Origin of the sequence: Glaciimonas sp. CA11.2 (assembly GCF_034314045.1) — a bacterium.
Classification (GTDB): Bacteria; Pseudomonadota; Gammaproteobacteria; order Burkholderiales; family Burkholderiaceae_D; genus Glaciimonas.
Genome location: NZ_JAVIWL010000001.1, coordinates 1153427 through 1211097 on the forward strand (window position 1 = coordinate 1153427; position 57671 = coordinate 1211097).

The window sequence follows — 57671 nt, forward strand, 5'->3', positions numbered from 1 at the left end:
CCGGGCAAGGATAAAGAAGCATCGGATATTAAACGTAACAACTTTTTGGCAGTAGTGTTTTGCCTGATGCTAGGGACAGCCGCATTGCCGCATGTGTTGATGCGCTACTACACCACGCCATCGGTACAAGAAACGCGTAAATCGGTTTTCTGGACGCTGTTTTTTATTTTATTGATCTACCTGACGGTCCCTGCTTTAGCGGTATTGGTCAAGTACGACATCTATACTTCATTGGTCGGGACCGAGTACGCGCATCTACCAAACTGGGTGTCGTATTGGGCCAATATCGACAAAACTAATCCGCTGGTCAGCATCATCGACCTGAATCATGATGGTATCGTACAGTTATCGGAAATATCGCTGGACGGTGACATGATCGTATTGGCGACACCAGAAATTGCCGGATTGCCCTATTTCATTTCAGGATTGGTTGCTGCGGGCGGTTTAGCAGCAGCGCTATCCACTGCCGATGGCCTGCTTTTAACGATCTCTAACGCGCTATCACACGACGTTTATTACAAAATGATTGATCCGGTGGCCTCCACACAAAAGCGCGTTACGATTTCCAAATTGCTGCTACTCGTCGTGGCGTTGCTGGCGGCTTATACCGCGTCGTTAAAACCCGGCGATATTTTGTCTATGGTTGGAGCGGCATTCTCACTCGCCGGTTCGGCACTTTTCCCCGCGCTCATGCTTGGTGTATTTTGGAAAAGAGCCAATCAACACGGTGCCATTGCCGGGATCATTGCCGGATTCGGCATGTGCGTGTTTTACATGTTGCACACCCTTCCTGCATTGGGCGGGTCCGTCACGGGGCAGTGGTTTCACATTGCTCCCATCTCAGCTGGCGTTTTTGGCGTCCCAGCTGGATTGCTGACGATGATAGTCGTCAGCTTACTGACACCACCACCGGATGCACGCACGATGGCGTTGGTCGATTATATTCGTGCGCCTTGAAGCGCTGCGAGCAGCCAAGCGATCTTGCTGGGAGGGAATGATTTCCCCTTAAGCAAATTGTTACCATAAACATCAGCTATCTGGCACGGGAATTGCTAGACAAAAAGAGTAATTTCTATCATCTCAATCGTCATTTCGAGCGCCGCTTGAAGGCGATTCAGGAGTAAAGTTACTACTGAAATTTTATTACGAGTATGTGTTGTATGTAGCTGTTAAAGTCACTCTACAACAGTCCATGCGACCGATTTATCAATGGTCACCATGACATTGATTGTCGTCATGGTCGTGTTTAATTCGTATTTTGCATGAAAGGACAGTGCAATGGATGCGCAAAACACCAATGACCAAACCGTTCCAAAAACCGCGTTTTCTCATATACGCGAGGGCGATACTGCATTTGAACCTGGTGGTCTCCGGGATTTTTTCCTATATCGCGATTTAGGTATTAGTGCGGCCACAGGTGGCCAGGTCATCGCTCAGTTGGTGAAGGCGAACATGGCACCAGAAGAAGGCACTGGCTGGCATCGACATGAAGCAAAGTTTCATATGGTCTACATGCTCAAAGGTTGGGCACGCTTCATGTATGAGGACCAATTAACGCTGGTCAACGCGGGTGATTGCGTGCACCAGCGCCCCGGTATAGTGCATTTTTTATTCGACTACTCTCCCGACATGGAATATCTGGAAGTTGTTGGCCCCGCTAATTTCACCTCAATCGATGCGCCCGCTCCGTGCGCAGTACCGAAACCAACACCTTGGTTTTCCGAGTTAACTGAAAGCTCAACTATCAATAGCGAATAACGGCTTAAAACTGCCTTGGCTAACCATGCAGGGCAGTTGCCACTCAGTACGAATAATGCTATTTTGATAAAATTAATACGAGACTAAATGCCATCAGCGCTGACCTTGGTCATCAGGGGAAATCTTTTGATGTTTACGTACAAAACAACTGCGAAGTAAAGTTATGGCAAATTTTTTCGATGAAATGTACACCGATGGTTCCGACGTTGCTCGTCCCCATTATGGTGAGTTTTCAAACTGGCTTGGACAGCAATCGGCCGAAACGATTGCTAGAAAACGCGTTGAAGCAGATGTCATTTTCCGTCGTGTCGGCATCACCTTTGCAGTGTATGGCAACGACGCCGGTACCGAACGACTGATCCCTTTCGATATTATTCCACGCATCATTCATGCCGCCGAATGGTCGGTGCTGGAAGCAGGGCTGATTCAGCGTGTTAAGGCGCTGAATATGTTCATCCATGATATTTATCATGATCAAAACATCATCAAGGCCGGCGTGATCCCTGCGGAACAAATTTTCCGCAATGCGCAGTACCGCCCTGAAATGCAGGGTATTTCAGTGGCCTCGGATATTTATGCGCACATTGCAGGCGTCGATATCGTACGCGCTGGTCAAGGCGAATTTTATGTATTAGAAGACAATCTGCGTGTCCCGTCCGGCGTGTCTTATATGCTAGAAGACCGCAAGATGATGATGCGCCTGTTTCCAGAATTATTCACACGTCATAAAATCGCACCGGTTGATCATTATCCTGACATGTTGCTCGATAATTTGCGCTCCGTGGCACCAGTTGGTGTTACCGATCCAACGGTCGTGATCATGACGCCGGGGATGTATAACTCAGCGTACTTTGAGCATGCATTTTTAGCGCAGCAAATGGGCGTTGAGCTAGTCGAAGGAAAAGACTTGTTTGTCGACGATAACGCAGTATATATGCGCACCACGCGTGGACCAAAACGCGTCGACGTCATTTATCGCCGAATCGATGATGACTATCTGGATCCGCTGGCGTTCCGTCCGGACTCTACACTTGGTGTGCCCGGTTTGCTATCGGTCTATCGTGCGGGCGGCGTCACGTTGGCGAACGCTATCGGTACCGGCGTGGCTGATGACAAATCGATTTATCCATACGTTCCCGACATGATCAAGTTTTACATGGCGGAAAAACCGATTCTCAATAATGTCCCGACTTTTCAGTGTCGCAAAAAAGACGATCTGGCATACACCTTGGCGAATCTTAAAGATCTGGTCGTCAAGGAAGTCCACGGCGCTGGTGGTTATGGCATGCTGGTCGGTCCGGCATCGACGAAGCAAGAAATCGAAGATTTCCGTGCTCGCGTGATCGCCAATCCAGAAGGCTACATAGCCCAGCCAACATTGGCGCTCTCAGCCTGCCCTACTTATGTTGAGGCCGGGATTGCCCCGCGCCACATCGACCTGCGACCATTTGTTCTTTCGGGAAAAAACGTTTCGATGGTACGTGGTGGACTGACGCGCGTGGCGCTCAAAGAAGGCTCGCTCGTCGTCAATTCGTCCCAAGGCGGCGGCACCAAAGACACCTGGATACTGGAGAAATAACATGTTGAGCCGCACCGCAGATCACTTATTCTGGATGGCCCGTTACACCGAGCGCGCTGAAAATATTGCACGCATGCTGGATGTACATTTGCAAACAGGCATGTTGCCGCAGGCGGATGAAGACGTTGAGCAAGGCTGGCGTGCCCTCCTCGGCATCTCCGAGCTACAGGAGGCTTATGATAAGCGACATAAAACATTGACACCGCAAAACGTCATCGATTTCATGGTCCGCGACCCGGCTAACTCATCCTCTATTTCCGCCTGCCTTACTCAGGCGCGGGAAAATGCACGCGCAGTGCGGGGAGCATTAACCACGGAAGCCTGGGAAATCCAAAATGCCACCTGGCTAAAAATGCAGGGCTATCTGAAAACTGATGCGCTAGATCAAAACCCTGCAGAATTTTTCGAATGGGTCAAACATCGCTCGCACCTCTCACGTGGCGTGACAATCGGCACCATGCTGAAGGATGAAGCATTTCACTTTATCCGCCTCGGGACTTTTTTGGAGCGTGCAGATAATACTGCACGGATCATTGACGTCAAGTTTCATAGCGCCAATGAGAAGCAGCAAAAACAATCTCAATCTCAGTCCCAATCGCAAGATCAGGAACAAAAGCACGAACAGGCACTCGAAGCGAAGACCGAGCCGCAAATTGACTTCTACTATTGGGCAGCAATCTTGCGTTCGGTTTCAGCGTTTGAAATTTATCGTAAGGTGTATCGTGACGTCATCACGCCGGCACGCGTCGCTGACTTGCTGATTTTGCGCGCGGACATGCCACGCTCACTTGCGGCATGTATGGAAGAGGTCCTCAATAATCTGAAACACGTCAGCAATAATGTATCAGCTGATACGGAGCGCTTCGCTGGCAAGTTGCATGCTGAACTTCAGTTCGGTAGCATTGATGAAATTCTTGAGGCCGGTCTGCACGATTATTTGACGGTATTTTTCGAGCGCATCTTTGAATTGGGCAATCGTATCAGCCGTGACTTTCTGGTTCCACTAGCGGCCTGACCGGCCTCTGCTCCACTTCCGCTAACTATCATGCTGCTGACCATCAGGCACGAGACGATTTATCACTATACCGAAGAATTAACCTACACGATTCAACAGTTGCGATTGACGCCACGTCCCGAAGAGCATCAGCGCACACTTAACTGGCATATCACCAGTTCCGGTGTGCGCAATCCCTTCACGGATGCGTTCGGCAATCTGAGTCATATGTTGACCATCACGGGTCGGCATAACGAAGTCAGGATCGTTGCCGAAGGCAGCATCGCGGTCACCCCCTTGTACTTGGGGCGATTGCCACAAACCGGTGCAGTTTCTCCACTCGTGTTCACCGTAGCAACATCGCTGACCCAAGCGACGCCAACGATCATCGAGTTTGCCCATCGTCACTTATCACGTAATCCAAACAGCGAGGATTTAGTCACGCTGGCGCAAGCCATTTGCAATGCGGTCACCTATCAAAGTGGCTCCACGCTAGTCACCAGCAGCGCAGATGATGCATTACGACTGGGCCAAGGTGTTTGCCAGGATCATGCACATTTATTTCTTGCCTGCTGCCACGCTGTTGGCATCCCGGCCTGTTACGTGTCCGGCTATATCGATCCGGGGAATAGCGATCACGCTGAAAGCCACGCGTGGGTAGATGTGTGGGTGGCCCAGTCAGATTTTACAGGCTGGGTAAGCATTGATGTCACCCACGCGTGCTTTGCCAGCGATGCCTATTGTCGGCTGGCGATCGGCCGCGATTACGACTCAGCCGCACCAGTTCGGGGCGTTCGTCGTGGTGGCGGAGAAGAAACCTTGAGTGTCAGTGTCCATGTCAGCGCTAAAGCGCTAAGTTTAAGTCCATGATAGTGCGCACTAGAAGATATGCTGATGCATGACACTTCGTTTCAACGCATGAAAAGCAATCCCTGACGGAGCTTAAATACACATTCAAAATATAATAGTTCCAACATGAAATATAGTGGAAAATCGACTTGTTGCATCTTGATGTGCGTGTTACTAGTTAGATAACCAGGATTAAATGGCTATGCTGTAAAATCCATTTTTTGTATTTTGAGCTCTACATCATGACTTATTGTGTTGCTATGCGCCTGAAGGCCGGACTCGTTTTCTTGTCCGATTCGCGCACCAATGCTGGCGTTGATCACGTCAGCACTTTTCGTAAAATGAGTGTCTTTGAGAATCCTGGCGAACGCATGCTAGTCATGATGACTGCTGGCAACTTATCCATTTCGCAATCGATTAAACAAATCATTTCAGAACACACTAATGCCGATGGCAAAAGTATCTGGAACGCCACCTCAATGTACGAGGCAGCGCAAATAGTAGGCGCCGCTATTCGGTTGGTGTACGAGCGCGATGCGAGCGCCTTGCAAAAATTTGGCATCGACTTCAACGTCGGCATCATTTTTGGTGGCCAGATCAAAGGTGAGCGCTGCCGTTTGTTTCAGATTTATTCGGCAGGCAATTTCATCGAAGCGCATGACGAAAATCCCTACTTCCAGATTGGTGAATCCAAATACGGCAAACCGATCATCGACCGCGTGTTGGCTGGATCGGAAATCACCCTAGATCAGGCTGCGAAGTGTGCGCTGATTTCAATGGATTCAACGTTGCGCTCCAATCTATCGGTTGGCTTGCCGCTAGATCTGCTGGTATATGAAAGTGGACAATTGGCCTTGACCCGCTTCGTCACTATCGATTCGAAAAATGAATATTTCAAATCCATTTCGAGCGGTTGGTCTAGTCGCTTGAGAGAAGTTTTCGACGAAATCGAAGACCCGGTCTGGCACACGGTAGCAACTGCCGTCGATTCAGCAGCGTTGAAAACCGATCAACGTCAACCCTTGGTAACGATGCCAAAAGAAATCAATTGGGTTGGCACGCCAGCGGCACTACAAACGCTGGCCCAGAATGACGAAACGGGGCAAAAGTAGATTTATTTGATTTACTTCACGTCGCCTGAATTAGGATTTTTCTTTCGGTGACGTGTATCAAATTCAGTCGTATTTTTTACTATCTCAATAAATTCTTTGTAGTCACCATTCGTCGAACATCGGATCGAACCTTTAAAAAAATTCCCCTGACTGGTTGGCACTTCACAAAATATGCTTTCATAATGGAGACGGTCCGACGTCGCCCAACGCAGACACGACGTCGATACCATTCTGGATCGCAGTATCCATTCAGCTTTTCTGTTCGCCAGCTCGACGCAACCCGAATAACAAGCAGTCCATCAGAACATTATTAATCGCGAATCTATACGCGACATAATAAAAGACGAGTACGTCGAAAGGCTTAGCCATTCAGCCGATTACTTCAAACGTACCAGTTTTAGAGGGTAATCGACGTCTTTAACTCGTCTTAATCTGCTTGATCAAAAATGCCCGCGAACAAATCCATGAACGTCAGTAATCATGGAACCACAAGCAAAAGCTCCCTCACTGGTTGATGTAAATCGCAGTTTCATATCCTCATTGCTTGGTTCAAATATCATTTCTAAAGGCCTCCAGTTCGGCGTCAAATAATGAGAGGAATTTTTGTTGGCGCTACCAATATTAAATGCTTTACTGGCGATGACCGTACCTGCACGGTCAAGCGCTTCCAACATAAAAGTCTGATCTGCACCTAGAGCAAGACCCTTCCCACATTTTGGCATTACATTGTTTCCTGCGTAGAAAGAAATCTTCAAATTTCCCCTACGGGACTCATCCAAAGCTTTTAAGCTACCTTCAATCACACCTGCTTCGCCACCATTTGCTCGAGTACTGTTCAACATAACCGCTCTGGTATTTCCAGGAAGACTTTTGCCAATGATCTTATCGGTATACAACGTCACTGCCTTCAATGCTTCCCAACTGCCAAAATTGCCAACCACGACCACACCGGGATCTTCTTTATTTATTGGATGCTCCAGGAATTTTCCATCATCAACAAGATGGCGCTCCACCTCAACACAGGCTGCCTCTCCTGTTGCGGCCTCTTGAGAATTATCGACAGCCGTGACGACTATATTGCCATCGACTTGCATTGATGCTGGGAGATTCAAACAGTGTCCGTAATTATTTAAATTCACATGTGCATTCGTACCATTGACCATCCACGACACGTTACGAAATTTGCCATGAGAATCCAGAGCAGATATCGTCACCGTGTCTGTACCCGCAATACGATAGATTGGATAGCCATCTGATCGGGTTGCGGGTCTATTGACCTGCAAAGTGAGTTCATGCCCGAAAGGGCCTTCTGCAGTAGTAGCGACATCTACTTTCCCCAAAGGGGTTGGATCAAATTTTGCATAATAAGGATTTGCTTGATATTTTGTGAAATTATTACTGTGCTTACTTCCGTTAGATACTCTTTCTGGAACCGAAAAAACCCCGCGAATGAACTGACGTTTAAAGCCGCCAGGAAAAGCAATTTCATTCGTAAAGTGATCTCCGGAATATTTAGGAAGGGTGTTATTTACGTTGATCCCGCCAGGAGCATCAATCATGTACAACATATCACCGTAAAAAGAAGTAACGGAAGAGCTATATGTTGTGCTTTTTAAGGCCGACTCCTTGCCGGAAATACCATGATAGAACGGTTCCAGAGTAAGATTTCCGTCCACTGTTTTACCAGGAATATCTCCTTTTTGAAAAATATCATCAGGGTTGACGTGACTTTTTATGGCACGAAGCTGCCAACGCTTATCGTTACGCCACACCATGGGTAAATCTTCGCCGCTGGGATTATTCACCGCGTTGTGGCCCGGTGCTGCCGTTAGATCAACACAAATCGTAGTGGTCGCTTTTAGCCAGTCCTGATAATAACGCTGCTCTTTTATTGCATCAGTTGCCCAAATCGGCTCTTTTCCCTTAACCGGCAAACACTCCTCCGGTACAACATAGGGCACATCGATATCGCCAAGTGTCTGCGCAGACAAAAGAGGACTAAAAGAACAAAGAGCGGCAACGCTACTCAAACAAAATAGAGATATTTTTTTCATGATATTTAACATATAAAACGCCACAAATTCTATGGCATAGATTGAATCGAACAGGGAAAACTTATTTGGAAGAAAGAGACGACTGCATCGCCTTGCAACAAAGCGAAAACGACACAGATCATGCGCGGCCGACCCCATGCTAATATCACCGTCGCCCCTTTTGAGGGTCCAGGTGCCAGCAGCAGTGACTTGTGAAAACAGCTCGCCTTAGGCGGATGCGCTCAAGGGTCTTATCATCACCCCAATAAGAAACTCAATGGCCATTGCAACGCGTGCTAAATCCCCGCAATGCAAGCAATGTCGATGCAGCGAAACTATTTGAGGTCACAGATTCAACTCACCGACAATTCGGGTGTTTGTCTGACTCCTAGCCACGTGAAGATAATATCAGTACGACATAATTTTTAAATCCAGACGAATCTGAAAGTTGAGTAAGGCTTTTCTTTTTTTTAAAAGAAAAAATCTTAGGCATTAGAAATCTACGCAGCATTAATAAATGGCAGCACTAAATCATGGGATTTTCGCCAGGCGCTTAAAGATTTTTAATCATCCCGGAAAACTTCGTCGTCTGGAATGATCATCCGGCAGGCGCTTCACCGCGCGACTGTATAGATGCAAGGATTGTATTTACTTTTACATCATTGGTTTCCACGTAAAAAAGGCCACGAAAATTTCTTCGTAGCCTTTTTTAATACAAATTACTGTAAACGTTTTACAAAACGATCGTCTGTGCTTCGCCTTCAGCACGTGTGCGGATTGTACCGATTTTGAAAACCGTCTCACCGGCAGCTTGCAATTGTGCAAACGCAGCGTCAGCGTTTTCCTTAGCCACAATTACCGCCATCCCGATACCGCAGTTGAAGACCCGATGCATCTCGTCATCAGCCACGCCGCCGTGCTGTTGCAGCCATGTAAAGAGTGGTGGCATCGTCCAGCCATCGCGATGCAGTTCAGCGGTTAGATTGTCTTGCAATACACGCGGAATGTTTTCTACCAGGCCGCCACCAGTAATGTGGACCATGCCTTTGACTTCCATCGCATCCATCAAGGCCAGCAATGGCTTGACGTAAATCCGGGTCGGCGCCATCAAAACATCCGCTAGTGGACGACCGTGGAAGTCCGCGTCCAGATCAGGCTGTGCAACCGAAATAATTTTGCGTACCAATGAATAGCCGTTGGAGTGCGCGCCAGACGATGCCAGACCAAGAATGACATCGCCCGGCGTGATTTTGGTACCGTCGATCAATTTCGACTTCTCTACCGCGCCCACCGCGAAACCGGCAAGATCGTATTCGCCTTCCGGGTACATACTTGGCATTTCGGCGGTTTCGCCACCGATCAGCGCGCAACCAGCTTGCTCGCAACCTTGAGCGATACCCTTGATGACGTCGGTGGCGATGGCAACATCAAGTTTTCCGCAAGCGAAATAATCCAGGAAAAACAACGGTTCGGCACCTTGCACCAAAATATCGTTGACGCTCATGGCGACCAGGTCGATACCAACGGTGTCGTGGCGGTTCAGCATAAATGCTAATTTCAGCTTGGTGCCGACGCCATCGGTTCCAGAGACCAGCACTGGCTCCTTAAATTTCTTGCTGATTTCAAAGAGAGCACCAAAACCGCCGATGCCACCCATGACGCCTTCACGCATTGTGCGCTTGGCAAAGGGCTTGATAGCCTCGACTAAAGCGTCGCCGGCGTCCATGTCAACGCCGGCGTCGCGATAAGAAAGAGAAACATTGGTTGTTGAAGTCATGATGTGATTGGCAGCAGAGGCGGTAAAATAGAGGAATACGTCCGCGCGTAGCAAAACAACAATAAGTAAACACTCTATTAGTGAGTTTACTTTGTTCCGTTACCGCGATAAAAGCGCTATTTTATCAAACCGATTCAACTATCCCCCAATTACATGCCATTTTCTTTTACTGACGAACAAAAACAAACAATGTTATGGCTAGTTGTGGCGATATTGCTCATTGCGCTTTTTGTTGCTTTGGGGCCGATCATGACGCCATTTGTGGCTTCTGCCATCCTCGCATACGCGCTGAACCCGGGTGTTGACTGGCTAGCTAGGCGGCGGATTGGAAAATACCCTTTTCCACGGGCGTTGGCGGTATTGCTTGTCATGCTGATACTATCGCTTGCGATTCTGGCAGTTATCCTCATTGTGATACCGGTGTTGCGGACTGAATTTCCGTTGTTACAAAACCAAATTCCAAACTTTTTGACCAAATTAGATGGTTTTATTGGCCCGCACCTGGAAGACTTTGGTATTCATTTTCGACTAAATAGTAGTGGTATCAAAGAGATGCTGACCAAACAAATGGCAACCAGCGGTGACGAAATCTGGGCTGCGGTTCTGGCTTCGGTCAAAGTCGGTGGAACCGCGGTATTAGGTTGGATCGCAACGATACTGTTAGTCCCAATCATGTTATTTTATCTATTGCAAGACTGGCATCGATTTATTGCCACATTAGGTCACATGGTCCCGCGTCGCTGGCAAGCCAAGACCAATAGCATGGCCCTTGAAGTAGATGGATTGCTGGCGCAATATTTCCGCGGTCAATTGTTGGTGATGTTGGTTCTGGCGATTTATTACTCAACCGGCCTGGCAATTGCAGGTTTTGACGTAGCGCTGCCGGTCGGCATCATCACCGGTTTGCTGGTGTTTATTCCATACGTGGGCTTTGGTCTCGGTTTAGCGCTGGCGCTGATCGCAGCGATGTTACAGTTCAGCGGTTTTCACGGTTTAGCGGCAGTGGCAATTGTTTATGGATTAGGTCAAATGCTTGAAAGTTTCTTCCTGACGCCGCGTTTGGTCGGTGAGCGGATTGGCTTGCACCCGCTGGTGGTAATTTTTGCTTTAATGGCATTCGGACAACTATTTGGATTCGTCGGCATCTTGCTGGCGCTACCAACTTCGGCGATTATGTCGGTCATTGTGAAACATATTCGCATGCATTATCTGAATAGTAGTTTTTATACTCAGTAAAATGCATTTATATCAACAACGTACGGAATTTAATAGCGCATTCAATGCGCAACTCAATACGCAATTAAGTCTGTAAAAAGTATGAAAAATCAAGCATGAGGCAATTACTACTCGATATTACTGCCGACGACGCGCAAACGCTCGATACTTTCGTGATTGGAAACAATCAGGAAGTGTTGCAGTTTTTGCGCCAATTGACAGCGCCATCGACTACCTCAGCAACCGCACCGGGAGATCGATTCGTCTATTTATGGGGTCAATCCGGTGCCGGAAAAAGCCATCTGTTGCAAGCCTTTGCACGCATTACTAACGCCCATCTGATCAGCGCTGCTGATTTAAACGCGCATCATGCAATTGAATACAACGAGTCCTATAGCGCTGGTCTGTTTCATTTTTCTGCCGAAGATACCGGCTATCTGATTGATGATTGCGACAAGCTATGCGCAGAAGATCAGATTTTGGCGTTTGCTTTATTTAATCAAATTCGTGAGCATGGCGGTTGGTTTATTACCAGTGGCGCACAACCGCCAGCAGAATTAACCCATACCATACGTGAAGATTTGCGAACGCGACTTGGATGGGGCCTGATTTATCAACTAAATGGCCTCAGCGATGAAGAAAAAATCTCAACATTGTCACAAGCAGCGCAAGCACGTGGACTCACCTTGTCGAGTGGCGTGCTACCCTATCTCATTACGCATTTTCGACGCGATATGCGCTCATTAATGGAAAAACTGGACGAACTTGATCGTTACTCGCTAGAAACTAAGCGTCCTATAACCCTGCCGTTGTTACGCAGCCTGTTACAACTCGAATCTGAAGAAAAATCACTATGAATCTGGCCCTATTCGACCTTGACCACACTCTGCTGCCGATCGACTCGGATTATGAGTGGGGCCAATTTTTAATCCGCATCGGTGCGGTGGATGCTGATCTATTTAGTAAAAGTAATGCCGAATGGTTTGCCCAGTATCAAGCGGGTACACTCGATCCGGTAAAGTATTTGGAATTCACTTTCGGCACGCTGTCTACATTTCCGCGTAAGCAGCTTGACGCCTGGCACCAACAATTCATGAAAGAAGTGATCGTGCCGCGGATTACTCCGCAGGCGTTAGACCTTCTGCAACAGCATCACGATGCGGGCGATCTGGTCGCCATCGTGACAGCCACCAATAGTTTTGTCACCGAACCGATTGCGAAGGCACTTGGCGTAGACTTTTTGATTGCCTCCGATCCAGAAACTACGGATGACGGAGAAATCACCGGAAAACTGTTAGACACGCCGACATACGGCCCTGGTAAGGTTATTCATACCCACGCATGGCTGGCAACGATGGATATGACGCTCTCCAGCTTTCCACGGTCTTTTTTCTATAGCGATTCGCATAACGATCTACCGCTGATGATGCTGGTGACCGATCCGATCGCTACCAACCCAAATGCCCAGCTAAAAGCACATGCTGACGCACACGGTTGGTCAATACTGCAGTTGTTCGACGAATAGACACATCTCTAAAAAAACCGTAACAAACGCCCCAATTTGGATTGGCGATGCTGCCAACTATGCAATCTCATGCAAATGCAAGTTTAAGTGTTAATACAATCACACCATTTGCAATAACGAGAGCATGCATCGCACAGACAAGCTTGGTAGATGCAGGTGGTTTTTTGAGTTCGTCTGTAGTCGAGGCGACATATAGCCAACATATAATCAAGACACAATGATCAAAAAGCTGATTCGCTCCATTCTCGGACCCAAAAAAAAGGTGGAAGACCACACCAAGCCGGTGGTGCTAAGCCCCAAGCAACATGGCATTGACCTTCAACTCGTTTCGCCCAATGCGATCCGTGTCACCAGCACCTTGCAAGAAGCCGGTTTCAAGGCCTTCATCGTCGGTGGTGCGGTCCGCGATCTTCTATTGGGCGTTAAACCAAAAGATTTCGACGTCGCCACTAACGCTACGCCGGAGCAGGTCAAACGGTTATTTCGACGCGCCTTTTTGATCGGCAAGCGCTTTCAAATAGTCCACGTCATGTTTGGCCAAGAGTTGATCGAAGTCACCACCTTCCGTGGCGCCTCATCGACAGGCGCGCCAAAGGATGAGCATGGCCGGGTGTTACGCGACAACACGTTCGGCGAGCAACATGAAGACGCAATCCGACGCGACTTCACGATTAACGCCATGTATTACGATCCAAGTAGCCAGAGTGTCCTCGATTATCACGGAGGAATTGCGGATATTCGCTCCAAGACCTTGCGCATCATCGGCGTTCCCGAGGCCCGCTATCGCGAAGATCCGGTGCGCATGTTGCGGATTGTTCGCTTCGCCGCCAAGTTAAACTTTACGATTGAACCGGACACCCGCGCCCCGATTCCTATTATGGCAACCCTCATCAATAACGTGCCGACTGCACGCGTATTTGATGAAATGCTGAAATTGCTCATGAGCGGGCATGCGCTGGCTTGTCTGCAACAACTGCGCAAAGAAGGCTTACATCACGGCCTTCTGCCGCTGCTGGACGTGGTTCTTGAGCAACCGATGGGCGAAAAATTCGTCACGCTGGCATTAGCAAATACCGATCAGCGCGTATTGCAAGGCAAACCCGTTTCGCCCGGCTTTCTCTTTGCATCGTTGCTGTGGCATCAAGTACTCGAAAAATGGACGGCCTACAAAGCTGCTGGCGAATTTCCTATTCCGGCGCTGCATCTTGCCGCGGATGATGTGCTGGATGCCCAAACCGACAAGTTGGCGTTGCAACGGAAAATCGCTTCAGACATGCGCGATATCTGGGCTATGCAACCGCGTTTTGAACGTCGCGTAGGTAAAGCGCCATACAAATTGTTGGAACATATACGCTTGCGTGCGGGCTACGACTTTCTGCTATTGCGCTGCGCTTCCGGTGAACTGGATAGCGAACTGGGCGAATGGTGGACCGCTTTTATGGAAGCCGACGGTACAGGCCGTGAAATTTTGCTGGCACAGAAACCAAAGTTGACCAACGAAGGCCCGCCGCCAAAAAAACGTGCGCGACGCCGGAGTCCGCGCAGTCCTGGCAGCAGCAACAGCGGTAACAGTAGCGGCACGCAGGACGGTGCTTAAGCGTGGCTGATCTGCATCCTGTCAAAAGTTACATTGGTATCGGTGCGAATTTGGGCGACGCCAAGGCACACGTGCTTAACGCTATTATGCAACTGGGCAGATTGCCCAAGACATCAATCATTGCGCAATCCAGCCTGTTCCGCACGGCTCCGATTGATTCCAGCGGCGATGACTACATCAACGCTGTGGTCAGCCTCGATACCGTATTAACGCCGCATGCGTTGCTGCAAGCGCTTCAGGACATTGAGCAACGTTTCGGCCGCGAACGTCCCTATCCGAATGCACCACGTACTCTGGATCTGGATCTGTTGTTATATGGCGCGATGACGATCGCCGATGCGATCTTGACCGTGCCACATCCCCGCATGATACAACGCGCTTTTGTCTTGATCCCGCTGTTGCAAATTGACCCTTTTATCACCATACCCGGACACGGGCCAGCGCATCAGTTCATGCCGCAAGTGGCAGATCAGTCGATTGCCAAAATTTAACTGAATCAATATTGATAACACCAGCGGAACGTGTGATCTTCGGTGATATTGGGCCAACGCCCAAAAGCGTTTACGCTAAACTTGTTACACCATGCTCGCTAAGTACAGACCAACGCAACATGACCACAATCTTTTTTGCGACTGTTCTCATGACAATATTGCCACTTATTCATTCACATCGTATGTGAGTTAAGCGATCCCTTTTATCTTTCGAATATGAATCTACATAATTACAGGTACGTCGTGGTTGAAGGCCCTATCGGAGTCGGTAAAACCACCTTAACGCAAAAAATCGCGGCACACATTGGCGCACAAGTTCTGCTCGAGCAACCGGAAAGTAACCCATTTCTGGAAAAGTTTTATGCCGATCAATCGCGTTATGCGCTATCGACCCAAATGTTTTTCTTGTTCCAACGCGTCAATCAGTTGCGCAGCCTTTCACAGACCGATCTTTTCGATGGCTCGAGCGCGATAGTTACAGATTTTTTGCTCGATAAAGACCCTATCTTCGCTAATCTGACCTTAGCTGACGAAGAGCTGAAACTGTATCAACAACTTTACGATCACTTACGTCCACAAACACCAACACCCGATTTGGTCATCTATCTGCAAGCTGAACCTGACACGCTGATTGAACGCATTAAAAAACGTGGCATTCCAATGGAATCGGGGATTACCCTCGACTATCTCAAGCGATTATGTGAGAGTTACAGCCGCTTTTTCTACGATTACGAAGCCGCCCCTTTACTGATCGTGAGTAATCAACATATGGATCTATCAGGCAATGATGGTGATTTCGCATTGCTGCTGGATCGCATCGAAAGCATGCGTGGCAAGCGTGAATTTTTTAATCGCGGAGAATAATATGGCAGGCTATTTGCAAGGCGAAGCGGCGACATCAGCGCAGGCACGGACGAAACCGGTAACGATACCAGTGCTGCAAAACATGCGTGATAAGGGCGAAAAAATTACCATGCTGACTTGTTACGACGCTAGCTTTACCGCGCTGCTGGATCGCTGCGGAATTGACACTATATTAATTGGTGATTCGCTCGGCATGGTGTGTCAGGGACATTCGTCAACATTGCCGGTAACCGTGCAAGATATTGCTTATCACACAGCCAGTGTCAGTCGCGCCAAGCCCACCGCACTCGTGCTTTCCGATTTACCGTTCGGCAGTTACGGCACGCCGGAGACCGCCTTTATCAACGCCGTACAGCTGATTCAGGCTGGCGCACAAATGGTCAAATTGGAAGGCGGCGCGTGGCTCGCGCCAACCGTGCGCTTTCTCACTGAACGCGCGATTCCGGTCTGTGCACATCTCGGCCTTACGCCGCAGTCTGTGCATCAGATGGGCGGCTACAAAGTACAGGGTAAAACCAGCGCTGCGGTGGAACAACTGAAATCTGATGCATTGGCATTGCAGGCTGCCGGTGCCAGCATGGTGGTTCTCGAAGCGATCCCGGCGGTGCTGGGCAAGGAAATCACTGAATTGCTTACTATACCAACGATAGGCATTGGGGCTGGTCCGGATTGCTCCGGGCAAGTGTTAGTGTTGCACGATTTACTGGGCGTGTTTCCGGGTCACAAAGCACGCTTTGTTAAAGATTTTATGCAAGGCCAACCGAATATTGATTCAGCCATCAAAGCGTATATCGCGGCGGTGAAGGACAAGTCATTTCCTGCGCCGGAGCATTGCTTTTAGGAATATTCTTTAATCCGCTCTTAAACGCTTTAGCGGCAAAATAAATCGAGCAAGATAAATCGATCACGATAATCGATCAAAATACAAAAATCCCCAATCGGACATTCCTGATTGGGGATTTTTTGTGAGCGATTTACTTTCTTATAAACGGCTCTTCAAAGATCAATTTATTTTGAAATCGTTTTCGCGCTAGCGTGCCCAAATCCGATTTTTCTTACTTTATCTCAATCTTCATACCGCTTCAGGCTGCAGATCATCGCTTTCGCCAAGTCGTCCGGACCACTGGCAGTGACGCCCAAATCTCTCAGCAAGCCGTCTTGCAAGCCATACACCCAACTATGAATCGTCAGTTCCTGCCCTCGCTCCCAAGCATCTTGAACGATCGTGGTTTGACAGATGTTACCGACTTGCTCCATCGAATTGAGCTCGCACAGGCGATCATGACGCAATTGTTCCGGTAAAGCCTCACCCAAATAGCGCTCATGCTTTTGATGCACGTCCTGGACGTGACGCAACCAGTTGTCAGCAAGCCCGACCCGGCGCTTGGTCAACGCCGCATGAACGCCGGAACAGCCGTAATGACCGACCACGAATACATGTTTGACCTTCAGCACATCAACTGCAAATTGAAGCACCGATAAACAGTTCAGATCGCTATGCGCAACAACGTTTGCAATATTCCGATGTACGAATAATTCACCCGGACGAAGGCCTAATAATTCGTTTGCCGGAACCCGGCTATCAGAGCACCCAATCCAGAAATACTCTGGTGACTGTTGTGCTGCCAATGTTTTGAAAAATCCAGGTTCACGTGCCGTCATCCCGGCAGCCCATTGACGGTTGCTTTCGAAAAGTTGTTCCGTGGTTAGGACATTTTTATGTTCTATCATCATTTTCCAATCAAATTAACGGATTATCAACATGATGTTTATGCAACTCATGTAAGCCCGCGTGCACGACATTTTATCGAAAATGGCGCGTAAGAACTTTTTTTTTGAAAGCCCTGCTAAAAGTGACGATAATTTGCACCTAAATATTGGTAATCGACACATGCATTGCAGAGCTAACATTTGTTAAAAACAACACATAAGCGCGATGGGAGTGTAGCGAGAAAATGCTAACTACGATTGTATTCGATTCCGAATTACCAATTTATTGGATATGGCTAGCTATCAGTCCAGTCGCGGACCACAGCTTGAAATAAGACAGCGAAAGTAAAATAGACAATAGCCGCTAACCATTACGGATCAGCGGCTATTGAAGGCGCAAGCTAAAAGTTATAGACAGATTTAGGACATCGAACCCGCCTAGGTTAAGCGCCATTACACCCTATTCAAAAAACTCTTTAACCTTATCTTTCCACGATTTACTCTGAGGATTGTGCTTAGCACCGCCTTCAGTAGTCAGTTCGTCGAATTCACGCAGAAGGTCTTTCTGACGATCGCTAAGCTTGACTGGTGTTTCAACCACAACATGGCAAAACAGATCACCCGCATAACCTGAACGCACGCCTTTGATACCCTTGCTGCGTAGACGGAAGGTTTTGCTAGATTGCGTTCCCTCAGGAATGGTAAAGGAGACTTTGCCATTTAACGTCGGCACTTCAATTTCACCACCCAAAGCTGCTTTGGCAAATGAGATCGGCATTTCGCAATGCAAATCATCACCATCACGCTGAAATACGCCATGTTGCTTGATATGAATTTCGACATATAAATCGCCAGGAGGACCGCCGTTTGTGCCCGGCTCTCCGTTGCCGGATGACCGAATGCGCATTCCGTCGTCGATACCTTCCGGGATTTTCACCTCGAGCGTCTTGTTACGCTTGATACGTCCAGCGCCTGCACATGACGCGCACGGCTCAGCAATCACTTTTCCGCTGCCATGACACTTAGGGCAGGTTTGCTGGATGCTGAAAAATCCTTGCTGCATCCGCACTTGACCATGACCGCCGCAAGTTGGGCAGGTTACCGGCTGCGTTCCAGGCTTGGCACCACTGCCGTGACAAGGTTCGCACGCATCCCACGAAGGAACCCGAATCGTGGTATCAAAACCATGCGCAGCTTGCTCCAGCGTGATTTCCAGGTTGTAGCGCAAATCTGCGCCGCGATATACCTGAGGACCGGCGCCACGACCACCTCGCGCGCCACCGCCACCGCCGCCACCAAAGATGTCCCCGAAGATATCACCGAAAGCGTCGGCAAAACCACCGCCACCGCCACCGCCGCCTCCACCCATATTAGGATCGACACCCGCGTGACCATAGCGATCATAGGCCTCGCGCTTTTGCGGGTCCGATAGCATCTCGTAGGCTTCTTTGCCTTCTTTGAATTTATCTTCGGCGCCTTTACTATCCGGATTACGGTCCGGATGATGTTTCATCGCGAGTTTGCGGTACGACTTCTTGATCTCTTCATCAGAAGCGTTTTTCGCTACACCCAGAATTTCGTAAAAATCACGTTTCGCCATGTTTTGGCACCTTACTTATTATTTAAGAACACAGTTGCTATTTTTAGCGTATCTGCGACAGCTCACCATTCGGTCAGAACTTCCCTACCGAATTTAACGATGTCCGACAATTAAACCCAGCGAAGGCGTTTAAACATCGCACTCTGATCATTAACTTCGCCTAAAGCTGAAGCATTTGCAAAAACCTCAAGCAATTTCAAGGCCAGAATCAATCCCGCAGTTGCAGCAACATAGCAATTTGTTCAAAGCGAAAACGCCGAACAGAGCTTTAAGCTATGTCCGGCGCGTCAATGCAGTACCTTGGAGAACCCTCCAAACCACTGCCCGGACGGGTTTTACTTATCTTTTACTTCTTTAAAGTCGGCGTCAACGACGTCGTCTTCTTTTGGCTTGCCTTCTGATGCGCCACCACCTGCGGCAGCACCTTCAGCACCGCCAGCCGCAGCTTGCTGCGCTTGCATATCGGCGTACATCTTCTCGCCAAGTTTTTGCGCCGCAGTGCTCAAGGCTGCTGATTTGTTGTCGATGGCGGCTTTGTCGCTACCCTTCAACACTTCTTCCAGTTCCTTGATCGCTGCTTCGATGCTTTCTTTCTCTGCCGCTTCCAACTTATCGCCGTATTCAGCCAGCGATTTGCGGGTTGAGTGCACCAGAGCATCGCCTTGGTTATGCGTTTCAGCTAGCTCTTTCAAGCGCTTGTCGTCTTCAGCATTCAATTCAGCATCACGCACCATCTTTTGAATTTCATCTTCAGTCAAACCAGAGTTTGCCTTGATGGTGATTTTGTTTTCCTTGCCGGTTGCTTTGTCTTTCGCGCCGACGTGCAAAATACCGTTCGCGTCGATATCGAAAGTCACTTCAATCTGTGGCGTACCGCGTGATGCTGGCGGGATACCTTCCAGATTAAATTCGCCCAGGCCTTTATTACCGGCAGCCATTTCGCGCTCACCCTGAAACACTTTAATTGTTACGGCTGGCTGATTGTCGTCTGCTGTCGAGAAAACCTGGCTAAACTTGGTCGGAATAGTCGTATTTTTCTTGATCATCTTGGTCATCACGCCACCCATTGTCTCGATACCGAGCGACAGAGGCGTTACGTCCAACAACAACAAGTCTTTACGATCACCAGACAATACCGAACCTTGAATCGCGGCACCAACGGCAACCGCTTCGTCTGGATTGACGTCTTTACGTGCATCTTTACCGAAGAATTCTTTTACTTTCTCTTGCACTTTAGGCATACGCGTCATACCACCGACCAGGATGATATCGTCGATGTCAGATACTTTGACGCCCGCGTCCTGAATCGCAATACGACAAGGTGCAATGGTCTTTTCGATCAACTCTTCGACCAAAGACTCCAGCTTGGCACGTGTCATCTTCATGGTCAGATGGACTGGTGCGCCGTTAGCCATGGCAATGTACGGCTCGTTGATTTCGGTCTGTTGTGACGATGACAACTCAATCTTAGCGCGCTCAGCGGACGCTTTAATACGTTGCAGTGCAATCGCGTCTTTACCCAGATCGATACCGTTAACTTTCTTGAACTCGTCGAGGATGTAATCAATCATGCGTTGATCGAAATCTTCACCACCGAGGAAAGTATCGCCATTAGTCGACAGCACTTCAAACTGCATTTCGCCATCAACGTCGGCGATTTCAATGATCGAGATGTCGAAAGTACCGCCACCCAAGTCATACACAGCAATCTTGCGATCACCTTTTTCGGTCTTGTCCAGTCCAAAAGCCAATGCGGCTGCGGTTGGCTCATTGATGATACGTTTCACATCAAGACCAGCAATACGGCCAGCGTCTTTGGTTGCCTGACGTTGTGCATCATTGAAGTATGCAGGAACGGTGATAACCGCTTCTGTGACTTCTTCGCCGAGGTAATCTTCAGCGGTTTTCTTCATCTTGCGCAGCACTTCTGCAGCGATTTGCTGCGGTGCCAGTTTTTTGTCGCGCACAGCAATCCATGCATCGCCGTTGTCGGCTTTAGTGATCTCGTAAGGCATTAACGAGATATCTTTTTGCACTTCTTTTTCGTCGAACTTGCGACCAATCAGACGCTTGGTTGCGTACAGCGTATTTTTTGGATTTGTGACAGCCTGACGTTTAGCAGGTGCACCGACCAAAATTTCGCCGTCTTCCTGATAAGCGATCACGGATGGCGTAGTACGCACGCCTTCGGAGTTTTCAATAACCTTAGGCTTGCCGCCTTCCATGATGGAAACACAAGAATTTGTCGTACCCAGATCAATACCGATAATTTTACCCATGATGCTGTCCTTTACTAAATTTGTTGAATTTTGATATGCTAAATATTGGGAGAAAAATCAAGCTTTCAAGCCTTTTCAGCGGAAATGAGCGATTATTTTTGATTTTCTCGCTTATTTACACGCTTATTTTCACTTAATGCCGACTTATTTACTTTGAGCAACAGTGACCAGCGCCGGACGTAACAGGCGGTCTGAAATCATGTAGCCCTTTTGCAATACGCTCACGACGGTATTTGCCTCTTGCTCGGCTGGTACCATTGAAATCGCCTGATGCTTCATCGGATCAAGACGCTCGCCCGGTTCTGGCGAAATTTCGAGAAGGCGATTTTTATCGAACGCTGCAACCAACTGCTTCAACGTCATTTCCACACCTTCCTTTAACGACTCGACAGAAGGTGTTTCCAGTTTCAATGCGATTTCCAGACTGTCCTTCACTGGAACCATTGCCTCGGCAAAATTTTCGATAGCGAACTTGCTGGCGCGCGCGATATCTTCCTGGGCACGACGACGAACGTTCTCGGTATCTGCCTTGGCACGCAAAAATGCATCTTGCAAATCAGCAATTTTGGCTAGCGCTTCTGCTAATTCGACTTCTAATGCTGATTCAGGCGTGACCGCCGCTTGTTCTTGAGCGATGGTATTTTCGGTTTCAACTTGCGCGGTCTGCTTTTCCATGTCTTCCATTCAAAAATCTCCTGCAATCAATGACTTAATGATGTGTTAAATCCGTTTAATGCGGTGTATTGCGATGTTTTAAGGTTTTGCGTCATCACGTGTGCAAAAAAAAGTTTTCCGGCGGCTTTTCGGCGCCCTTAAAACCACTTTAAAGCGGGACAAACTGATCTATGACTTGCCAAATGGGGCTATCCCCTACTTTTTCAAGGGGATTATGGCGTGTCAAATGTGTGGCGTTGCAACAATTTGTTTCACATTTTACCCCTTTGAATTTGCTGCGACGCATCAAGCGCACTATCATTTGGCTTTTACTCTTATTTATTCAAATTTCAAGGCATTCAAATTGAAAATTAAAAGTTATTAAAAGTTGACTCGTCAATAGGTGAATACCATGAAACTATCTCTCATTTCGGCCTTCATGCTGCTGTATATTTCACTAGCGGCCGGTTGGATAAGCTATTCACATTTAGTCGCGATTTATTAATAGAAAATCTATTAATTGCATTAAGGAGTAGAATCTGCCGACCACGACAGCACAGCATTCGTACCCATGATTCGTGGCATTAATTACTTCATCTCTCAGCACCGACGCGCAACGCCTCATCTTTTTGCACTTTCTCTTGCAGCTTTTGCTCAGCAACGTCATTGGGGGACAAATGGGTTGGCCAACCGATTAATTGCTCCTCTACCAACGTCGCCAAGCCTTGAATCCATGTTGATGATTCGTTCAGGCATGGGATCAGATAAAACTCCTTACCGCCTGCTTTTAAGAAATCGGCCTTTGCTTCGATACCAATCTCTTCTAATGTTTCCAGGCAATCACTGGTGAATCCTGGGCATATGACATCAACGCGCTCGACGCCTTGTTTGGCTAATTTTTCTAATGTTGGTGCAGTATATGGTTGCAGCCACTCCGCCTTCCCGAAACGCGATTGAAATGTCACCATATATTGCTCTTGTGACAAATCTAGCGCCTGTGCCAGCAATCTCGCCGTTTTATAACATTCACAGTGATACGGATCACCCAGCAGCAATGTCCGCTTGGGGACACCGTGGAAGCTCAACACCAACTTATCCGGCATCCCATTCATCGCCCAATGCGTCAGCACCGACTCTTTTAGCGCATGAATATAGGCTTCGTGATCATGATAATGCTTGATAAGACGTAACTCGGGCACATTGCGTACCTTGGCGTAATGACTAAATACGGCGTCAAAAATGGACGCCGTGGTGGTCGCCGAATACTGCGGATAGGCTGGAACAATGAGTACTCGATCACAGCCGTCCAACTTTAATTTGTCCAGCACCGATGACACGGACGGATTGCCATACCGCATGGCATAGGCAACCTGCACTTTGTGCCCACGTTGCCCCAGATAACCACGTAACAAGGTTGACTGCTTTTCGGTGTGCACTTTGAGTGGTGAGCCCTCATTTGTCCAGATCGACGCATATTTCAGGGCTGATTTTCCTGAACGAAACGGCAAAATAATGCCATGCAAAATCAACCACCAGATTGCCCGTGGGATTTCAACCACTCGCGTGTCGGAAAGAAACTCTTTCAAATACCGCCGCACCGCGCTAGATGTTGGCGCGTCAGGTGTTCCCAGGTTTACCAGTACGACTGCTGTTTTTGATGTCGTGCCGTGAGTGAAAGGTGGCTCTTTACGAAAGCGCATGCGAAATTCCTAAAAAATTATCTGCGGCACAATATAGTGAGCGCACTTGAAAGCTTGAATAAAACCAGTTCCTTGAAACTTCTTACTTAGCGCGCGTCATTGACCGCGCCGCCGCATTATCTGGGTAATGCGCAACACCGCCTTCGACGTTCCACTATGAAGCCAGTAACTCGCGTGCGTGCTTACGCGTTGTCGCGGTAATTTCAAGACCGCCCAACATCCGCGCGATTTCTTCCACTCTGCCCTTGGTATCAAGGCCATCAATTGCCGATACGGTTTTGTTGGCAGCACTTTGTTTACTTACCTGAAAATGCTGATTGGCTTGACTCGCGACCTGCGGCAAGTGGGTGACGCATAACACCTGACGCGCCTGACCAAGGCGTTTTAGCAAGCGGCCGACTACCTCGGCGACGCCGCCACCGATTCCACTATCGACCTCATCAAATATCAACGTTGGGGTAGCCGTGGCGCTTGACGTAATGACCGAAATTGCCAAGGCAATCCGCGCCAGTTCGCCTCCGGAAGCAACTTTTGCCAAGGGTCGAGGCGCAACTCCGGCATGGCCAGCGACCAAAAACTCAATTTGTTCAATGCCATACGCAGCAGGTTCACAAGGGTTTAAAGCGACTACAAAACGTCCACCATTCATACTCAACTCTTGCATCGCTATCGTCACGGTATTCGTCAAATTCCTGGCCGCTTTGGCGCGGGCCTTTGATAACTTTTGCGCCAATCCAAGATAGATCGTCTTAAGCTTTTCTTCCTGCGCGCGCAAAGCATCAAGATCGCTGGCATCGGCTAATTGCTGCAATTGGATGGAGAGCGTGACGAGCTCCTGCGGTATAGCATCAGGTTCGAGCCTGAACTTACGTGAAGCGGAGTGAATTGCCTCTAACCTGCGATCCACTTCGTTCAGGCGTGCAGGATCCAGCTCAACCCGGCTCAGATAATCATTGAGGGCGTACACCGCCTCTTGCAACTGAATCCGCGCTGATTCCAGGGCTTCCAATACCGGCTTCATATCCGCATCCAGATCGACTAATTTTCCAATCTTGATGTTGAGTCCTGATAACTGCGACAGCATGGGAATATCAGACTCTGAAATTATATTCAGCGCCTCTTGCGCGCCTTCGATCAAGCTGGCGGCATGCGACAAGCGACTATGCTCGTTGGTGATGTCATCCCACTCGCCCGGCTTGACCGCTAGTTTTTCCAACTCACTCACTTGCCATTCGAGGCGCTCGCGCTCCAGCAAAACGTTCTTGGCGTTTGTCTCAAATTCCTGACGTTGACGCGCCAATCCACGCCATTTTTTATACGCAGCCGCAACGATTTGCAAATCGTCCTGCAATCCTGCTTGTCCATCTAACAGTAGACGTTGTGAATCCGCTTTCAAGAGCGACTGATGCGCGTGTTGCCCATGAATATCGACCAGCATTTCGCCGAGTTCGCGCAATTGCCCTGCGGTCGCGGCAATGCCGTTAATGTAGGCCTTGGAACGTCCTGCGTTATCTATCACCCTGCGCAGCAGTACACCACCTTCTTCGCTCTCAAATTCGTTCGTGGTCAACCATGCTCTGACTGCTTCACTGGTGTCAATCGGGCTGCCTTCGCTGCGGTTTGATACCGAAAATTCGGCGCTGATGTCTGCTTTGGCCGCACCCTCGCGTACGACGCTGGCGTCACCCCGCCCACCTAACGCCAAAGCAAGCGCGTCGATCAGGATGGATTTCCCCGCACCGGTTTCACCGGTGAAGACAGTAAAGCCAGAGGCCAGGTCAAGCTCAATGGCATCAACGATAACAAAATCGCGAATGGAAAGGGTGCGCAGCATGGAATCGAATCAGGTTGTAGAACAAAATCGGTTTCAGGAAAGCGGACTAAGGTATCGGCGGTCAGCGCTGGTGACAATACCGTCGAAGCAGCAGTGTACTGCAATTGATCGCGCAGGACACCGCACCCATTCCGCAATTAACGCAAATGACCGTCTGCCGAAGGATACTCATTCCAGTGTAACTTCTGGCGCAGGGTTTCATAGTAACTCCAGCCAGCAGGATGTAAAAAAGTGATCGCGTGCTCAGAACGCTGGATGACGATGCGGTCCCCAAGTTGCAGACTGGTCAGCGACTGCATATCAAAATTAACATTGATCTCCCGACCATTGACAATTTCAATGACGATTTCGCTACTGTCCGGCACGACAATCGGACGATTGGACAACGCATGCGGTGCAATCGGCACCAACACAATGCCATTCAACGATGGATGCAGCAAAGGCCCGCCAGCAGAAAGCGCATATGCCGTAGAACCGGTGGGAGTCGAAACGATCAGGCCATCGGAACGTTGGTTATACATAAAACGACCATCCACATCGACCCGCAACTCTGCCATGCCGGAAGTACCGCCGCGCGAGACAACAATGTCATTAAACGCTAGCGCACTAAAAATAACGACATCGTCACGCTTGACCACGCCTTGTAATAAGGTCCGCCGTTCCGACTCGACATTTCCATCCAGCATTTCCCCCAATACCGGAAGCATGCGTTCAAGAGAAATATCGGTCATAAAACCAAGTCGCCCTTGATTAATACCGATGAGCGGAACATTGTAAGGTGCCAGTTGACGCGCAATACCCAACATCGTGCCATCGCCGCCGACAATGATCGCGGCATCGGCTTGCTGGCCGATTTGCTCGGGCGTCATCGCCTCGAATCCGGTTAAGGCAATATTTTGCGCGGTCTCGGCCTCAAACACGACTTTATGTCCGCGCACCTGAAGAAAGTCGGCCACCTCGGTCAATGAGTCGTCAATACCGGCGGCAAAATACTTGCCAACGATCGCAATAGTTTTAGGCAAACTAGGTAAATTCTGTTGATGAGATAATTTTATAGGCCACATGCCGCCGATTAGACCATAATTTGGGTCTGCATTAAAGCTTCTCTAGAGGATACTCCACGATTCCATGAATAATATCGCTAGTCACCGTCAACACTCGCCCAGCGCTGCACCCATTAAAGCCGTCTTGTTCGACCTGGACGATACACTTTGGCCAATCGTACCGGTATTGATCCGCGCAGAGCAATTATTGTATGACTGGCTTTGCCTCAACGCACCGGCCGTCTCGGAGGCATTTACGATCGCCAGTCTGCGGCAACGGCGTCAAGCGTTGAGTGCCACTAATGCCCTATTCAAAATTAATTTATCGGCTTTACGACACGCTGGACTGACTGAAGCATTTAATACTGTTGGCGAAGATATTAGCAAGATTGATGCCGCCATGGCGCTGTTTGCTGAGGCGCGTCATGCGGTGACGCCCTTTGACGACGTTCAACCGGTGCTATCTCGCTTAGGACAACACGTATTACTGGGTTCAGTGTCGAACGGATTTGCGGATCTGGAGAAAATCGGCCTGTCACAGCATTTCGCTATATCCATCGCCGCGCATAGCTTCGGCTGCGCTAAACCTGATCCCGCGATCTTCCATGCGGCGTGCCAAGCCCTTAATGTCAGACCCGAAGAAGCGGTCTATGTGGGTGACGATCCGCTTTTAGACGTGGTGGGCGCGCGTGAAGCTGGCTTGCGAAGCGTTTGGATTAATCGGTTTGACCGCGTATTGCCCGTTGGAATCGTAGCAGATGCTCAATGCGTCACGTTACATGAGCTTGAAACATGGCTGGAAGATCAATCCGCCAGCACGTAAAATCCCTCATAAAATCTCTTTTGATAGAGAAAATCCACGCCGACGAATAGGCGCGATTCGGCTTAACAGTGTATAAATACAATTATTAAGGGCCAGACACCTGTCAGACCTGGCTCATGGCAAATCACGCCAGCACTTACCAATAATCGCCATGCATCTTGATACTCGCGCTCAAACTCTTCTCAAAGCCCTCGTGGAACGCTACATCGCGGATGGGCAACCGGTAGGCTCGCGCGCACTCTCAAAAATTTCCGGGCTGGAATTATCTCCCGCGACCATACGCAATATCATGGCCGATCTGGAAGAAATGGGTTTTGTTGCGAGTCCGCATACCTCAGCGGGACGGGTACCAACGCCCCGCGGCTATCGTGTCTTTGTCGACACACTATTGACGGTCCAGCCGATTGACGAGGGCGTGCTCGAATCGAGAATGCAGGCAAGACTGCAAACTAACTCGCCGCAAAAGATCATCGCCAACGCTGCGCAAGTGTTGTCATCGCTCTCACAATTTGCAGGCGTGGTACTAACCCCAAGGCGTGAATCGGTGTTTCAGCAGATTGAATTTTTACGACTTTCTGAAAAACGTATTCTGCTCGTCATCGTCGGCCCTAGCGGCGATGTGCAAAATCGGCTCTTGTTAACAGATGTCGACTACACCCCTTCACAGCTCGTACAAGCGGCCAATTTTATCAATCAAAACTACGGAGGCCATAGTATTGATGACGTTCGCTTACGCCTGCAAACCGAAGTCCGCCAGTTGCGGGATGATATGAATCGACTCATGTTGGCCGCAGTTGAGGCCGGTAGCGAGGCGATGACCGACGATGCTGACGAAGTTGTCATTTCAGGTGAGCGCAATCTACTCAGCGTGACTGACCTGTCATCGAGCATGAGTTCCTTACGTAAGCTGTTTGATATGTTTGAACAAAAAACCAATTTGATGCGACTGCTGGACATATCAGGCAAGGCCACCGGCGTTCAAATATTCATTGGCGGCGAATCACAACTGGTTCCAATGGAAGAGATGAGCGTCGTCACCGCACCTTATGAGGTGAACGGAAAAATCGTGGGCACGCTGGGTGTGATCGGTCCGACGCGCATGGCATATCAACGCGTGATACCGATTGTCGACATTACAGCAAAGCTGCTTTCCAATGCATTAAGCCAGAACTAGTCTGGCTTAATAACTATTTCGGATCACTAAGTCTCGCTCAGTAAGAAAAACAGCAAGCATCGTTTAATGCCTTACGATCCGAAGCTTTGGAACGCACAGCATTAATGCTACTCGGCGCATGACCCAATTACTTTTTTACGCAATTCCGGCAGTGACCGTACAGCGCCAAGGCGTGATCCGCAATCTCAAAGCCACGCTCTGTGGCGACGGCTTTCTGGCGAACCTCAATTTCTTCGTCGTAAAACTCTTCGACCAGACCGCAGGTCAGACACACCAGATGATCATGATGCGATCCTTCGTTTAGCTCAAAAACGGCCTTGCCGGTTTCAAAATGATTACGCTGCAACAAGCCAGCTTGCTCAAATTGGGTTAATACACGATACACAGTTGCCAAACCGACATCAAGATTCTCGGTAAGCAAAATTTTATAAACGTCTTCAGCGCTTAAATGTCGGACTTCACTATTTTGAAATATTTCCAAAATTTTGAGTCGGGGCAAAGTAGCTTTAAGGCCACTAGCTTTTAGTTCGGATGGATTGTTAGGCATGTTTACGTCGCAAATGGATGATCTGCTTTATCATATAGCGTTTTAGCACAATTGCTCAATCAATTAAGATACTTATGCGAATGTTGCTCTCCCGTACTGCCCGCACCTCCGCCTTGACAATAGCTGCTGTTTCCATGGCTTTGCTGGCTGGCTGCGCATCAAAAAATCCTCTCATTGACGGACCGACTTCGGCATCCGGTGCCAATGCTGCTAACGCTAGTTCGGGAATACCGACTGGCGATACAGCAGGCGATGGCGTCCGAACCATAAAGAACCCCCGTTTTTTCGGAATCCTTTCACCTTATCGCTACAATATCCAGCAGGGTAATTTTGTTTCGAAAGAGATGATCTCGCAAGTTAAGGAAGGCATGACCACAGAGCAAGTATCTTTTGCACTGGGATCGCCGTTACTGACAGACATGTTTCACGCGAATCGTTGGGATTATGTTTTCCGTTTGCAAAAAGGCAATGGCGAAATCACTTCCAGCCGCGTCAGCGTTTTCTTCAAGGATAACCTTGTGGTCCGCGTAGAGGGTGGTGATCTGCCGACTGAAGCAGATTATCTTGCACGTATTTCGGGCGGCAATAAAGAAGCTAAAAAAGCCACCCAAGATAGTGGCATCGCAAAGGATGCGCCCGCACCTCCGCCGACAGCACCAACAAAATAACCAGTCAAAGTCTTAAATAACGATGAATCAAATGAAAATTGCTGTTGCTGGCGCGTCCGGTCGCATGGGACACATGCTGATCGAGGCCATCCAGAATGCAGAAGATGCCACATTAACCGGCGCGTTGGATGTGCAGACCGCGCCCGGATTAGGATCCGACGCCGCCGCTTTTCTGGGCAAGCCGTCCGGCGTGAATATCGAGTTCGATCTTGCTACGGGCTTGGCTAACGCTACCTTTTTAATTGACTTTACGCGTCCAGAAGGCACGCTTGCACATCTCGCCTATTGCGCCGAGCATGGCATCAAAATGATCATCGGCACGACAGGTTTTGATGAGGCTGGCAAGGCGGCGATCGCAGAAGCAGCAAAAAAGACAGCCATCCTGTTCGCTCCCAACATGAGTGTCGGCGTCAATGTCACCATGAAATTGCTTGAAATGGCAGCGAAGAGTTTTTCGCACGGCTATGACATTGAAATCATTGAAGCCCATCACCGCCACAAAGTCGATGCGCCGTCTGGCACAGCGCTGAAAATGGGCGAAGTGATTGCTGATGCACTTGGTCGCAAACTCGACGAAGTCGCCGTCTATTCGCGCGAGGGTGTAACCGGTGCACGCGATCCATCTACCATCGGCTTCGCTTCCATACGGGGCGGCGATATCGTTGGCGATCATACCGTGCTGTTTGCCAGCGATGGAGAGCGCGTTGAAATCACACATAAATCGTCCAGCCGTGTGACTTATGCCCATGGCAGTTTGCGCGCTGCGCGCTTTCTTAACGACAAAGCAACGGGTTTATATGATATGCAGGACGTTCTTGGGCTTCGCTGAGTAATTAGCAGAGTAATAAGCTGATTGTTACCATGATTTTTACGCAAATTCAGGGCCGGGCGATGTCAAAATACAAACAATGACTCGCCTATGGCATGGGAAGTGCGCAGCAGATAACACTAATTTGTTCATTAACCATGTTCGGCCTGCTTGTACTCGATTTTTACCCATACTTTGAGCGCTCCTCCTAGCTTCTCATGGCGAGTTTGATGTTGATGACTCAACCGACCTGGAGTTGCGCTCAAAATGTAATAAATTGTTGCCAACTAATGATCTTCACCTAAAGATCGTTATGCTGCCCCACCACCATCCGGATCAACAACATGAATGATAATCTCGGGTTCGCCCACTATTGGTCGCAAGGCGATGCTGTCTCTCACGGCGTAGCCTATTTGCTATTGCTGATGTCCGTGATTAGCTGGTACTACATTTTGTCCAAAGCCTTGAGTTCCTGGCGTATCCGGCGCAGCGCTTCATCGCTTGAAGGATTCTGGCAAGCACCGACACTAAATGATGCGATTGCCGTCATCAAACCGGTCGATACCGAAAATGTTTACGCACCTTTAGCCATACAAGCGGCCGACGCTGCAGGCATTCGGTCACCGATGACCAGCAAACCCGCCGCCTCGCTCAACGCCGGCACCGATCTTGGCGAACTGGTCACACGCACATTGCGACGAGAAATCAATCGCGTTTCGTCACGGCTGGAAAGCGGATTAACATTACTGGCATCAGTCGGTTCAACCGCCCCTTTCGTCGGTTTGTTTGGTACGGTCTGGGGTATTTATCATGCTTTGATGGCAGTCTCTGCATCGGGAACTGTGCAGATCGACAAAGTCGCAGGACCAGTTGGCGAAGCACTCATCATGACCGCACTTGGTTTGGTAGTTGCGATTCCCGCAGTACTAGCCTACAACGCGTTCACACGTGTTAATCGCGTTACACTGGCAGAGTTGGATGCGTTCGCGCATGATTTACATGCTTATTTGACGACTGGCAGTCGCGTTGGAAAATAATTTAGCCTCCTAATAGCCTTATACACTCATCACTAACTTCAGTCCGGAACCAGTATGTCATTCGGTGGATTTAACGACAATCAGCACTCAGCGCCAATGGCCGATATCAATATCACGCCCATGGTCGACGTCATGTTGGTGTTATTGGTGATTTTTATCATCACAGCACCACTATTCACGCATGCGGTCAAAGTCAACTTACCGACCGCCCAATCCGCTCCCGCTCCAGAAAAGCCAGAGACGGTATCGCTGTCAATTGACCGCGCGGGCAAAATGTTCTGGAATGACAAGCCCATCGCAGAACCAGAACTGACAACGCAATTAATCGCTGCCGCACAACGCCAACCCCAGCCGGAATTGCAGTTGCGGGCCGACAAAGACACCCGATATCAGGTGTTGGCGCAGGTTATGTCACTGGCACAAAATAACGGTTTGACAAAAATCGGCTTCGTAACCGACCCAAAAAGCGTCCCTGCAGCAAAATAACTCCCTATTGAAAGACGGTCACTTGGTGAAATACTAACCGCCTCGCTTTTGGCAAAAAGATCGTCTCATCGTTAACTTCCGTCGACTCCCACAATCCCACTATCGTATGAGAGCACCTGAACCAGTATAATCACCGGTTCAGGGATAATTCTCCTATGCTTTTTCACATTCACTTTTTTAGTCCATCACGCCATGCAAGAAAAATACAGCCCGACCGACGTCGAAAAATCGACGCAAGACCATTGGCGCGCTATTGATGCCTATAAAGTCGTCGAACACGCAAAAGACAAGAACGGTCTAGATAAGCAAAAGTTTTACGCCTGTTCGATGCTGCCGTATCCATCCGGCAAATTGCACATGGGTCATGTCCGCAATTACACCATCAACGATGTCATGTATCGCTACATGCGGATGAATAACTACAATGTGTTGATGCCAATGGGTTGGGATGCGTTTGGCATGCCTGCGGAAAACGCGGCGATGGCAAACAACGTACCACCGGCCCAGTGGACTTATAGCAACATTGACCACATGAAAACGCAGATGCAATCCATGGGACTCGCCATTGATTGGTCACGTGAAATGACGGCGTGCAAGCCAGAGTATTACAAATGGAACCAATGGATGTTCCTTAAGATGCTCGAAAAAGGCATCATCTACAAAAAAACCGGTACCGTGAACTGGGACCCGATCGACCAAACCGTGTTAGCCAACGAGCAAGTTATCAATGGTCGCGGCTGGCGTTCAGGTGCGCTGATTGAAAAGCGCGAAATTCCAATGTATTACGCCAAAATTACCGATTACGCCGAAGAATTGCTGGACCACACCGAAACCAAATTAACAGGCTGGCCAGAGCGCGTGCGCTTGATGCAAGCGAATTGGATAGGCAAATCAACCGGTGTGCGCTTTGCTTTTCCACATAAAATCGAAGAAGATGGCAAGCTCATTCAGGATGGCAAATTGTGGGTGTTTACCACTCGTGTCGATACCATCAAAGGCGTGACCTTTTGCGTGGTAGCGCCAGAACACGCATTGGCCACCTTCGCCGCAAAAACGAATCCCGAACTGGTTGAATTCATCGCCGAATGCAAAAAAGGCGGGGTTGCCGAAGCAGATATGGCGGTAATGGAAAAGAAAGGGATGCCAACCGGGCTTTACGTTACGCATCCGCTGACCGGCCAGCTGGTTGAAGTCTGGGTCGGCAATTATGTCCTGATTACTTACGGCGATGGTGCCGTGATGGGTGTTCCTGCACATGACGAGCGCGACTTTGCGTTCGCGCAAAAATACGTATTGCCGATTCGCCCGGTGATCGCCGTGGAAGGCAAAGTGTATTCCACCGAAACCTGGCACGACTGGTATGCAGACAAACAAAATGGTCGCTGCGTCGACTCCGGAAAATACGATGGCATGCACTTTCAGCAAGCTGTTGACGCCATCGCTGCCGATTTGTCCGCGCATGGTCTGGGTGAAAAGAAAATCACCTATCGCTTGCGTGATTGGGGCATCTCGCGTCAACGTTATTGGGGTACACCGATCCCAATCATCCATTGCGAAGATTGCGGCGACGTACCGGTACCAGAAAAAGATTTACCAGTCTTGTTACCCGAAGATTGCGTCCCGGACGGCAGTGGTAATCCACTTAACAAGCATGAAAAATTTTTACATGTCGACTGTCCGACTTGCGGCAAACCTGCACGCCGCGAAACTGACACCATGGATACGTTTGTCGATTCGTCCTGGTATTACATGAAGTACACCTCGCCCGGTTCTACCGATGCGATGGTGGACGCGCGTAACGACTATTGGATGCCGATGGATCAATACATCGGCGGCATCGAGCATGCAGTATTACATTTGTTGTATGCGCGCTTCTGGACCAAAGTCATGCGTGATTTTGGACTGGTGAAATTTGATGAGCCATTTACCAATTTGCTGACGCAAGGCATGGTTCTCAATGAGACCTACTATCGCGAAGAAGCCAACGGCAAGAAAATCTGGCACAACCCGGAAGACGTTACTCTGACTTTCGATGACAAGGGACGTCCACTTTCAGCGCTTCTAAAAGCCGACGGACAGCCAGTCATTATCGGCGGCACGGAAAAAATGTCGAAATCAAAGAATAACGGCATCGATCCACAAGCACAAATTGACCAATACGGCGCCGATACTGCCCGTTTATTCACGATGTTTGCCTCGCCACCAGAACAAACGCTGGAATGGTCGAACGCGGGTGTCGAAGGTGCCCATCGTTTCTTACGTCGGGTCTGGAGCTTCAGCCACGCACAGGCCGCGAATATTATTCCGGGATCAAATAAGCAATATGCCGATTTGTCGGTCCCGCTCAAAACCTTGCGGCGCGAAGTCCATAAAATTTTGCAACAGGCCGACCATGACTTGAAGCGCATTCAGTACAACACCGTCGTATCGGCTTGCATGAAAATGCTCAACACGCTAGAAGCTACCAAGCTCGAAGCATCGGGAGCCAGCAATGCCGTACTGACTGAATGTCTGTCAATTTTCTTGCGCGTTCTCAACCCAATCGCGCCGCATATCACGCACACGCTATGGCAAGAGCTCGGCTTCGCGAAAGTGCATGGCGATATTCTGGACGCAAGTTGGCCGCAGGTTGATGCTAAGGCGCTTGAGCAAAGCGAAATCGAGATGATGATTCAGGTCAACGGCAAATTACGCGGCAGCATTATCATCGCCAAAGATGCTGACAAAGCCACCGTCGAAGCGCTGGCGCTGGCGCATGAAAATGTGCAAAAGTATCTCGAAGGAGCACCAAAGAAAGTAATTGTCGTTCCGGGCAAATTGATTAATATCGTTGCCTGATGTAAAAATGAATCGCTGAGTATTTGATGGACAGTGTAAGTTGCGCTTTAAACCGAGCACTTAACGAAAGGCTCAGCTAAAGCGCGAATTAAATCACCCGTGAAACGCTTAGTGATAGCTCGCATAAAACATGCTGCTTGATCTATTAAAGCGGTCCACTAAGTCACATAAGTGGACCGTCCGATTGCCAGCCAGGACAGCGATTTTCGTCCCGAATCTTGAAACAAGGAATATCTGTATGACGCGCGTTTTCATGAGTCGCCAACCGTTGGTTCGCTGGTCGATTATCATCGCCCTTACCGCTATGCTTGCCGCGTGCGGATTTCACTTGCGCGGCACTGCCAACCTTCCTTTCAAGACTATTTATTTGGGATCTGCTACAGGCACACCACTGGGAGTCGAACTCAAACGTAATATTCAGGCTAGCGGGACCACTGAAGTAGTTCCTAATGAAAAAGGGGCTGAGGCTGTGATGGAAGTGATCTCGCAGACGCAGGAAAAAGTCATTTTGACCCTCAACAGTCAAGGCCGTGCGCGTGAATATATGCTGTACTCGAGATTTTCATTCCGTCTAAAAGATGCGCAGCAGAAGGAGTTAATGCCACAAACCCTGATCACACTGAAGCGTGACATCAGCTACAACGAATCGCAAGAACTATCAAAAGTGGCTGAAGAAGCGCTGTTGTATCGCGATATGCAAACTGATCTGGTACAGCAAATTCTGCGCCGGATGAACGCACTCAAACCCGCTAACACTGCTAACAATACTGTGATAGAGCCATCGACAGCGACATCGCCAACAACATCGCCGGCCCCGTCAGTTCCATCGACAAAACCAGCGCCATAACGAGGACCGGCGATGCAACTGCGGATTGACGCTCTCGATACTCATCTGGCCAAGACAGTCGCGCCGCTGTACGTCATCACCAGCGACGAGCATCTGCTTGCGCTCGAAGCGGCGGATAAAATTCGCAAGAGTGCCCGCGCCAATGGCTGCTCAGAGCGCGATGTCTTAACGGTGGATCGTAGTTTTAAATGGGGCGAATTACAGGCGTCCAACCAGTCGCAATCGTTGTTTGGCGACAAAAAATTGATTGAGTTACACATTCCAACCGGCAAACCGGGCAAGGACGGTGGTCAGGCATTACAGCAATATGCGACGACGCTTAACCCCGACAATGTGACGATTATCACGTTGCCGAAATTGGATTGGGCAACTCAGAAAGCGGCATGGGTCGGATCGTTGCAGCAAACGGGTGTGTATATTGATATTCCGCTGGTTGAACGGACTCAATTGCCAAGCTGGATTGGTGTCCGGTTGGCAGGACAACAACTAAGCGCTGATCGTCAATCACTCGACTTTATCGCTGATCGGGTTGAGGGCAACCTGCTGGCCGCTCATCAGGAAATTCAGAAACTGGCTTTATTGCATCCACCGGGCAAGCTCAGTTTCGAACAAGTGCACGATGCTGTTCTCAATGTCGCAAGGTATGACGTTTTTAAATTAAATGAGGCAATGTTAGGCGGTGATGTTGCCCGTTTAATCAGGATGATTGATGGTTTAAAAGGTGAAGGCGAAGCATTGCCATTGGTTCTTTGGGCGATATCAGAAGAGTGCCGCACCTTATTGAAGCTAAAATCCGGTATGACGCAAGGCCGTCCACTCAGCGCGTTGCTGAAAGAATATCGTATTTGGGGGCCACGTGAACGTTTAATGGAACCGGCACTGCGTCGCTTATCATTGACGACTCTGGAAGCGGCATTACAACAGGCAGCGCAGATCGACAAAATGGTAAAAGGTTTGCGTGCCAAGACGTTCGCTGGTGATGCTTGGGATGCACTATTGCAATTGGGACTAAAAGTCGCACGTTCGTAAGTGACTGCCATGTAGTTTCTACTGTATCCAGATCCCGAAATGCATTTTGACGCATGGCTTTGGCTCTGTATTTCACGAAACCAGACCAACACTCAACATATCAGACATACTACCAATTATGGATATCCAACAATACATCACTAACGTCGGTCAACGTGCCCGGGCTGCATCTCGCCTGATGGCACGCGCCGATACGGCAACCAAGAACCGTGCACTAACGTTAATCGCTGAAGCGATCCGGCGCGAATCGGACACCTTGCGCATCGCCAATCAAAAAGACTTGGATGCAGCACGCGCCAATGGTTTGGAAGAAGCAATGCTGGATCGTCTGACGCTATCCGACAAAGCGATCACCACCATGATTGAAGGATTGCAGCAAATCGTCGCCCTTCCCGATCCGATCGGTGAAATTTCGAACATGAAATATCGTCCGACCGGGATTCAGGTTGGACAGATGCGCGTTCCTCTCGGCGTCATTGGTATTATTTACGAAGCACGTCCCAACGTGACCATTGATGCGGCTGGTTTATGTATCAAGAGTGGTAATGCGACTATTTTGCGCGGCGGCTCGGAAGCGATTAACTGCAATCAGGTGCTAGCCAAACTGGTCAAAGAAGGACTGGATGGTGCAGGCCTGCCAAGCGATGCGGTGCAAGTTATCGAAACCACTGATCGCGCTGCAGTCGGCGCTTTAATCTGCATGCCGGAATATATTGACGTCATCATCCCGCGCGGCGGCAAGGGCTTGATTGAGCGCTTGATGAAGGAGTCCAAGGTACCGATGATTAAACATCTGGATGGCATTTGTCACGTCTACATAGACGATCAGGCTGATCCAGAAAAAGCGGTAAAAATTGCTTTTAATGCAAAATGTCACCGTTACGGCACCTGCAACACCATGGAAACCCTGCTAATAGGACGTGCCATTGCGCCGCAGGTCTTGCCGGAACTGGCACGTTTATATCGGACAAAAGACGTGGAACTGCGCGCCGATGCCGAGGCTAGCAAGATATTACGCTCTTGCGACTATTTGCACGTGGTCGCAGCGACCGAGGAAGATTGGAGCACTGAATATCTGGCGGCAATTCTGGCCGTGAAGGTGGTTGAGGATATGGACGAAGCGATTACACATATTAATCATTACTCTTCCCATCATACCGATAGCATTGTGACCGAAAATTATTCCCGCTCGATGCGATTTTTACGTGAGGTCGACTCGGCCTCTGTAATCGTGAATGCTTCAACCCGGTTTGCGGATGGTTTCGAATTTGGGCTTGGTGCTGAAATTGGCATCTCCAATGACAAGTTACACGCACGCGGTCCGGTGGGTCTGGACGGCTTGACCTCCTTGAAATATGTGGTGTTTGGTCACGGCGAAGTACGCACCTAGAGGATTGTCAAAACAACCTGTTAAATCAACAAAGACTATCGATTTTCCCTCTGTTTTCGAATTAACTTTTTTAAGGATACTTCATGCTCTGGATCAAAGCGCTGCACATCGTCTTCATCGTTTCATGGTTTGCAGGCCTGTTTTATTTGCCGCGTATTCTTGTTAATCTGGCGCAAGAGACGGAACCGGTGGCGACACAACGATTATTGTTGATGGCACGCAAGTTATACCGTTTCATGCTGCCTCTTGCGATAGGTACTATTGTTTTCGGCGTGTGGTTGTGGCTAGGTTATGGTATTGGAAAAGGCCCGGGAAACGGCTGGTTGCATGCAAAGTTGCTATTAGTCATTCTTTTAATCGGTTATCACCACGCCAGCGGCAGCATGTTGAAGAAATTCGAATTAGGTACCAATAAGCGTAGTCACGTCTGGTTTCGTTATTTCAATGAAGTACCGGTGGTTTTGTTGCTAGCTATTGTTATTCTGGTGGTCGTCAAGCCGTTCTAAATCGGGCTGATCATTAGTTGGCGAATGGAAGCAAACATAAAAAACATAAAAAAAACCATAAAATAAACAACAGAGACAGGAATCGACATGAGCAAAATCTGTGAGTATTATTTCGCGCCTCAGTCGCCATTTACTTATCTGGGACATGCGCGACTTGTCGCGTTAGCCCAGAAATATGGTGTACAAATTGTATTAAAGCCAATCGACTTGTCAAAAGTATTTGGTGTTTCAGGTGGATTACCGTTAGCCAAGCGCTCACCACAGCGCCAAGCTTATCGACTTGAGGATCTCCGACGCTGGAAAGAGTATTTAGGATTGCCAATGAATTTGCAACCGACCTACTTTCCGGTGCACAGCGACGAGGCAGCCAAACTGATCATCGCGACCCAGTTGGCACACGGAACTCAGGCTGCACTAGATTTGACTGGCGTCATTATGCGTGCCGTGTGGGAAGATGAGAAAAACATTGCAGATACAGACACCTTAATCGGCATAGCCACAGCACTTGGGCATGATGGCAAAACCTTGTTAAAATCTGCCGACACTGCTAGCGTAGAGGCCGAGTTTGTTCGTTTTACCGATGAAGCCATTGCCGCCAATGTCTTTGGTGCGCCTTGGTACGTTGTCGATGGAGAAGGTCATTGGGGCCAGGACCGATTAGACTTCGTCGAGCGCGCCTTTGCAAAAATAGCATGATCTGATCCGCACGCGGTTTTAACACTACGTTTTAATACACGGCTACTAATGCTTTATTGGCACTTTAAGTAGATCGCACCAATGGATAGCAATAAATAAAATTGCAAACTATTTGCACCATCACTATCCGAATAGTCTGCAAGCAGTTCGCAAGTAAGACCACCGTTATTCACTTTTTCGTGAGTAATCATTTCACCGCTGCATCCCAGTCGATGCAGTTAACGGATTAAGAGAACCCCCTATGGCACAAGCACTCACAGCACAATCAGCAAGTTCGAAACACTCGTATTTTTGCCCTTGTCCACGCGGATTAGAGACCGCACTTGCTGAAGAAATCAATGAAATCGCACAACTAGCCGCTCCCGCGGTGACGCTCAGAGTCCATAATCAGGTGCCGGGAGGCGTACATTGCTCTGGCTTATTGAGTGACGCATGGCTTGTCAATCTGCACTCACGGATCGCCAGTCGCGTATTGATGCGCCTAGCACACTGCGCCTACAAGACTGAAAATGATATTTACGATAAGGCGCTCGAACAAGAATGGGAGAACTGGTTTCGGGTTGACCATACTATTCGCGTCGATATCACCGCCATTAAATCGCCCTTGCGCAGCCTGGAGTTCACAACGCTCAAAATCAAGGATGCGATTTGTGACCGGTTCCGCGACATCTGCGACGAGCGCCCTTCAGTTGATACCCATGCACCCGACATGCGGATCGTCGGATTTCTGGATGCGCATAATTTCACGCTTTATCTGGATACTTCGGGCGAAGCACTTTTCAAACGCGGCTGGCGCGCTGAAACGGGCGATGCGCCGTTACGTGAAAATCTTGCTGCCGGATTGCTACGCACTGCTGGCTGGAAGCCCGGCACGGTCTTGTTCGACCCGATGTGCGGCTCTGGCACCATTTTGATCGAGGCTGCACAAATGTTAGCTGGCATTCCTGCTGGTGCCCGACGCGCGTTTGCTTTTGAAAAATTTCATGGCTTCGAGATTGGCCAATGGCAAGCCATTAAAGGCGCCATTAAGCCAAATCCAATGCCACTGATACCGACCATTTTCGGCAGTGATATTTCTGGCGAGATGATCGACATGACGGCAGAAAATTTACGTAACGCTGGTATCCTTTTTGAAGTTCCGCTGAAACAAATTGAGGCACAGGAAGTCAGGCCGCCAAATGAACTCAGCGGCAGCGGGGGCATTATTTTGACCAATCCTCCCTACGGTGAGCGGATTGGCGTGCGCGGCGACAGCACACTGGCAACCGAAGATCTATTCAATGCGTTCTTTAGTGCCTTTGGCAATACGCTGAAGCAACGTTTCGCTGGCTGGACAGTATTCTTGTTCACTGCTGACCTGACTTTGCCAAAATTGCTACGTCTGAAAGAAGCGCGCAAAACACCATTTTTCAACGGCGCATTGGAATGCCGCTTGTTCCGCTTTGACATGGTGGCCGGCTTCAATCGCCGTGAGGCAGCTAAGCCAAAAGAGTAAGGTTGTCATACGCATGACGCTATCTTTATAGCGAACAAGTTAGAAAACTTGAAGGGCCGTCAAATGCGATTTGATGGCTTTTTTTTATTCAATCCACGATGGACCCCACCCCCTAATCTGGTCTAAATACAACGACCGCATCAGGACTTAGGGAATCTGTAAAACGCTAAAGTCAAAAAATCCCGCAGATCGCTTAACTTTGTAAATACGAGGTATAAATACGACTTCAGATAATAATGATTCTTATTTCGTGGTATAAATACTGTACTCGGAAATTTTATTGGTTTGTGGCAGGACAACTGTCGATAGAAGTTGATGATACGATATCATTTTGACCGCATAGTAGAAGCCTTTTATAAAATAGCTATCGCAAAGATAGTAAAAGCACTTGCAATCCCTGTTTAAATAGAGAATAATCTAAATAAGAATTGTTCGCATTTACATAAAGGACTATTATGGGTCACTCGTTACAGCGCGCAAATGAACATCAGGACCGTGAGCAATCCGTTTCAGTTGTCAGTAAAGCAGTCAAACCGACCATCACACGGATTACTAGTCGGGACCTTTTCCAGCAAATGCGTGAGCTGGAAATTGATCACGGCGGCAGAATTTACAAGTTACGACTGACGCAATTGAATAAATTAATTTTGACCGCTTGAAGTGTTGTTGAAGATTCCCCTCTTCTGAAGATGCCGAATAGAACTGCGTTAATTTCATTGAATAAAGTAGCGATAAAAGATGAAGTTCCCGATACCAGCCAGCCGAACAGCCAGCGATTCACTGACAAGGAGCACTTGATGGTTAACGAAGAGTTGGATATCACGTTTGCGGCACCTAATGAAGCGCCGGCACAACCGGAACTATTGGTATCAGCGGTATTACATCTGATGTCCCATTATACGGCGCATCATCAGACGAATCAGCCAGAGACACGCGGCTGCACAAAATTGGCATCGGTCATCGAGCGACATTTAAAGGCTTTGGCGGTGTTACCAAATCTGGCACCGGTATTGCGTACGACTTGTCAGCAACTATCGGAACAGTGGGCTACATTAGTAGAACGTAGTATGCCGCGGCAGGAAAAATATAATTTATTTGCGCGTCTTGTGACGGGCAATCGCAGTCATTAAAACAGTCACTTATGGCGTAAAAACCGCACCTGTTTTTACGCTTATTTCTTAAATCATTCGTTAATATCAATTGCTAATAAATTGCTAATAGATAGTAAAGGTAAAAAATGATCGTTTGTGTTTGCAATAATGTCTCTGAATGGAAAATACGCCAGGCGGTTAATTCTGGCATGTCTTCTATGCGGGAATTGCGGCAGAATCTAGGGGTCGCAACCAGCTGTGGAAAATGCCATTCTTGCGCCAAGAATGTGTTGCGTGAATGTTTGGATAATAATGTTCCCACAGCACACCGTCATATTCACGCATTGGTATTCCAACCGATGCCAAACGGTGCAATCGTTGCATAAAGAGTCGTTAGTGTAAATGAGCGCAACAATGTCGTCTTCACCGCAGGTCTCCACTTTTGTGTGGAATCAAGTCAAACGTATCGGGCCGCTCGGCGCGATTATCTTGTTACATGTTGGTTTTTTCATCGCCCTGAAAAGTGGCCTGATTCATCAAGTGGCACAAGCAATACCGAAAGAAGTGTTCGCCACCTTCATCACCCCCGAGCGCGCACCTGAACCAACGCCGCCAAAACCCCAACCCGCTGTACCGAAGACGGTTCAAGTCGTGAGGAAACATGTCACGCCGCCCCACCCTACACCGGTAATCGTAAATAATACGCCTTCCGAGCAAGCTATTTCTGTTCCTGTGGCACCGCCGCAGCCGCCGCAAAAAGAAGAATACTCGCCACCTGCGCCGGCACCGGTTGCGGCACCGGCCGCACCTGCTGTTCCCCGGACGATCAGCTCTGGAGTGGAGTATATTCGACCTCCTAGTCCTGAATATCCTGCTGCTGCCAAACGTATGGGCGAAGAAGGAAAAGTCGTCATGCGCGTGCTGATCAATGAAAAGGGGCGCGCAGAACGCGTAGAGATACAAAAAAGTTCCGGTTCGGCACGTCTGGACGAAGCAGCCAAACAGGCGCTTTTGCGGGCGCTTTTCAAGCCCTATATGGAGGATGGCAAAGCCCTGCCAGTGTATGCAATAGTACCTATCAATTTTCAGCTTTCAAATTAAATAAAGCATTCAAACACCCTATTAGCACCATTTAGCAAACGTATTCCATACCGTTAGTGTGGCGCGCAATCTATGCACCGAAGCGCCGCAACAACCAAATCAACGATCGCATTGTCAGAAATAAAGGAACAATCATGGAAGTAAGTCCATACGGTTTAGAAGCGCTCTGGTCACAGGGCGATATCGTGATTAAAAGTGTCGCGTTATTGCTGGTCATCATGTCCATCTCTTCGTGGTACGTTATCCTGACCAAGGCAATCCAACTTATCCGCTTGCAGCGCGCAGCGCACGCAGCAGGACATCAGTTCTGGGATACGACCAATCTACCTGAAGGTATTGCCACTTTAGGCACCGAAAATCCGTTTGCCGACGTTGCCCAAGCTGGCGTCGTTTCCATGCGCCATCACACCGCTCATAGCGGTCATTTACACGATCAACTTTCCACCAGTGACTGGGTAACCTTGTCTTTGCGCCAGGCAATTGATGAGGCCTCCAGCAAATTGCAAACAGGCATGGCGGTGTTGGCTTCAGTCGGTTCGACGGCACCGTTCGTTGGATTGTTCGGTACCGTGTGGGGGATTTATCACGCGTTGGTGGCGATTGGCACTTCCGGTCAGGCAAGCATCGACAAAGTCGCCGGGCCGGTGGGTGAGTCGCTCATCATGACCGCGTTAGGTCTCGCGGTCGCTATTCCAGCTACCTTTGGCTATAACGCATTGGTGCGCGGCAACAAAACCATCATCGCCAAACTCAATAAATTTGGCTTTGACTTACATGCATTATTCGTCACAGGGTCACGTGCTGATGCCAACAAAATTGGCAACGGAACAAGCCCTGAAACGACTTCCAAGTTAGTCGCTGTGAAAGGTGCATGATGTCAATGGGCTCCCTGTCCGACTCGGACGACGACTTTAATCCAGAGATCAACACCACACCATTAGTCGACGTAATGTTGGTCCTGCTGATCATTTTTATCATGACGATTCCGGTGATGAATCACGCTGTCAAAATCGATTTGCCACGTGCCACTAACCAGCCAGATCAGGTGAAGCCAGAAAGCATTAGCCTGTCAATTGATGCTGCCGGCAAAGTTTACTGGAACGATGAAATAGTTGATCGCAACGCACTCCAACTAAAGATTGCGGCGGCGGCAAAAAAAGAACCGCAGCCTGAATTACATTTGCGCGCTGAACGCACCACTGAATACGAAAAAATAGCGCAGGTAATGGCGGCGGCGCAATCTGGCGGATTAGGGAAAATTGGCTTTGTCACCGATCCTGAATCTAAATAAGCCAGCCTGACCGCATTGGGTCAGGCTTTGGCCGCACTAACTTCAAATTCAGCGAAAAAGCCCTGCCTCACTATCTCACAGGCTATTGAGCGAGCCACCTTGTGGATCAATCGAGAACAATTTGGCTGCTATCTCAGCAACGCGCAAGCCGTATAGACGCGCGGTTTCCAGGTCTCCCGAAGACATTTCTTCAGGAGATGCATCGGCTGGCGTCTGAGCCATTGGGCCAAGGAAGGAACCCATGCGATTTATGTCATCTCGTTGAGAAGCCTTCGTATTGGATGATTTCATTCCCATGCCCACCCAAATCCCGCGATGCTGTGCAGCGAGGAGAGTGAAATACTGAAGAGTCGCCAGCTTGTCTCCGTTGATACTGGCGCTATTGGTAAACCCACCAAAGACCTTGTCCTGCCATAGGTCGGCGAACCATGGTTTGGACGACGCATCCGCAAACTTCTTGAATTGCCAACTGGGGCCGCCCATATATGTGGGTGATCCGAGAATGATGTAGTGCGCCTCATTGATGTCTGCCCACGCCTGGTCAGACAAATTTCCTTCAGCATCGATTTGCAACAAGCTAGCGTTCGCGCCCTCCGCTATGGCGTCAGCCACCCGTTTTGTATGGCCATAGCCTGAATGGAAAACAACGACGCCTTTTAATTCCGAAGAAGAAATGCTCATGATAAAACCCTTAACGTTAAGTAGTACTGTTTGCCCCATTTAAGAGGCGATTAAAAAATCGGACTTGTTGAGATAGCTGTCATCGGGGCGCTTTTCGCTCCTTCCTGAAGTTGCCCCATTTGCGCCGTTTATTTATCAAATTGAGAGCCGCTGAGATCTTTGTGCCTCAGGCATAAGCTTTCCGGCCAAGGCGACGAAAATTAGTAACGGGAAGGTTGCATGTAGCCAGTCGTGATAAATCAGCAAAGTAATGACGGCGGCTCCCATGACTAACGCCCCAAGTAATACCCCGAGCTTGCTGGTCGCACGTCGCCCCTGGAGAACTGCGCTCAAAAGTTCGAGTGAGCCAGTTGCGTAGTGAAACCAACCGGGGTATCCCCAATTGAGGTAGTCCTCGCGTAGCGATAGCGGCGCGAAGATATTTAGTAGGCCAGCAAACACGAAAAATGCCACAAGGCTCCATGTCAAAAGTGCGCGCGAGGAGATCATTCTCAAAATTTAACCCTCCATTCAGAGGCAAGCGCACGCATATTTCGTTTGCTAGCGCCCTCCAGGCCGAAAGTTGCGTTGCTGACCTGAAACGCCATTTGTTGCTCAGTTATTTGCGGCATGGTTGCCTCCTTTTAATTGATGGCTTTATGATTTGCTACTGGACGGAGGACTGTTCGGCTTGATTTGCGTACCTGAGGGCATTCGCGTGGGAGCGGTCCGCTCGTGCATCCAGCCTGGATATTCCGGCGCGAGCCTGCTAACAGCGTCAAGCGTAGCAAGATCATCAGCGTCAAGCTTGAGCCCTCGGGCGGCTAAGTTCTGTTCAATTTGATCAAGGCTTTTTGCGCCAGTAATGACGGACGTAACGAAGGGTTTCGCCAAGACGTAAGTGCGTATTCTGGTCAACGTGACCGCTCATTCTGGCCGATCGTGACCGCTGCGCCTGCGATGTTGTTACGCGGTTAAATTGTAATGTCTGCGGTCACGATGGGTCGATAGTTTTCTCCTTTTTGCTGGTTTTAGGTCGTTCTGCGCCACGCAGTGAATCGCCGGTCAGTGTCAGCCGATGATTGCGCTGCAGAATGCGGTCCAGGATGGCGTCGGCAATAGTGGCGTCGCCAATCCAGGCATGCCAATGGTCAACAGGAAGTTGACTGGTAATAATCGTCGCTCTGTTTGCCGCCCGGTCGTCAATCATCTCCAGCAAGTCGGAACGGGTCGTGCTGTCGATCGCGCCCATGCCCCAGTCATCAAGTACCAAGACATCGATCTTGGCGAGTTGGAGCAGCCATTTCCCAAAGCTGCCGCTGCCGTGCCGGATGCGTAGTTCTTCCTGTAGACGGGGTACGCGTTGATAAACAGCAGAGTATCCGCGCCGACAGGCGTACTGTGCCAGTGCGCAGGCCAGCCACGATTTGCCAGCACCGGTCGGTCCGGTAATGAGAATGCTGTGGCCAGCACTGACCCAATCTCCCAGCGCCAGACTCATCACTTCACGGCGGTCGATGCCACGCCCCGAGCGGGCATCAATGTCTTCAATCGCCGCTTGTGCGTATTTCAGGTGGGCGTTCTTAAGCAGGCGCAGGAGCTTGCGGTCATTGCGGCAATGGACTTCGCGATCAACCAAGAGTGCCAGACGTTCCTCGAAACTCATCGCCGCCATACTGGCCTGCGTCAATTGTTCCTCCAGTCCGGTCGCTAAGCCATCGAGTTTTAAGGTCCGCAATTGGGCCAGAGTGGTATGCATCATCATCGTTGACATCCTCATTGATAGTAATCAGGGCCACGCACATGGGCATGGTCAGGACTGACCCAATCGCCAACTGGGGCACACGGTGTGCGATCACGGTTATTTTTGAGAATGTCACGGACGTGGCGGTATTGGCAGGCACCGAGCTGTAAGGCCAGCATGCATCCTGCTTCAAGACGTGGCTTGCCGTAGCGCTTGGCCAATGACAGCAGACCAAGACAGGCACGGTAGCCGTGCTCGGGATGTCTGTTCTCGGCCATCAGACGCGTCACCGCCTCCGCTGTCGCCGTACCGATGGTCTGTCCCCAGTGAATCAGTCGCTGTGGCGTCCATTCCAATTGCGCACGATGCGCCACCGGCATATGCAGGGTGTCGGTGGTGAACCCGCCTTCGCCACTGTTGCGCGGATGACTGGCGACACGTTGACCGCGATGCAGGATTTCCACTGTCGTCGCTGTCATCCGGGCTTCCAGCACCTGACCGACCAGGGCTTGCGGCACACTGTAGTGATGGCGGCCGATCTCAACGTGGTAATCGTTATGCACCCTGACAGTCTTGAAATGCGCCATCTCATAACATTGCAATGGCAAAGGCCGTAGCGCCGGGACATCGAGTTGGGCAAACGCACTGGCGCGACTACCGGGTAGCTTCTGAAACGGCTTATCGTTAAGTACGCTCAGCAGCGGTGCGATGGCGACATCGACCTCGTGGACGCTGCTAAATTGCTGATGTCGCAGACGCGCCATGATCCAGCGCTCGACGATCTGCACTGCTGATTCGGCCTTCGCTTTATCCTGAGGATGACGCGGACGGGCTGGCAAGATGGAGGTGCCGTAGTGGCGCGCAAAATCGCGTACGGTGTCGTTACTGCGTGGTTCGTAGCGATTGGCGTCGGCGATCATAGCCTTCGGATTATCGGGAACAATCAACTGCGGTACCCCGCCGAAGAAGCGCAGCGCACGCGCTGTCGAAGTGAGCCAGTCGGCCATCGTCTCACGCGGCGTAGCACAGGCATAGGTGTAGCTCGATGCGCCCAGAGCAGCGACGAAGATGTGGGCACGGCTACCATCAGTGAGACCGATAGTCGGACCAGCATAATCAATGAACAGTTTCTCGCCAGCCCGGTGAATCTGGCGCATAGAGCGTTTGAGCTGTTTGGCAAACTGCCGGTAATTCACGCAGAACTGTGAGTAGGCATAGGTCTGGTGCTGGGCATAATCGGCACGATACTCTTCCCATAGCAACATCAGCGTCATCCCCTTGCGCCGCAGTTCGTGATGCAGCCTGGCGTAATCTGGCTGGACATGGTCTCGGGTCCGTTCTGGCGTGACCAAAAGCCGGTGCGCCAACTCGGTGTCGTCTACATCTTGCACCGCCGACCAGTCCAAACCGGCAACGGCGGCCAGGCCGACATACTTGGTGACGACTCCTTTTGAAATCCCCAGTGCTGCGGCAATCTGCTGGTGCGATAGTTTGGCATCCAGTTTTAAACGTAATACGTCTTTTATCTTACGCATAGTGATCCTTTGTACGGGCACGTTGTCTCCAGACAAACTGGAAGCGTACCCGTTCGGTTGCTCTATGCGTAACATCATCACGGTGCTGTACGACACCATTCCGGTATCGTGACCGATGATTCTGCTATCGTGACCGCCGATTCTGGTCGGGCTTGAAATCGGTCACGATAGACCGGAATGAGCGGTCACGATGCGCCAGAATGGTCGGTCACGATAGACCAGAATCGGTGGTCACGATCGGCCAGAATACCCACGTAAGCAAGCGCGACGCTCGCCACGCTGGTGCCGTGGTTCTCTGCGATGGGGCGCATCGCCGCCACGCAGGACCAGGCTTTATCTTTGTCAACAGGTGGAAAATCGAAGGTCGCACGCCGCCCTTCGCTTGCCGAGCCCGGACCAAACTTTCCGGACAGCAACCCACCTGCAAGCGGTGACCAAACCATCAAACCCATCTTTTCTTCCGTCAACATCGGCGCTATTTCCCGCTCAAGGTCGCGGCCCGCGATGGAGTAATAAGCTTGGACTGTTTGAAAGCGAGAAAAACCGCAGCGTTCAGCAATGCCTTGAGCCTTGGCAATGCGCCATGCCGACCAGTTTGAAACGCCGATATAGCGCACAAGTCCGCGCGAGATAAGGTCATCGAACGCGCGAAGAGTTTCCTCTATGGGCGTCACCGGATCGTTGGCATGAACTTGGTAAAGGTCGAGATAATTGGTCTGGAGGCGCTCTAAACTCGCCTCAACCGAATCCATGATGTGTCCACGAGAGGAGCCCCGGTCATTCGGTCCGCTGCCGGATGGATTAAATACTTTGGTCGCAATGACGACATCCTTACGCGGTACGCCCAGGTTTTTTAGCGCCTGACCCAGCATGCGTTCAGAATGGCCGTGGGTGTAAACATCGGCGGTGTCAAAGAAATTCACACCTGCAGCAAGGCAGCATTTCACGATACTATCGGCTGTTGCCTGATCCATTCCCGCAATATCGTGATAAAGGCCTTCCTGCCCTGAAGGGCCGAAGGTCATCGTGCCGAGGCAAAGTTCTGATACGAAAAGTCCTGTGTTACCCAGTTGGTTGTAGCGCATTGTGGCCTCCAAAGTGCGTGGGACCAGCCCTTCTGGCTCCACAAGCGTTAACTATGCGCCGCGCGACGTTTGCTATAAAGTACTCCAATCAAAACTCATTGTTACCCAGATAAAGAACAATGCAAAATCTCGACGCACTGGCGATCTTTGTTCGCATAGCAGAAATGGGCAGTTTCACTCACGCAGCGGAGAGCCTCGGCATTCAAAAGGGCAGAGCGTCGAATGTTGTTCGCAAAATGGAAGCACAGATGGGTGTTCGCTTGCTCCACCGCTCAACCCGAACGGTACAGTTGACGGAGGACGGAAGAAGCTTCTATCTACGCGCGCGCGCCCTGCTTACAGATGCCGAGGATCTGAACTCGATGTTTGCTGGAGGCGAGGCGCCTCTACGCGGTCGTCTACGGGTCGACATGCCGACCGAATTCGCTCGCTCCACCATCTTGCCTGCGTTGCCAACGTTCATGGACGCCTACCCGGAAGTCGAGCTAGAAATATCAAGCACTGACCGGCGCGTTGATCTGATTCAGGAAGGAATGGATTGCGTGCTCCGCGTCGGCGAAATCGTTGACGAGACGCTCGTTGCGCGGAGGCTTGGAGCCTTGCGGATGGTCAATGCGGCAAGTCCGGCCTACCTCAAGCGGCATGGCATACCTCGCACGCTGGAAGATCTGCTGGCTCAGGACCATCGCATGGTTCACTACACGCCAACATTGGGGAGTCGGCCACTCGGCTGGGAATATCCAGACGGCGACAGCTATGCAATGCTTGCGCTTCCCGGTTCGCTCAGTGTCAACAACGTGCAGACGTATCATGGCGCGGGATTGGCTGGGCTTGGGCTCATACAGGCCGGGCTCTCAAGCCTCTCGGCCTTCCTCCTTAGTGGCGAGCTAATCGAAGTCCTCCCAGATTTGCGTCCGGAACCATTGTCGGTGTCAATCGTGGTAGCGCACCGACAGAACCTGTCGCGTCGGGTGCGCATCTTCATCGAGTGGCTTGAGCAAATTTTGGCGCCTTATCTAGATCGTTAGCGCGCATAGGCAAAGCGGATAACTCATTCCCGCACAACGCGAAAAGGGAGTGTTGCTTTAGAGGCTTTATGTATCTGCGTGCTATTCAGTACTTTGATTCAAGCACGCACCTACGTCGATTTATTCCGCAACTCTCTTTAAAACAACTGCCGCCGAGTTTACCCTTGCCAAGCTTAAGACAATTTTAATCCTGGATTAAAAGGCTTGAACAAGAGTGCGAATGATTCCTGCTAATGTATGGTGAAAAAGCTGAGTGGCTAAGCTATCATTGCTCTTTTCGGGCGGTGCTGGTTATATTTCCCCACGTCATATCACCTTCGTTCGCCGATATTATTTTTAGAGAGGCAATTATGCAAGGCGACAAAAACATCATTAAACTGCTCAACGCACAGTTGACCAACGAACTCAGCGCAGTTAATCAGTATTTTCTGCATGCCCGGATGTACAAACACTGGGGCCTGGAAAAACTGGGCAAGAAAGAATACGAAGAGTCGATCGGCGAAATGAAGCATGCTGATCGCCTGATCGATCGTATCCTGATGCTGGATGGACTGCCTAATCTGCAAGCATTACACAAACTGATGATCGGCGAGAATACGCCCGAGATGCTGGCATGCGATTTGAAGTTAGAGAAAGCTGCGCAACACACCGTCAAAGAAGGCATTGCTGCGTCTGAGGCTGCGGGTGATTACATCTCACGCGAATTGTTTAAAGACATTCTGGATGACACCGAAGAACACATCGACTGGCTCGAAACCCAAATCGACCTTATCGACAAAGTCGGTATCCAGAATTATCTGCAAACCCAGATCGGAAGCTGAGTTAATTAATATTTCATTAACACGCAGTTAGCGTTCAATTAGCATTGAGCCAACGGAAATATTTGCTATCGGCAAATACGCACCGTTGGCGCTACACAATGTTATGCGCATCTCTGCTCAAGCAATACAGCAAAATGTCGGGTCACGTGGCATAGACGCAAAGTAGTGAGCTTGCGATATGGTTTAGCGCCAGCGCACTCCTCCAGAATCGATAATAATGCCAGGCATCACCGAGCACCAAAAAATATCGTTTCCACCCCGAACATAGACCAATCAAGAGCAATCCAGGCAGCACAACAGCGGCATTTTTCGCCTGCGCGAACTCTCCTTCTTTGTCCACTCCTTGCCTTACTACGAATTAATTAAAGAGATTGAATCAACGCGATCAACAGTTGGTGGACTATCCGCAATAGAATAAGCGCCACCAGAGGCGATAAGTCGACATTCCCTAATAAAGGGATAATCCGACGCACAGGATCCAGCAGCGGGGCATTCAGTGCCCGCACGAAGGGCGCCAATGGTGCCTGCGGATTTACCCAGCTAAAAATGGCTTCGATAATTAACAACCCTATCAGGCCATAAAAAACCCATTGTAGAAACAGCAACGCCGCCAAAACCAATACCACCGGAGCACTCAAAACTGAAGCAACTGCAAGTTGCAATGCTACACAAACAAGTGCGACCACTAGCGCACCAATCAGACTCGCCCAGTCATAACCACTGAAACCAGGCAGCACTTTGCGCAGTGGGCGCACCATCCAGTCTGAAATGGTAAATATGAAATGGGCCACCTGTTGGGGTGGACGCACGCGGACGGCCTGAATCCAGAAACGTAATAACAGCACGCCACCTAAAACACTCCCGGCAGTCTCGATGATCAATGAAAAAATATTCTGCAGCACGATGTTTTTCTCTCTTTTCGGATGAAGCGTGACATTTCAATACACTATAGCCACTTTAAACGATGGCACACAATCACGCTAGAGAAGCATCATGACCTAAGATGACGTATTTGAAAATGCTATTGCCATACGGACTACCTACTTCTTACTTTTTTCTTCAGAGTGGTAGCAGCACAATCCGATGAAAAAACAAAAAACCCGCTGATAGCACAAGGCCATACAGCGGGTAGTACGCCTGAAACTAACTAGGCTCTCTTCCGACACGCGAACAATTACGGACGCGTACCAGTAGGGAAAGGCCATGCTGCTGCCGGATTCAGTATAGTTTTTACTGCTGAATCAGCTGCTGCTGCCGGTTTTGCCGCTACTTTTTTTGCCGCTGGCTTTTTTGCTGCTGCTTTAGCTGCTGCTTTAGCTGCAGGTTTCGCCGCTGCTTTAGCTGCAGGTTTCGCCGCTGCTTTAGCTGCAGGTTTCGCCGCTGCTTTAGCTGCTGGCTTTGCTACCGCTTTAGCGACAGGTTTCGCTGCTGCTTTAGCTACCGGCTTTTTGGCAGCAGGTTTTGCTGCTGCTTTAGCTACCGGCTTTTTTGCTGCAGGTTTCGCTGCTGCTTTAGCTACTGGCTTTTTGGCAGCAGGTTTTGCTGCTGCTTTAGCTACCGGCTTTTTGGCAGCAGGTTTTGCTGCTGCTTTAGCTACCGGCTTTTTTGCCGCAGGTTTGGCTGCTGCTTTTGCTACTGGCTTTTTTGCTGCAGGTTTCGCTGCTGCTTTTGCCACTGGCTTTTTGGCCGCTGCTTTTGCAGCAGGTTTCGCTGCTGCTTTTGCTACTGGCTTTTTGGCCGCTGCTTTTGCTACAGGTTTCGCTGCTGCTTTTGCTACTGGCTTTTTGGCCACTGCTTTTGCTACAGGTTTCGCTGCTGGCTTTTTGGCCGCTGCTTTTGCTACAGGTTTCGCTGCTGCTTTTGCTACTGGCTTTTTGGCCGCTGCTTTTGCTACAGGTTTCGCTGCTGCTTTAGCCACTGGTTTTTTAGCTGCTACTGGCTTTTTTGCCGGAGCGGCTTTCTTCACAGCGGGTTTTTTCGCTGCGGATTTCTTTGTTGCTGTTGCCATTTTGTTTCTCCTTCACGTGATGGAAAAAATCAAGCTCCAAGTTGGAAACCCGACGGCCCATCGCGATGGTCCGGCGGATTATTCATCGGCGCAATCAACTCTCTGCTTGCGCTAATGAATTCGGCACCAGCTGAACTGCTCCATCCCCTCATTGATGCAGCACTTCAGCCATTATTGGCCAGGGATATCTTCCACGATCGCCGACCTGGAAGAGTCACGTTATTCGCAACGCCTTGCGGCTGCGAACCTAGCCAAAAAAACGCCAGCTATTACGCCAACGTCGGAATTCTTTAATTAAACCTCTTCCGGAACCTACTCCGCCTCGCAATACCACGTTGCCCGGTGCAGATTATCTTCATTAACTTGCTGCGGTTCCAAAAGAAGTTTATTCAGTTACAAAAGGTGTTCGGATTTTCCAAAGAAAAAGCCGCCATGCCCGATTTAGTCGGGATGAGCGGCGACGACAGATAAGATCTTTGCGGTCTTTGACTGTTCATTAAATTGAATTGCTACCTTTGGTTATGCAGCGTTTTTTTAAACTACTCGCTGCATCTTTCCGTCCACCTCATATTCTTGTCGGAGATTCTGGTACCGTTATTCCCAGTTCAGTGCACCGCCGGTTTGATACTCAATGACACGTGTCTCAAAAAAGTTGCGCTCTTTTTTCAGATCGATCATCTCGCTCATCCAGGGGAAGGGATTTTCTTCCTGAGGGAACATTGGGTCCAGTCCGATTTGCTGCGCGCGGCGATTTGCGATAAACCGCAAATAACCTTTAAACATTGGCGCATTCAAACCGAGCACTCCACGCGGCATTGTATCCTCTGCGTAACGATATTCCAACTCTACTGCGCTTAAAAACAACGATTTAATTTCATCACGAAATTCGGAGGTCCACAAATGCGGATTTTCCATCTTGATTGTGTTGATTAAATCGATGCCGAAGTTACAGTGCATTGATTCATCGCGCAAAATATATTGGTACTGTTCTGCCGCACCCATCATCTTATTTTGACGACCAAGCGCCAGGATCTGAGTAAAGCCGACATAGAAGAAAAGGCCTTCCATGATGCAGGCAAACACGATCAGCGAACGCAATAATTTCTGGTCGTTCTCCGTTGTGCCGGTCTTGAATTCAGGATCGGTCAACGTGTTGATGAACGGAATCAGAAACTCATCTTTGTCACGAATCGATTTGACTTCATGATACGCGTTAAAAATTTCAGCTTCGTCCAAACCCAGCGACTCGACAATATATTGATATGCGTGGGTGTGAATAGCCTCTTCAAACGCCTGACGCAACAAATACTGACGACATTCTGGTGCAGTGATGTGGCGATAAGTGCCAAGTACGATGTTGTTGGCAGCCAGTGAATCAGCAGTGACGAAGAAACCCAGATTGCGTTTTACCAGACGACGCTCGTCATCAGTCAACCCATTTGGACTTTTCCACAGTTCGATATCGCGCTGCATATTGATTTCTTGCGGCATCCAGTGATTAGCACAACCGGCCAGATACTTGTCCCATGCCCATTTATATTTAAAAGGCACCAATTGATTGACGTCTGTATGACCATTGATAATGCGCTTATCAGCAGCATTGACGCGATGTGTCGTATCCACGGCAGCCTCTGTCGGCATCACAGGTGGCATTACACGCGAGTCGGGTGTTGAACTTGATTGTTCATCCCAAGAGAGCATATTTCTTCCTTCACTTTATCTTTTGATTGGTATGCGCGACTTTAGTTCAGCCAGCGCAACAGTTCGTGTCTTAAACAATGTTATCGGCACATTCCGGACTGGCCGGAACGTGCCGTTGTACTGCATTTACTGGCAAGCTTCGCACTCTTCGAAACCTGCATCACCTGGACGCATGGTGCACGCCGGACCATCCAATTCCAACTCATCCGACACCACTGGCTTTGCCGCATAATTTGCCATTGCACCGCCGCTAACAGCGCCGTCCACCGACACCGCATTCAACGCACCAGTTTTGGTCGTTGATTTTTCAGTGTGCGTAGCGCCGATTGTGCGCAGATAGTAAGTGGTTTTTAGTCCACGCAACCATGCCAATTTGTAAGTCTCATCGAGTTTTTTACCCGATGCGCCGGCCATGTAGATATTTAATGACTGGGCTTGATCGATCCATTTTTGACGACGCGAGGCAGCTTCGACCAACCATGACGGCTCGACTTCGAAAGCGGTCGCATAAATAGCGCGCAAATCTTGCGGTATGCGATCAATTTTGGCCAGACTGCCATCAAAATACTTGAGGTCCGAGATCATGACTTCATCCCACAGACCACGCGCTTTCAGATCACGCACTAAATAAGAATTGATTTCCGTAAATTCGCCGGACAGGTTCGATTTCACATACAGATTTTGATAGGTCGGCTCAATACAAGCCGATACACCAATAATGTTTGAGATGGTGGCGGTCGGCGCGATCGCTACGCAGTTCGAGTTGCGCATACCAAACTCTTTGATGCGAGCGCGCAAAGAAGTCCAGTCGAGTGATTCCGACATGTCCGTCTCAAGATAACCGCCACGCTCTTCTGCCAACAGCTTCAGGGAATCTTGCGGCAAAATGCCACGATCCCACAAAGAACCGCGGAATGAACTGTAACGACCACGCTCTTCTGCTAACTCAGTCGATGCGTAATACGCGTTGTAACACACCACTTCCATCGAACGATCGGCAAACTCAACCGCTTCCTGGGACGCATAAGGAATCCGCATCATGTGCAGGCAATCCTGGAAACCCATAATGCCCAGACCGACCGGCCGATGACGCAAATTGGAATCACGTGCCTTTTTAACTGCGTAATAGTTAATATCAATGACGTTATCCAACATCCGCATCGCCGTAGTAATGGTTTTCTGCAGCTTGACCGGATCCAGCTTGCCGTCTTTCATGTGCGCTGGCAGATTGACCGAGCCCAAATTACATACCGCGATTTCTGACTCGTTCGTGTTCAACGTGATTTCTGTACACAAATTAGAGCTGTGCACCATACCGACGTGTTGCTGTGGCGAACGGATATTGCAAGGATCTTTAAAAGTAATCCATGGGTGACCGGTTTCAAACAGCATTGACAACATCTTGCGCCACAGATCCAGCGCATGCAGCTTCTTAGTCGTGCGCAGTTCACCGCGTGCGGCTTTGGCTTCGTACCCGATGTAGGCCGTCTCAAACGCTTTACCGACTTTGTCATGCAAATCCGGCGCATCGCTAGGCGAGAACAAAGTCCACTCGCCCTTTTCCATCACGCGCTTCATAAACAGGTCAGGAATCCAGTTGGCGGTATTCATATCATGCGTACGGCGACGATCATCGCCAGTATTTTTACGCAGGTCGAGGAATTCCTCGATGTCCATGTGCCAGGTTTCCAGATAAGCGCACACTGCGCCCTTGCGCTTGCCGCCTTGATTGACTGCAACAGCTGTGTCGTTAACCACTTTCAGGAACGGCACCACGCCTTGTGATTTGCCGTTGGTGCCCTTAATGTGCGCACCAAGCGAACGCACAGGCGTCCAGTCGTTACCTAGCCCGCCAGCGTATTTCGCCAGCAAAGCGTTCTCTTTAATAGCGTCGTAAATACCTTCAAGGTCATCCGACACTGTGGTGAGATAGCACGATGACAGTTGTGAACGCAATGTCCCTGAATTAAACAGGGTTGGCGTGGAGCTCATGAAATCGAAACTAGACAGCAAATTGTAGAACTCAATCGCCCGCTCTTCGCGGTTAACTTCGTTCAGCGACAAGCCCATCGCGACGCGCATATAAAACGCTTGCGGCATTTCGATACGCACATCCTGAATATGTAGGAAATAGCGGTCATATAAAGTTTGCAGACCGATATAGGCAAATTGCAGATCACGTTCTGGTTGCAATGCATCGGCCAGTTTTTTCAAATCGAACTGGGCCAGCTTGCTATCCAATAGATCTGCCTCAATACCCTTTTTAATATACTTTGGAAAATATTCAAGGTATTCCGCTGGCGCATCGGCTTGCGTCACTTCTTTTCCGAAGACTTCCTTGCGAATCGTATGCATCAGCAAACGTGCTGTCACCGTACTATAAGCAGGATCTTTTTCCATCAAAGCACGCGCTGCCAAAATGGCTGACTTGTGCAACTCTTCAACCGGCACACCGTCGTACAGGTTTTTGACTGCCTCAGACAGAATCGCTTCGGCATCAACATGCTTTTCCAAACCGATACAAGCCGCCGAAATCAAATCACGCACTTGATTCATGTCCAGAACGCGACGTTGTCCATCTTCCGTTACATATATGTCGGCCGATGTCGCAGCAGCGTTAGTGGTAATCAGTTGCGCACGTTCTTCCA

General features: G+C 49.5%; 54 protein-coding genes (2 of these 54 running past the window's edge). 34 read left to right on the top strand and 20 right to left on the bottom strand.

Going from position 1 to position 57671, the window contains the following annotated elements:
- The 6 genes from RGU75_RS04920 to RGU75_RS04945 form a co-directional block, all read left to right on the top strand.
- Positions 1 to 957, top strand: partial view of a sodium:solute symporter family protein gene (locus RGU75_RS04920; protein ID WP_416186784.1) — the 3' end only. It extends 1095 nt beyond the left edge of the window; the window shows 957 of its 2052 coding nt (coding positions 1096-2052); its start codon lies off the left edge, out of view; it ends in the stop codon at positions 955 to 957.
- A gap of 321 nt (positions 958 to 1278) precedes the next feature.
- Complete coding sequence (locus RGU75_RS04925; protein WP_322233533.1) at positions 1279 to 1758, top strand: cupin domain-containing protein; 480 nt, start codon at positions 1279 to 1281, stop codon at positions 1756 to 1758.
- A 163-nt stretch (positions 1759 to 1921) separates the two neighbouring features.
- Complete coding sequence (locus tag RGU75_RS04930) at positions 1922 to 3337, top strand: circularly permuted type 2 ATP-grasp protein (protein ID WP_322233535.1); 1416 nt, start codon at positions 1922 to 1924, stop codon at positions 3335 to 3337.
- Between the two features lies 1 nt (position 3338).
- Positions 3339 to 4352, top strand: a complete 1014-nt coding sequence (locus RGU75_RS04935) for an alpha-E domain-containing protein (RefSeq protein ID WP_322233537.1) — start codon at positions 3339 to 3341, stop codon at positions 4350 to 4352.
- Between the two features lie 30 nt (positions 4353 to 4382).
- Positions 4383 to 5201 (top strand): transglutaminase family protein, encoded by an 819-nt coding sequence (locus tag RGU75_RS04940; RefSeq protein WP_322233540.1) that lies wholly within the window; start codon positions 4383 to 4385, stop codon positions 5199 to 5201.
- Between the two features lie 221 nt (positions 5202 to 5422).
- Positions 5423 to 6292 (top strand): peptidase, encoded by an 870-nt coding sequence (locus RGU75_RS04945; protein ID WP_322233543.1) that lies wholly within the window; start codon positions 5423 to 5425, stop codon positions 6290 to 6292.
- A gap of 440 nt (positions 6293 to 6732) precedes the next feature.
- On the opposite strand, the gene RGU75_RS04950 is transcribed toward RGU75_RS04945, so the two are convergent.
- A complete protein-coding gene (locus RGU75_RS04950; RefSeq protein ID WP_322233545.1) occupies positions 6733 to 8358 on the bottom strand; it encodes a hypothetical protein in 1626 nt (541 codons plus the stop codon).
- 700 nt (positions 8359 to 9058) lie between these two features.
- Complete coding sequence (purM, locus tag RGU75_RS04955) at positions 9059 to 10102, bottom strand: phosphoribosylformylglycinamidine cyclo-ligase (RefSeq protein ID WP_322233547.1); 1044 nt, start codon at positions 10100 to 10102, stop codon at positions 9059 to 9061.
- A gap of 153 nt (positions 10103 to 10255) precedes the next feature.
- On the opposite strand from purM, the gene RGU75_RS04960 reads away from it, so the two are divergent.
- From RGU75_RS04960 to panB, 7 genes are all read left to right on the top strand, one after another.
- Positions 10256 to 11338, top strand: coding sequence for an AI-2E family transporter (locus tag RGU75_RS04960; RefSeq protein ID WP_322233549.1), 1083 nt, complete (start codon positions 10256 to 10258; stop codon positions 11336 to 11338).
- Between the two features lie 95 nt (positions 11339 to 11433).
- Entirely contained in the window at positions 11434 to 12174 is a 741-nt protein-coding gene (gene hda / locus RGU75_RS04965) for a DnaA regulatory inactivator Hda (protein WP_322233551.1), read from the top strand.
- Positions 12171 to 12842, top strand: coding sequence for an HAD family hydrolase (locus RGU75_RS04970; protein ID WP_322233553.1), 672 nt, complete (start codon positions 12171 to 12173; stop codon positions 12840 to 12842). Before hda ends, RGU75_RS04970 begins: the two co-directional genes overlap by 4 nt.
- 217 nt (positions 12843 to 13059) lie before the next feature.
- A complete protein-coding gene (pcnB, locus tag RGU75_RS04975; RefSeq protein WP_322233556.1) occupies positions 13060 to 14439 on the top strand; it encodes a polynucleotide adenylyltransferase PcnB in 1380 nt (459 codons plus the stop codon).
- 11 nt (positions 14440 to 14450) lie between these two features.
- Entirely contained in the window at positions 14451 to 14930 is a 480-nt protein-coding gene (gene folK, locus RGU75_RS04980) for a 2-amino-4-hydroxy-6-hydroxymethyldihydropteridine diphosphokinase (RefSeq protein ID WP_322240250.1), read from the top strand.
- A gap of 216 nt (positions 14931 to 15146) precedes the next feature.
- Positions 15147 to 15794 carry a deoxynucleoside kinase gene (locus RGU75_RS04985; protein ID WP_322233558.1) on the top strand — a complete coding sequence of 216 codons (648 nt, stop codon included), beginning with the start codon at positions 15147 to 15149 and terminating at the stop codon, positions 15792 to 15794.
- 1 nt (position 15795) lies between these two features.
- Positions 15796 to 16635 carry a 3-methyl-2-oxobutanoate hydroxymethyltransferase gene (gene panB / locus RGU75_RS04990; protein WP_322233559.1) on the top strand — a complete coding sequence of 280 codons (840 nt, stop codon included), beginning with the start codon at positions 15796 to 15798 and terminating at the stop codon, positions 16633 to 16635.
- Between the two features lie 224 nt (positions 16636 to 16859).
- On the opposite strand, the gene can is transcribed toward panB, so the two are convergent.
- From can to RGU75_RS05025, 7 genes are all read right to left on the bottom strand, one after another.
- A complete protein-coding gene (can, locus tag RGU75_RS04995) occupies positions 16860 to 17528 on the bottom strand; it encodes a carbonate dehydratase (RefSeq protein ID WP_322233561.1) in 669 nt (222 codons plus the stop codon).
- Between the two features lie 436 nt (positions 17529 to 17964).
- Entirely contained in the window at positions 17965 to 19104 is a 1140-nt protein-coding gene (gene dnaJ, locus RGU75_RS05000) for a molecular chaperone DnaJ (RefSeq protein ID WP_322233563.1), read from the bottom strand.
- A gap of 335 nt (positions 19105 to 19439) precedes the next feature.
- Positions 19440 to 21383 carry a molecular chaperone DnaK gene (dnaK, locus tag RGU75_RS05005; RefSeq protein WP_322233565.1) on the bottom strand — a complete coding sequence of 648 codons (1944 nt, stop codon included), beginning with the start codon at positions 21381 to 21383 and terminating at the stop codon, positions 19440 to 19442.
- A 144-nt stretch (positions 21384 to 21527) separates the two neighbouring features.
- Positions 21528 to 22067, bottom strand: a complete 540-nt coding sequence (gene grpE, locus RGU75_RS05010) for a nucleotide exchange factor GrpE (protein WP_322233567.1) — start codon at positions 22065 to 22067, stop codon at positions 21528 to 21530.
- Between the two features lie 563 nt (positions 22068 to 22630).
- Positions 22631 to 23737, bottom strand: coding sequence for a ferrochelatase (gene hemH / locus RGU75_RS05015; protein ID WP_322233569.1), 1107 nt, complete (start codon positions 23735 to 23737; stop codon positions 22631 to 22633).
- A gap of 154 nt (positions 23738 to 23891) precedes the next feature.
- The gene (recN, locus tag RGU75_RS05020) at positions 23892 to 25571 is read right to left on the bottom strand and encodes a DNA repair protein RecN (protein WP_322233571.1); all 1680 of its coding nucleotides are present in this window, start codon (positions 25569 to 25571) and stop codon (positions 23892 to 23894) included.
- 137 nt (positions 25572 to 25708) lie between these two features.
- A complete protein-coding gene (locus tag RGU75_RS05025) occupies positions 25709 to 26635 on the bottom strand; it encodes an NAD kinase (RefSeq protein WP_322233573.1) in 927 nt (308 codons plus the stop codon).
- A gap of 64 nt (positions 26636 to 26699) precedes the next feature.
- On the opposite strand from RGU75_RS05025, the gene RGU75_RS05030 reads away from it, so the two are divergent.
- Both RGU75_RS05030 and hrcA read left to right on the top strand, forming a co-directional pair.
- Positions 26700 to 27437 carry an HAD family hydrolase gene (locus tag RGU75_RS05030; RefSeq protein WP_322233575.1) on the top strand — a complete coding sequence of 246 codons (738 nt, stop codon included), beginning with the start codon at positions 26700 to 26702 and terminating at the stop codon, positions 27435 to 27437.
- A 151-nt stretch (positions 27438 to 27588) separates the two neighbouring features.
- On the top strand, positions 27589 to 28611 hold the full coding sequence (hrcA, locus tag RGU75_RS05035; protein ID WP_322233576.1) for a heat-inducible transcriptional repressor HrcA: 1023 nt from the start codon (positions 27589 to 27591) through the stop codon (positions 28609 to 28611).
- 127 nt (positions 28612 to 28738) lie between these two features.
- Here hrcA and fur read toward each other — a convergent pair whose 3' ends face one another.
- Positions 28739 to 29158, bottom strand: coding sequence for a ferric iron uptake transcriptional regulator (gene fur / locus RGU75_RS05040; RefSeq protein WP_322233579.1), 420 nt, complete (start codon positions 29156 to 29158; stop codon positions 28739 to 28741).
- 80 nt (positions 29159 to 29238) lie between these two features.
- Here fur and RGU75_RS05045 point away from each other — a divergent pair, with 80 nt between their 5' ends.
- From RGU75_RS05045 to RGU75_RS05125, 17 genes are all read left to right on the top strand, one after another.
- Positions 29239 to 29826: an outer membrane protein assembly factor BamE gene (locus RGU75_RS05045; protein WP_416186785.1), complete on the top strand. Its 588-nt coding sequence runs from the start codon at positions 29239 to 29241 to the stop codon at positions 29824 to 29826.
- Positions 29827 to 29848: 22 nt separating this feature from the next.
- Positions 29849 to 30655, top strand: a complete 807-nt coding sequence (dapB, locus tag RGU75_RS05050; RefSeq protein ID WP_322233583.1) for a 4-hydroxy-tetrahydrodipicolinate reductase — start codon at positions 29849 to 29851, stop codon at positions 30653 to 30655.
- Positions 30656 to 30978: 323 nt separating this feature from the next.
- Positions 30979 to 31671, top strand: coding sequence for a MotA/TolQ/ExbB proton channel family protein (locus RGU75_RS05055; protein ID WP_322233585.1), 693 nt, complete (start codon positions 30979 to 30981; stop codon positions 31669 to 31671).
- A 54-nt stretch (positions 31672 to 31725) separates the two neighbouring features.
- Positions 31726 to 32157 carry a biopolymer transporter ExbD gene (locus RGU75_RS05060; protein WP_322233587.1) on the top strand — a complete coding sequence of 144 codons (432 nt, stop codon included), beginning with the start codon at positions 31726 to 31728 and terminating at the stop codon, positions 32155 to 32157.
- Between the two features lie 192 nt (positions 32158 to 32349).
- A complete protein-coding gene (gene leuS, locus RGU75_RS05065) occupies positions 32350 to 34995 on the top strand; it encodes a leucine--tRNA ligase (protein WP_322233589.1) in 2646 nt (881 codons plus the stop codon).
- Between the two features lie 238 nt (positions 34996 to 35233).
- Positions 35234 to 35842, top strand: coding sequence for an LPS assembly lipoprotein LptE (gene lptE, locus RGU75_RS05070; protein ID WP_322233591.1), 609 nt, complete (start codon positions 35234 to 35236; stop codon positions 35840 to 35842).
- A 12-nt stretch (positions 35843 to 35854) separates the two neighbouring features.
- On the top strand, positions 35855 to 36871 hold the full coding sequence (holA, locus tag RGU75_RS05075; RefSeq protein WP_322233593.1) for a DNA polymerase III subunit delta: 1017 nt from the start codon (positions 35855 to 35857) through the stop codon (positions 36869 to 36871).
- Between the two features lie 118 nt (positions 36872 to 36989).
- Positions 36990 to 38261 carry a glutamate-5-semialdehyde dehydrogenase gene (locus tag RGU75_RS05080; protein WP_322233595.1) on the top strand — a complete coding sequence of 424 codons (1272 nt, stop codon included), beginning with the start codon at positions 36990 to 36992 and terminating at the stop codon, positions 38259 to 38261.
- Positions 38262 to 38344: 83 nt separating this feature from the next.
- Complete coding sequence (locus tag RGU75_RS05085) at positions 38345 to 38767, top strand: CopD family protein (protein WP_322233596.1); 423 nt, start codon at positions 38345 to 38347, stop codon at positions 38765 to 38767.
- Positions 38768 to 38854: 87 nt separating this feature from the next.
- Positions 38855 to 39463, top strand: coding sequence for a 2-hydroxychromene-2-carboxylate isomerase (locus RGU75_RS05090; protein WP_322233600.1), 609 nt, complete (start codon positions 38855 to 38857; stop codon positions 39461 to 39463).
- A gap of 241 nt (positions 39464 to 39704) precedes the next feature.
- Complete coding sequence (locus RGU75_RS05095) at positions 39705 to 40958, top strand: class I SAM-dependent RNA methyltransferase (RefSeq protein ID WP_322233601.1); 1254 nt, start codon at positions 39705 to 39707, stop codon at positions 40956 to 40958.
- A 455-nt stretch (positions 40959 to 41413) separates the two neighbouring features.
- Positions 41414 to 41617: a hemin uptake protein HemP gene (gene hemP / locus RGU75_RS05100; RefSeq protein ID WP_322233603.1), complete on the top strand. Its 204-nt coding sequence runs from the start codon at positions 41414 to 41416 to the stop codon at positions 41615 to 41617.
- 138 nt (positions 41618 to 41755) lie between these two features.
- On the top strand, positions 41756 to 42088 hold the full coding sequence (locus RGU75_RS05105; RefSeq protein ID WP_322233604.1) for a hypothetical protein: 333 nt from the start codon (positions 41756 to 41758) through the stop codon (positions 42086 to 42088).
- A gap of 107 nt (positions 42089 to 42195) precedes the next feature.
- A complete protein-coding gene (locus RGU75_RS05110) occupies positions 42196 to 42435 on the top strand; it encodes a (2Fe-2S)-binding protein (protein WP_322233606.1) in 240 nt (79 codons plus the stop codon).
- Between the two features lie 16 nt (positions 42436 to 42451).
- A complete protein-coding gene (locus tag RGU75_RS05115; protein WP_322233609.1) occupies positions 42452 to 43150 on the top strand; it encodes an energy transducer TonB in 699 nt (232 codons plus the stop codon).
- Positions 43151 to 43284: 134 nt separating this feature from the next.
- Positions 43285 to 44025 carry a MotA/TolQ/ExbB proton channel family protein gene (locus tag RGU75_RS05120; protein WP_322233611.1) on the top strand — a complete coding sequence of 247 codons (741 nt, stop codon included), beginning with the start codon at positions 43285 to 43287 and terminating at the stop codon, positions 44023 to 44025.
- Positions 44025 to 44441, top strand: coding sequence for a biopolymer transporter ExbD (locus tag RGU75_RS05125; protein ID WP_322240253.1), 417 nt, complete (start codon positions 44025 to 44027; stop codon positions 44439 to 44441). The genes RGU75_RS05120 and RGU75_RS05125 overlap by 1 nt, the downstream gene beginning before the upstream one ends.
- 75 nt (positions 44442 to 44516) lie before the next feature.
- Here the strand turns inward: RGU75_RS05125 and RGU75_RS05130 are convergent, their stop codons facing one another.
- The 6 genes from RGU75_RS05130 to RGU75_RS05155 form a co-directional block, all read right to left on the bottom strand.
- Positions 44517 to 45122 carry a flavodoxin family protein gene (locus tag RGU75_RS05130; protein WP_322233613.1) on the bottom strand — a complete coding sequence of 202 codons (606 nt, stop codon included), beginning with the start codon at positions 45120 to 45122 and terminating at the stop codon, positions 44517 to 44519.
- A 135-nt stretch (positions 45123 to 45257) separates the two neighbouring features.
- Positions 45258 to 45611: a DoxX family protein gene (locus RGU75_RS05135; protein ID WP_322240255.1), complete on the bottom strand. Its 354-nt coding sequence runs from the start codon at positions 45609 to 45611 to the stop codon at positions 45258 to 45260.
- Between the two features lie 147 nt (positions 45612 to 45758).
- Positions 45759 to 46019, bottom strand: coding sequence for an aldo/keto reductase (locus RGU75_RS05140; protein ID WP_322233615.1), 261 nt, complete (start codon positions 46017 to 46019; stop codon positions 45759 to 45761).
- Positions 46020 to 46095: 76 nt separating this feature from the next.
- Positions 46096 to 46866 (bottom strand): IS21-like element helper ATPase IstB, encoded by a 771-nt coding sequence (gene istB / locus RGU75_RS05145; protein ID WP_322232626.1) that lies wholly within the window; start codon positions 46864 to 46866, stop codon positions 46096 to 46098.
- Positions 46867 to 46877: 11 nt separating this feature from the next.
- Positions 46878 to 48401: an IS21 family transposase gene (gene istA, locus RGU75_RS05150; RefSeq protein ID WP_322240175.1), complete on the bottom strand. Its 1524-nt coding sequence runs from the start codon at positions 48399 to 48401 to the stop codon at positions 46878 to 46880.
- A gap of 164 nt (positions 48402 to 48565) precedes the next feature.
- Entirely contained in the window at positions 48566 to 49465 is a 900-nt protein-coding gene (locus RGU75_RS05155; protein ID WP_322233617.1) for an aldo/keto reductase, read from the bottom strand.
- A gap of 119 nt (positions 49466 to 49584) precedes the next feature.
- Between RGU75_RS05155 and RGU75_RS05160 the strand changes: the two genes are divergently transcribed.
- Both RGU75_RS05160 and bfr read left to right on the top strand, forming a co-directional pair.
- Positions 49585 to 50493: a LysR family transcriptional regulator gene (locus tag RGU75_RS05160; protein ID WP_322233619.1), complete on the top strand. Its 909-nt coding sequence runs from the start codon at positions 49585 to 49587 to the stop codon at positions 50491 to 50493.
- A 350-nt stretch (positions 50494 to 50843) separates the two neighbouring features.
- On the top strand, positions 50844 to 51314 hold the full coding sequence (bfr, locus tag RGU75_RS05165) for a bacterioferritin (RefSeq protein WP_322240257.1): 471 nt from the start codon (positions 50844 to 50846) through the stop codon (positions 51312 to 51314).
- Between the two features lie 362 nt (positions 51315 to 51676).
- On the opposite strand, the gene RGU75_RS05170 is transcribed toward bfr, so the two are convergent.
- The 4 genes from RGU75_RS05170 to RGU75_RS05185 form a co-directional block, all read right to left on the bottom strand.
- Positions 51677 to 52216 carry a YggT family protein gene (locus tag RGU75_RS05170; RefSeq protein ID WP_322233621.1) on the bottom strand — a complete coding sequence of 180 codons (540 nt, stop codon included), beginning with the start codon at positions 52214 to 52216 and terminating at the stop codon, positions 51677 to 51679.
- 272 nt (positions 52217 to 52488) lie between these two features.
- A complete protein-coding gene (locus tag RGU75_RS05175) occupies positions 52489 to 53322 on the bottom strand; it encodes a histone (protein ID WP_322233623.1) in 834 nt (277 codons plus the stop codon).
- A 594-nt stretch (positions 53323 to 53916) separates the two neighbouring features.
- Complete coding sequence (locus tag RGU75_RS05180) at positions 53917 to 55023, bottom strand: ribonucleotide-diphosphate reductase subunit beta (protein WP_416186786.1); 1107 nt, start codon at positions 55021 to 55023, stop codon at positions 53917 to 53919.
- A gap of 126 nt (positions 55024 to 55149) precedes the next feature.
- On the bottom strand, positions 55150 to 57671 hold the 3' portion of the coding sequence (locus RGU75_RS05185) for a ribonucleoside-diphosphate reductase subunit alpha (RefSeq protein WP_322233625.1). 403 nt of this gene lie beyond the right edge of the window; 2522 of the gene's 2925 nt are visible here — the last part of the coding sequence; its start codon lies beyond the right edge, outside the window; the stop codon is at positions 55150 to 55152.

Excerpts from the sequence above, each read along its gene's own strand:
- RGU75_RS04925 (WP_322233533.1), top strand. The coding sequence starts at position 1,279 with ATGGATGCGCAAAACACCAATGACCAAACCGTTCCAAAAACCGCGTTT.
- RGU75_RS04930 (WP_322233535.1), top strand. The coding sequence starts at position 1,922 with ATGGCAAATTTTTTCGATGAAATGTACACCGATGGTTCCGACGTTGCT.
- RGU75_RS04935 (WP_322233537.1), top strand. The coding sequence starts at position 3,339 with ATGTTGAGCCGCACCGCAGATCACTTATTCTGGATGGCCCGTTACACC.
- RGU75_RS04940 (WP_322233540.1), top strand. The coding sequence starts at position 4,383 with ATGCTGCTGACCATCAGGCACGAGACGATTTATCACTATACCGAAGAA.
- RGU75_RS04945 (WP_322233543.1), top strand. The coding sequence starts at position 5,423 with ATGACTTATTGTGTTGCTATGCGCCTGAAGGCCGGACTCGTTTTCTTG.
- RGU75_RS04950 (WP_322233545.1), bottom strand. The coding sequence starts at position 8,358 with ATGTTAAATATCATGAAAAAAATATCTCTATTTTGTTTGAGTAGCGTT.
- purM (WP_322233547.1), bottom strand. The coding sequence starts at position 10,102 with ATGACTTCAACAACCAATGTTTCTCTTTCTTATCGCGACGCCGGCGTT.
- RGU75_RS04960 (WP_322233549.1), top strand. The coding sequence starts at position 10,256 with ATGCCATTTTCTTTTACTGACGAACAAAAACAAACAATGTTATGGCTA.
- hda (WP_322233551.1), top strand. The coding sequence starts at position 11,434 with ATGAGGCAATTACTACTCGATATTACTGCCGACGACGCGCAAACGCTC.
- RGU75_RS04970 (WP_322233553.1), top strand. The coding sequence starts at position 12,171 with ATGAATCTGGCCCTATTCGACCTTGACCACACTCTGCTGCCGATCGAC.
- pcnB (WP_322233556.1), top strand. The coding sequence starts at position 13,060 with ATGATCAAAAAGCTGATTCGCTCCATTCTCGGACCCAAAAAAAAGGTG.
- RGU75_RS04985 (WP_322233558.1), top strand. The coding sequence starts at position 15,147 with ATGAATCTACATAATTACAGGTACGTCGTGGTTGAAGGCCCTATCGGA.
- panB (WP_322233559.1), top strand. The coding sequence starts at position 15,796 with ATGGCAGGCTATTTGCAAGGCGAAGCGGCGACATCAGCGCAGGCACGG.
- can (WP_322233561.1), bottom strand. The coding sequence starts at position 17,528 with ATGATGATAGAACATAAAAATGTCCTAACCACGGAACAACTTTTCGAA.
- dnaJ (WP_322233563.1), bottom strand. The coding sequence starts at position 19,104 with ATGGCGAAACGTGATTTTTACGAAATTCTGGGTGTAGCGAAAAACGCT.
- dnaK (WP_322233565.1), bottom strand. The coding sequence starts at position 21,383 with ATGGGTAAAATTATCGGTATTGATCTGGGTACGACAAATTCTTGTGTT.
- grpE (WP_322233567.1), bottom strand. The coding sequence starts at position 22,067 with ATGGAAGACATGGAAAAGCAGACCGCGCAAGTTGAAACCGAAAATACC.
- hemH (WP_322233569.1), bottom strand. The coding sequence starts at position 23,737 with ATGCGCTTTCGTAAAGAGCCACCTTTCACTCACGGCACGACATCAAAA.
- recN (WP_322233571.1), bottom strand. The coding sequence starts at position 25,571 with ATGCTGCGCACCCTTTCCATTCGCGATTTTGTTATCGTTGATGCCATT.
- RGU75_RS05025 (WP_322233573.1), bottom strand. The coding sequence starts at position 26,635 with ATGTGGCCTATAAAATTATCTCATCAACAGAATTTACCTAGTTTGCCT.
- RGU75_RS05030 (WP_322233575.1), top strand. The coding sequence starts at position 26,700 with ATGAATAATATCGCTAGTCACCGTCAACACTCGCCCAGCGCTGCACCC.
- hrcA (WP_322233576.1), top strand. The coding sequence starts at position 27,589 with ATGCATCTTGATACTCGCGCTCAAACTCTTCTCAAAGCCCTCGTGGAA.
- fur (WP_322233579.1), bottom strand. The coding sequence starts at position 29,158 with ATGCCTAACAATCCATCCGAACTAAAAGCTAGTGGCCTTAAAGCTACT.
- RGU75_RS05045 (WP_416186785.1), top strand. The coding sequence starts at position 29,239 with ATGTTGCTCTCCCGTACTGCCCGCACCTCCGCCTTGACAATAGCTGCT.
- dapB (WP_322233583.1), top strand. The coding sequence starts at position 29,849 with ATGAATCAAATGAAAATTGCTGTTGCTGGCGCGTCCGGTCGCATGGGA.
- RGU75_RS05055 (WP_322233585.1), top strand. The coding sequence starts at position 30,979 with ATGAATGATAATCTCGGGTTCGCCCACTATTGGTCGCAAGGCGATGCT.
- RGU75_RS05060 (WP_322233587.1), top strand. The coding sequence starts at position 31,726 with ATGTCATTCGGTGGATTTAACGACAATCAGCACTCAGCGCCAATGGCC.
- leuS (WP_322233589.1), top strand. The coding sequence starts at position 32,350 with ATGCAAGAAAAATACAGCCCGACCGACGTCGAAAAATCGACGCAAGAC.
- lptE (WP_322233591.1), top strand. The coding sequence starts at position 35,234 with ATGACGCGCGTTTTCATGAGTCGCCAACCGTTGGTTCGCTGGTCGATT.
- holA (WP_322233593.1), top strand. The coding sequence starts at position 35,855 with ATGCAACTGCGGATTGACGCTCTCGATACTCATCTGGCCAAGACAGTC.
- RGU75_RS05080 (WP_322233595.1), top strand. The coding sequence starts at position 36,990 with ATGGATATCCAACAATACATCACTAACGTCGGTCAACGTGCCCGGGCT.
- RGU75_RS05085 (WP_322233596.1), top strand. The coding sequence starts at position 38,345 with ATGCTCTGGATCAAAGCGCTGCACATCGTCTTCATCGTTTCATGGTTT.
- RGU75_RS05090 (WP_322233600.1), top strand. The coding sequence starts at position 38,855 with ATGAGCAAAATCTGTGAGTATTATTTCGCGCCTCAGTCGCCATTTACT.
- RGU75_RS05095 (WP_322233601.1), top strand. The coding sequence starts at position 39,705 with ATGGCACAAGCACTCACAGCACAATCAGCAAGTTCGAAACACTCGTAT.
- hemP (WP_322233603.1), top strand. The coding sequence starts at position 41,414 with ATGGGTCACTCGTTACAGCGCGCAAATGAACATCAGGACCGTGAGCAA.
- RGU75_RS05105 (WP_322233604.1), top strand. The coding sequence starts at position 41,756 with ATGGTTAACGAAGAGTTGGATATCACGTTTGCGGCACCTAATGAAGCG.
- RGU75_RS05110 (WP_322233606.1), top strand. The coding sequence starts at position 42,196 with ATGATCGTTTGTGTTTGCAATAATGTCTCTGAATGGAAAATACGCCAG.
- RGU75_RS05115 (WP_322233609.1), top strand. The coding sequence starts at position 42,452 with ATGAGCGCAACAATGTCGTCTTCACCGCAGGTCTCCACTTTTGTGTGG.
- RGU75_RS05120 (WP_322233611.1), top strand. The coding sequence starts at position 43,285 with ATGGAAGTAAGTCCATACGGTTTAGAAGCGCTCTGGTCACAGGGCGAT.
- RGU75_RS05125 (WP_322240253.1), top strand. The coding sequence starts at position 44,025 with ATGTCAATGGGCTCCCTGTCCGACTCGGACGACGACTTTAATCCAGAG.
- RGU75_RS05130 (WP_322233613.1), bottom strand. The coding sequence starts at position 45,122 with ATGAGCATTTCTTCTTCGGAATTAAAAGGCGTCGTTGTTTTCCATTCA.
- RGU75_RS05135 (WP_322240255.1), bottom strand. The coding sequence starts at position 45,611 with ATGATCTCCTCGCGCGCACTTTTGACATGGAGCCTTGTGGCATTTTTC.
- istB (WP_322232626.1), bottom strand. The coding sequence starts at position 46,866 with ATGATGATGCATACCACTCTGGCCCAATTGCGGACCTTAAAACTCGAT.
- RGU75_RS05155 (WP_322233617.1), bottom strand. The coding sequence starts at position 49,465 with ATGCGCTACAACCAACTGGGTAACACAGGACTTTTCGTATCAGAACTT.
- RGU75_RS05160 (WP_322233619.1), top strand. The coding sequence starts at position 49,585 with ATGCAAAATCTCGACGCACTGGCGATCTTTGTTCGCATAGCAGAAATG.
- bfr (WP_322240257.1), top strand. The coding sequence starts at position 50,844 with ATGCAAGGCGACAAAAACATCATTAAACTGCTCAACGCACAGTTGACC.
- RGU75_RS05175 (WP_322233623.1), bottom strand. The coding sequence starts at position 53,322 with ATGGCAACAGCAACAAAGAAATCCGCAGCGAAAAAACCCGCTGTGAAG.
- RGU75_RS05180 (WP_416186786.1), bottom strand. The coding sequence starts at position 55,023 with ATGCTCTCTTGGGATGAACAATCAAGTTCAACACCCGACTCGCGTGTA.